General features: G+C 64.1%; 53 protein-coding genes (2 of these 53 cut by a window edge). 48 read left to right on the plus strand and 5 right to left on the minus strand.

The window, feature by feature from the left end:
- Window positions 1–153 carry the start of a hypothetical protein gene (locus CGLY_RS07240; protein ID WP_038548007.1) on the minus strand. 1,119 nt of this gene lie to the left of the window's left edge, so the window shows 153 of its 1,272 coding nt (coding positions 1–153); it begins with the start codon at window positions 151–153; its stop codon lies beyond the left edge, outside the window.
- Between the two features lie 284 nt (window positions 154–437).
- Here CGLY_RS07240 and CGLY_RS16715 point away from each other — a divergent pair, with 284 nt between their 5' ends.
- The 34 genes from CGLY_RS16715 to CGLY_RS07410 all read left to right on the plus strand — a co-directional run bounded on the left by CGLY_RS16715 (window position 438) and on the right by CGLY_RS07410 (window position 39,828).
- A complete protein-coding gene (locus tag CGLY_RS16715) occupies window positions 438–1,499 on the plus strand; it encodes an SGNH/GDSL hydrolase family protein (RefSeq protein WP_158407377.1) in 1,062 nt (353 codons plus the stop codon).
- A 105-nt stretch (window positions 1,500–1,604) separates the two neighbouring features.
- Complete coding sequence (locus CGLY_RS07250) at window positions 1,605–3,083, plus strand: alanine/glycine:cation symporter family protein (RefSeq protein ID WP_038548011.1); 1,479 nt, start codon at window positions 1,605–1,607, stop codon at window positions 3,081–3,083.
- A gap of 9 nt (window positions 3,084–3,092) precedes the next feature.
- Complete coding sequence (locus tag CGLY_RS07255) at window positions 3,093–3,383, plus strand: acylphosphatase (RefSeq protein WP_038548014.1); 291 nt, start codon at window positions 3,093–3,095, stop codon at window positions 3,381–3,383.
- A 16-nt stretch (window positions 3,384–3,399) separates the two neighbouring features.
- Entirely contained in the window at window positions 3,400–6,933 is a 3,534-nt protein-coding gene (gene smc, locus CGLY_RS07260) for a chromosome segregation protein SMC (RefSeq protein WP_038548017.1), read from the plus strand.
- Window positions 6,934–6,944: 11 nt separating this feature from the next.
- Window positions 6,945–10,577, plus strand: coding sequence for a hypothetical protein (locus tag CGLY_RS07265; RefSeq protein WP_227590419.1), 3,633 nt, complete (start codon window positions 6,945–6,947; stop codon window positions 10,575–10,577).
- A 211-nt stretch (window positions 10,578–10,788) separates the two neighbouring features.
- A complete protein-coding gene (gene ftsY / locus CGLY_RS07270) occupies window positions 10,789–12,336 on the plus strand; it encodes a signal recognition particle-docking protein FtsY (protein ID WP_038548020.1) in 1,548 nt (515 codons plus the stop codon).
- Between the two features lie 178 nt (window positions 12,337–12,514).
- Window positions 12,515–13,930 carry an ammonium transporter gene (locus CGLY_RS07275; protein WP_052539833.1) on the plus strand — a complete coding sequence of 472 codons (1,416 nt, stop codon included), beginning with the start codon at window positions 12,515–12,517 and terminating at the stop codon, window positions 13,928–13,930.
- Window positions 13,931–14,066: 136 nt separating this feature from the next.
- A complete protein-coding gene (gene ffh, locus CGLY_RS07280; protein ID WP_038548023.1) occupies window positions 14,067–15,674 on the plus strand; it encodes a signal recognition particle protein in 1,608 nt (535 codons plus the stop codon).
- A gap of 203 nt (window positions 15,675–15,877) precedes the next feature.
- The gene (rpsP, locus tag CGLY_RS07285) at window positions 15,878–16,366 is read left to right on the plus strand and encodes a 30S ribosomal protein S16 (protein WP_038548026.1); all 489 of its coding nucleotides are present in this window, start codon (window positions 15,878–15,880) and stop codon (window positions 16,364–16,366) included.
- A 350-nt stretch (window positions 16,367–16,716) separates the two neighbouring features.
- Window positions 16,717–18,060 carry an NADP-specific glutamate dehydrogenase gene (gene gdhA, locus CGLY_RS07290; RefSeq protein WP_038548029.1) on the plus strand — a complete coding sequence of 448 codons (1,344 nt, stop codon included), beginning with the start codon at window positions 16,717–16,719 and terminating at the stop codon, window positions 18,058–18,060.
- A 32-nt stretch (window positions 18,061–18,092) separates the two neighbouring features.
- Complete coding sequence (gene rimM, locus CGLY_RS07295; protein ID WP_038548032.1) at window positions 18,093–18,686, plus strand: ribosome maturation factor RimM; 594 nt, start codon at window positions 18,093–18,095, stop codon at window positions 18,684–18,686.
- Between the two features lie 11 nt (window positions 18,687–18,697).
- Window positions 18,698–19,537 (plus strand): tRNA (guanosine(37)-N1)-methyltransferase TrmD, encoded by an 840-nt coding sequence (trmD, locus tag CGLY_RS07300; protein WP_038548035.1) that lies wholly within the window; start codon window positions 18,698–18,700, stop codon window positions 19,535–19,537.
- Between the two features lie 168 nt (window positions 19,538–19,705).
- Window positions 19,706–20,431, plus strand: a complete 726-nt coding sequence (locus CGLY_RS07305) for a hypothetical protein (RefSeq protein WP_052539835.1) — start codon at window positions 19,706–19,708, stop codon at window positions 20,429–20,431.
- 49 nt (window positions 20,432–20,480) lie between these two features.
- Window positions 20,481–20,873, plus strand: coding sequence for a hypothetical protein (locus CGLY_RS07310; RefSeq protein ID WP_038548038.1), 393 nt, complete (start codon window positions 20,481–20,483; stop codon window positions 20,871–20,873).
- Window positions 20,870–23,227, plus strand: coding sequence for a Tex family protein (locus CGLY_RS07315; RefSeq protein WP_052539836.1), 2,358 nt, complete (start codon window positions 20,870–20,872; stop codon window positions 23,225–23,227). Before CGLY_RS07310 ends, CGLY_RS07315 begins: the two co-directional genes overlap by 4 nt.
- 158 nt (window positions 23,228–23,385) lie before the next feature.
- Window positions 23,386–23,727, plus strand: a complete 342-nt coding sequence (gene rplS, locus CGLY_RS07320) for a 50S ribosomal protein L19 (RefSeq protein WP_038548041.1) — start codon at window positions 23,386–23,388, stop codon at window positions 23,725–23,727.
- Between the two features lie 256 nt (window positions 23,728–23,983).
- The gene (locus tag CGLY_RS07325; protein WP_081803817.1) at window positions 23,984–25,480 is read left to right on the plus strand and encodes an anion permease; all 1,497 of its coding nucleotides are present in this window, start codon (window positions 23,984–23,986) and stop codon (window positions 25,478–25,480) included.
- A 6-nt stretch (window positions 25,481–25,486) separates the two neighbouring features.
- On the plus strand, window positions 25,487–26,479 hold the full coding sequence (locus tag CGLY_RS07330) for a LacI family DNA-binding transcriptional regulator (protein ID WP_038548044.1): 993 nt from the start codon (window positions 25,487–25,489) through the stop codon (window positions 26,477–26,479).
- A gap of 89 nt (window positions 26,480–26,568) precedes the next feature.
- The gene (locus CGLY_RS07335) at window positions 26,569–27,525 is read left to right on the plus strand and encodes an alpha/beta hydrolase (RefSeq protein WP_052539839.1); all 957 of its coding nucleotides are present in this window, start codon (window positions 26,569–26,571) and stop codon (window positions 27,523–27,525) included.
- 234 nt (window positions 27,526–27,759) lie between these two features.
- Window positions 27,760–28,518 carry a signal peptidase I gene (lepB, locus tag CGLY_RS07340; RefSeq protein WP_038551899.1) on the plus strand — a complete coding sequence of 253 codons (759 nt, stop codon included), beginning with the start codon at window positions 27,760–27,762 and terminating at the stop codon, window positions 28,516–28,518.
- 38 nt (window positions 28,519–28,556) lie between these two features.
- Window positions 28,557–29,201 (plus strand): ribonuclease HII, encoded by a 645-nt coding sequence (locus CGLY_RS07345; RefSeq protein ID WP_038551902.1) that lies wholly within the window; start codon window positions 28,557–28,559, stop codon window positions 29,199–29,201.
- Window positions 29,198–29,503 carry a DUF2469 domain-containing protein gene (locus CGLY_RS07350; protein WP_038548047.1) on the plus strand — a complete coding sequence of 102 codons (306 nt, stop codon included), beginning with the start codon at window positions 29,198–29,200 and terminating at the stop codon, window positions 29,501–29,503. The genes CGLY_RS07345 and CGLY_RS07350 overlap by 4 nt, the downstream gene beginning before the upstream one ends.
- A gap of 194 nt (window positions 29,504–29,697) precedes the next feature.
- Entirely contained in the window at window positions 29,698–30,078 is a 381-nt protein-coding gene (locus CGLY_RS07355; RefSeq protein WP_038548063.1) for a YraN family protein, read from the plus strand.
- On the plus strand, window positions 30,075–32,342 hold the full coding sequence (locus CGLY_RS16720; RefSeq protein ID WP_144313650.1) for a magnesium chelatase domain-containing protein: 2,268 nt from the start codon (window positions 30,075–30,077) through the stop codon (window positions 32,340–32,342). The genes CGLY_RS07355 and CGLY_RS16720 overlap by 4 nt, the downstream gene beginning before the upstream one ends.
- A gap of 352 nt (window positions 32,343–32,694) precedes the next feature.
- Window positions 32,695–32,961, plus strand: a complete 267-nt coding sequence (locus CGLY_RS07365; RefSeq protein WP_038548066.1) for a hypothetical protein — start codon at window positions 32,695–32,697, stop codon at window positions 32,959–32,961.
- Window positions 32,958–34,436, plus strand: a complete 1,479-nt coding sequence (locus tag CGLY_RS07370) for an AAA family ATPase (protein WP_038548069.1) — start codon at window positions 32,958–32,960, stop codon at window positions 34,434–34,436. Before CGLY_RS07365 ends, CGLY_RS07370 begins: the two co-directional genes overlap by 4 nt.
- Before the next feature lie 712 nt (window positions 34,437–35,148).
- Window positions 35,149–35,436, plus strand: coding sequence for an HNH endonuclease (locus CGLY_RS17120; RefSeq protein WP_227590420.1), 288 nt, complete (start codon window positions 35,149–35,151; stop codon window positions 35,434–35,436).
- A 598-nt stretch (window positions 35,437–36,034) separates the two neighbouring features.
- Complete coding sequence (locus CGLY_RS16725; protein WP_052539848.1) at window positions 36,035–37,138, plus strand: hypothetical protein; 1,104 nt, start codon at window positions 36,035–36,037, stop codon at window positions 37,136–37,138.
- Window positions 37,131–37,541 carry a hypothetical protein gene (locus CGLY_RS07390; protein WP_038548080.1) on the plus strand — a complete coding sequence of 137 codons (411 nt, stop codon included), beginning with the start codon at window positions 37,131–37,133 and terminating at the stop codon, window positions 37,539–37,541. The genes CGLY_RS16725 and CGLY_RS07390 overlap by 8 nt, the downstream gene beginning before the upstream one ends.
- Window positions 37,538–37,714 (plus strand): hypothetical protein, encoded by a 177-nt coding sequence (locus CGLY_RS17545; RefSeq protein WP_158407378.1) that lies wholly within the window; start codon window positions 37,538–37,540, stop codon window positions 37,712–37,714. The genes CGLY_RS07390 and CGLY_RS17545 overlap by 4 nt, the downstream gene beginning before the upstream one ends.
- A 13-nt stretch (window positions 37,715–37,727) precedes the next feature.
- On the plus strand, window positions 37,728–38,078 hold the full coding sequence (locus CGLY_RS07395; RefSeq protein WP_038548083.1) for a hypothetical protein: 351 nt from the start codon (window positions 37,728–37,730) through the stop codon (window positions 38,076–38,078).
- A gap of 3 nt (window positions 38,079–38,081) precedes the next feature.
- Complete coding sequence (locus CGLY_RS07400; protein ID WP_038548086.1) at window positions 38,082–38,459, plus strand: helix-turn-helix domain-containing protein; 378 nt, start codon at window positions 38,082–38,084, stop codon at window positions 38,457–38,459.
- A 129-nt stretch (window positions 38,460–38,588) separates the two neighbouring features.
- On the plus strand, window positions 38,589–39,215 hold the full coding sequence (locus tag CGLY_RS07405) for a hypothetical protein (protein ID WP_144313651.1): 627 nt from the start codon (window positions 38,589–38,591) through the stop codon (window positions 39,213–39,215).
- Between the two features lie 49 nt (window positions 39,216–39,264).
- On the plus strand, window positions 39,265–39,828 hold the full coding sequence (locus CGLY_RS07410; protein ID WP_038548092.1) for a hypothetical protein: 564 nt from the start codon (window positions 39,265–39,267) through the stop codon (window positions 39,826–39,828).
- Between the two features lie 17 nt (window positions 39,829–39,845).
- On the opposite strand, the gene CGLY_RS07415 is transcribed toward CGLY_RS07410, so the two are convergent.
- Window positions 39,846–40,331 carry a hypothetical protein gene (locus CGLY_RS07415; RefSeq protein ID WP_144313652.1) on the minus strand — a complete coding sequence of 162 codons (486 nt, stop codon included), beginning with the start codon at window positions 40,329–40,331 and terminating at the stop codon, window positions 39,846–39,848.
- Window positions 40,332–40,399: 68 nt separating this feature from the next.
- Between CGLY_RS07415 and CGLY_RS07420 the strand changes: the two genes are divergently transcribed.
- From CGLY_RS07420 to CGLY_RS07430, 3 genes are all read left to right on the plus strand, one after another.
- A complete protein-coding gene (locus CGLY_RS07420) occupies window positions 40,400–41,260 on the plus strand; it encodes an ATP-binding protein (protein ID WP_052539850.1) in 861 nt (286 codons plus the stop codon).
- A gap of 8 nt (window positions 41,261–41,268) precedes the next feature.
- Window positions 41,269–42,447, plus strand: coding sequence for a DNA-processing protein DprA (dprA, locus tag CGLY_RS07425; RefSeq protein WP_227590421.1), 1,179 nt, complete (start codon window positions 41,269–41,271; stop codon window positions 42,445–42,447).
- A gap of 129 nt (window positions 42,448–42,576) precedes the next feature.
- Window positions 42,577–43,557, plus strand: a complete 981-nt coding sequence (locus tag CGLY_RS07430; RefSeq protein ID WP_038548099.1) for a tyrosine recombinase XerC — start codon at window positions 42,577–42,579, stop codon at window positions 43,555–43,557.
- A 41-nt stretch (window positions 43,558–43,598) separates the two neighbouring features.
- Here the strand turns inward: CGLY_RS07430 and CGLY_RS07435 are convergent, their stop codons facing one another.
- Window positions 43,599–44,120 carry a M23 family metallopeptidase gene (locus CGLY_RS07435; protein ID WP_052539853.1) on the minus strand — a complete coding sequence of 174 codons (522 nt, stop codon included), beginning with the start codon at window positions 44,118–44,120 and terminating at the stop codon, window positions 43,599–43,601.
- Window positions 44,121–44,736: 616 nt separating this feature from the next.
- On the opposite strand from CGLY_RS07435, the gene rpsB reads away from it, so the two are divergent.
- From rpsB to CGLY_RS07460, 5 genes are all read left to right on the plus strand, one after another.
- Window positions 44,737–45,573, plus strand: coding sequence for a 30S ribosomal protein S2 (gene rpsB / locus CGLY_RS07440; protein WP_038548102.1), 837 nt, complete (start codon window positions 44,737–44,739; stop codon window positions 45,571–45,573).
- A gap of 54 nt (window positions 45,574–45,627) precedes the next feature.
- The gene (tsf, locus tag CGLY_RS07445; protein ID WP_038548105.1) at window positions 45,628–46,446 is read left to right on the plus strand and encodes a translation elongation factor Ts; all 819 of its coding nucleotides are present in this window, start codon (window positions 45,628–45,630) and stop codon (window positions 46,444–46,446) included.
- 214 nt (window positions 46,447–46,660) lie between these two features.
- On the plus strand, window positions 46,661–47,356 hold the full coding sequence (gene pyrH / locus CGLY_RS07450) for a UMP kinase (protein ID WP_052540773.1): 696 nt from the start codon (window positions 46,661–46,663) through the stop codon (window positions 47,354–47,356).
- Window positions 47,357–47,506: 150 nt separating this feature from the next.
- Window positions 47,507–48,064, plus strand: a complete 558-nt coding sequence (frr, locus tag CGLY_RS07455) for a ribosome recycling factor (protein ID WP_038548111.1) — start codon at window positions 47,507–47,509, stop codon at window positions 48,062–48,064.
- 35 nt (window positions 48,065–48,099) lie between these two features.
- Window positions 48,100–48,996, plus strand: a complete 897-nt coding sequence (locus CGLY_RS07460; protein WP_081804044.1) for a phosphatidate cytidylyltransferase — start codon at window positions 48,100–48,102, stop codon at window positions 48,994–48,996.
- Window positions 48,997–49,009: 13 nt separating this feature from the next.
- Here the strand turns inward: CGLY_RS07460 and CGLY_RS17125 are convergent, their stop codons facing one another.
- Window positions 49,010–49,492 (minus strand): LapA family protein, encoded by a 483-nt coding sequence (locus CGLY_RS17125; protein WP_081803820.1) that lies wholly within the window; start codon window positions 49,490–49,492, stop codon window positions 49,010–49,012.
- Between the two features lie 68 nt (window positions 49,493–49,560).
- Between CGLY_RS17125 and rlmN the strand changes: the two genes are divergently transcribed.
- Window positions 49,561–50,673, plus strand: a complete 1,113-nt coding sequence (gene rlmN / locus CGLY_RS07470) for a 23S rRNA (adenine(2503)-C(2))-methyltransferase RlmN (RefSeq protein WP_038551923.1) — start codon at window positions 49,561–49,563, stop codon at window positions 50,671–50,673.
- A gap of 162 nt (window positions 50,674–50,835) precedes the next feature.
- Here rlmN and CGLY_RS07475 read toward each other — a convergent pair whose 3' ends face one another.
- On the minus strand, window positions 50,836–51,336 hold the full coding sequence (locus CGLY_RS07475) for a DUF2631 domain-containing protein (protein ID WP_407080806.1): 501 nt from the start codon (window positions 51,334–51,336) through the stop codon (window positions 50,836–50,838).
- A gap of 184 nt (window positions 51,337–51,520) precedes the next feature.
- Between CGLY_RS07475 and dxr the strand changes: the two genes are divergently transcribed.
- The 5 genes from dxr to map all read left to right on the plus strand — a co-directional run.
- Window positions 51,521–52,705: a 1-deoxy-D-xylulose-5-phosphate reductoisomerase gene (gene dxr, locus CGLY_RS07480; protein WP_038548114.1), complete on the plus strand. Its 1,185-nt coding sequence runs from the start codon at window positions 51,521–51,523 to the stop codon at window positions 52,703–52,705.
- Window positions 52,702–53,940 (plus strand): M50 family metallopeptidase, encoded by a 1,239-nt coding sequence (locus CGLY_RS07485; protein WP_038548117.1) that lies wholly within the window; start codon window positions 52,702–52,704, stop codon window positions 53,938–53,940. The genes dxr and CGLY_RS07485 overlap by 4 nt, the downstream gene beginning before the upstream one ends.
- Window positions 53,941–54,046: 106 nt before the next feature.
- Complete coding sequence (gene ispG, locus CGLY_RS07490) at window positions 54,047–55,219, plus strand: flavodoxin-dependent (E)-4-hydroxy-3-methylbut-2-enyl-diphosphate synthase (RefSeq protein WP_038548120.1); 1,173 nt, start codon at window positions 54,047–54,049, stop codon at window positions 55,217–55,219.
- Window positions 55,220–55,337: 118 nt separating this feature from the next.
- The gene (locus CGLY_RS07495; RefSeq protein WP_038548123.1) at window positions 55,338–57,209 is read left to right on the plus strand and encodes a penicillin-binding transpeptidase domain-containing protein; all 1,872 of its coding nucleotides are present in this window, start codon (window positions 55,338–55,340) and stop codon (window positions 57,207–57,209) included.
- 11 nt (window positions 57,210–57,220) lie between these two features.
- Window positions 57,221–57,671, plus strand: the 5' portion of a protein-coding gene (gene map, locus CGLY_RS07500; RefSeq protein WP_038548126.1) for a type I methionyl aminopeptidase. Its footprint extends 434 nt past the window's final position; 451 of the gene's 885 nt are visible here — the first part of the coding sequence; it begins with the start codon at window positions 57,221–57,223; its stop codon lies beyond the right edge, outside the window.

Raw genomic sequence — 57,671 nt, forward strand, 5'->3', positions numbered from 1 at the left:
CCCGGCACCGAGTATCAGACTCGCCATGCGTTCCCCACCGATCATCCAGCCGAACTGGGAGCCGTCAAAGTCGCCGTGGAGCCGCATGGTCGCAGCGATCGGCGCTGAGGTGCCCCGGACAATCAGGTCACGAAGTGCGTTCCATGAGTACATAGGTACACGCTACCTGCCGTCTGCCGAGGCACGTGAGATGTGGCGAGGTCGTATGACCCACGCAGCTATCTCAGTGTTCAGTCACCTCTGTTGGTTAACATCTTCTCCAGCCAAGAGAAACTGGGGTTCTCCATCGTCTCCGTTAAGGATGAACTACACTTACCGGTAGTCCCACGGGCACCTTCGGTGACTCTCGCTGACCCCGCGGCGTTTACAGCGCCGGGCCGGGGTGATGCATGGGACAATCCTCCACTGTCGATCGTGATTCCCAGGAGAACTCTGCCGTGCGTTTGCGCCATCGTATCACCGCCTTTCTCGCCGCCGTTGCGGCCCTGTTCGCCGTCACCGCGTCGCCGTCGGTGGCAGAGGAGCTCCCGCAGGGCGGCTCGGCAGGCTCCTCAGCGTCCTCAGGCTCCCACGGTTCTCTCGGTTCTCCCGGCTCGGGGTCGAGTGTGGCCGGATCCTCAGGTATCCCGTCGCTAGGTGCCCTGTTCCCCAGGGTCAACCCGTACTCGGACAGCACTGTCGACAATCTTGTGGCGTTCGGAGACTCGTTCACGGCGAACTCACACTGGCTGGTCAACAGGTACCCTGCGCTGGGCTTCGCCTACCCGAAACAGGAGGGCTGCTTTGTCGCTCCGGACGCCTGGCCGGCGATCGTCGGCCAGGAAACGGGCCGTCCCGTCCAGAACTGGGCGTGCAACGGGCACACCACCGTCGGGATGCTCGACCGCATTGACCGCGCCATCAGCGCCGACGACATCAACGACACCTCCACGGTGGTACTGGCAGCAGGGATGAACGACAAACGTCAGGGCTTGTCCGACGAGGTGATCCGAAAGAACCTTGTGGCCGGGGTGGAGAAGGTGCGTGCGGTCGCCCCGGACGCGGAGATCCTGTTGCTGGGTCGACTCTCCACCACCAGTCCTGGCGGTATCTACTGCGACTGGAACATCATTCCCAACCTCCCTTTCGGCGAGTCCGACGCGACGACGGCGGCATTTGAGCGGGCCAACCAAGAGAACCACAAGGCCGCGGCGGAAACCGCCAGGGTGCCGTTCATCGACATCCGGGACATGACCGTCAACACCAACTCGACCTGCGCCCGGGACGCAGACCGCTATGTCTCGGGTCACTGGGACATCACGACGCCCGGATTCAACATGCGCGCGCACCCGTCCATCGGGGGCAGCAGGTTCCTCGCGGAGCAGATCATCGTGGCATTCGGCACTGATGGAGCATCTTTCCTGTTGGACGTCATCGATGACGTCGACCTCGACAACGATCCTGCCCTCGCGGATGTCGCCGAGGAGCTGACCGGACTGCTGGACGACGACGACCACTGAGCCAGGAAACACGGCCGAAACATGATGAGCCACGCAAAGTGATCTGTGCCACCTCCGAGCGTGTTGATAAGGGACATTCCTCCGCTGCCCAGTAACGTCCGGAAAATGACGGATTTCATCACCTCCATGAACGATGGCGTGTGGAGCGTCGTCGTCTGGGCCCTCGTAGGAGCCGGTCTGTACTTCGGTGTCCGCACGATCCTGGTCCAGCTACGGTTGTTCCCCCAGATGTTCGGTGCGGTTGCTGAGGCACCGTATGAAGACGACGAGATGCTCAGTCGTGATCCCGAAGCGACGGCGAAGAAGGGCATCTCCCCGTTCAAGGCATTCACCATTTCTGCCGCATCGCGGGTGGGAACGGGAAACGTCGCCGGCGTCGCGGTGGCCATCACCCTCGGTGGTCCAGGCGCGGTGTTCTGGATGTGGATGATCGCCATCCTGGGCGGCGCCACGTCATTCGTCGAAGCCACACTCGCTCAGCTCTACAAGACCCGCGACTACGCCAACAACGCCTACCGGGGTGGCCCGGCGTACTACATGACCCGTGGTCTGAATAAGCCCGTCCTGGCTGTCATCTTCGGTATCGTCATCACGCTGACCTTCGGGTTCATCAACAATGCCCTGCAGACCAACTCCATCGTCGAGTCCATGGGCCGCTCTGCGGACAATGACGGTCTGACCCTCAAGATCATCATTGGCCTGGCGGTCGCGGCACTGACGGCAATCATCGTCTTCGGTGGCGTCCAGAGGATCGCCTCCTTCACCCAGGTGATCGTCCCGTTCATGGCGGTGGCCTACATCGGTCTGGGACTCATCGTGGTGCTGATGAACCTGTCCGAGATCCCCGGTGTCTTCGCCCAGATCGTCGGCCATGCCCTCGGCTTCCGTGAGGTTGCCGGTGCAGCAGTCGGTGCCGCCTTCATGAACGGTATGCGCCGTGGCCTGTTCTCCAACGAAGCGGGCCAGGGTTCGGTGCCGAACGCTGCCGGAACTGCTGCGGTGTCCCACCCGGTGAAGCAGGGCCTTGTCCAGACCCTCGGGGTCTACTTCGACACGCTGATCGTCTGCTCGGTCACCGCGTTCATCATCCTGTTGTCCGATCCGCCGTTCGGCGAGGAGATCCAGGGTGCCAGCCTCACCCAGGATTCCATGGCGTCACAGGTTGGCGACTGGGGGATCCACGCGGTCACCTTCATCCTGTTCTTCCTGGCATTCTCCTCGGTGATCGGCAACTACTACCTTGCCCAGTCCAATGTGGAGTACTTCACGAAGAATCCGGCGGTGATGTTCGGCTTCCGGCTCCTCGTCGTCCTCTGTGTCTTCCTCGGCGCCATCGTCAACGTGCCGGTCATCTGGGCGCTGGCCGACACGTTCACGGCGATCATGGTGGTGGTCAATCTGTGTGCCATCATCCCTTTGTGCCCCGTGGCGCTGAAACTGCTGCGTAACTACACCGACCAGAAGAAGCAGGGGTTGGATCCGGTCTTCCGGCGCAGCATGTTGCCCGAGCTGAAGAACATCGAATGCTGGGACGACAAGGACGAGGCGTTCAACGCTGTTCCGGCGCAGACGCTCCGCGGCTAAACTGGCCCCATGAGCGACGCCGATGCACCGACAACCCGACTGACCGCGTGGGTCCACGGCCTCGTCCAAGGCGTCGGATTTCGCTGGAAGACCCGTACAAAGGCACTCGAGCTCGGTCTGGTCGGTTTTGCGTCCAACTATCCGGACGGCCGTGTCCTCGTCGTCGCCGAGGGGTCGGAGGATGCCACCGCTGCCCTGCAAGCCTGGTTGCGCTCGGGTGACACCCCGGGTCGTGTGGACCAGGTGGTGGATTCGGTGACGGGCCCGCGTGGCGACTACACGGGGTTCGAGACCCGCTGAGGTAAAATCCACGCCCATGCACCTCAAGTCGTTGACCCTGAAGGGTTTCAAGTCCTTCGCGTCGGCGACGACCCTGAAACTTGAACCGGGTATCTGCGCGGTCGTCGGTCCGAACGGCTCAGGGAAGTCGAATGTTGTCGACGCTCTCGCCTGGGTGATGGGGGAGCAGGGGGCGAAGACCCTGCGCGGTGGCAAGATGGAGGATGTCATCTTCGCCGGCGCCGGCGACCGTAAGGCGTTGGGACGCGCCGAGGTCACGCTCACGATCGACAACGCAGACGGCGCACTCCCCATCGACTACACGGAAGTGTCGGTGACCCGTCGCATGTTCCGTGACGGTGCCAGCGAGTATGAGATCAACGGTGCCAAGGCCCGGTTGATGGACATCCAGGAGCTGTTGTCGGACTCCGGCATCGGTCGCGAGATGCACGTGATTGTCGGCCAGGGACGCCTGGCACAGATCCTGGAGTCGCGGCCCGAGGAACGGCGGGCCTACATCGAAGAGGCCGCCGGTGTGCTCAAACACCGTCGTCGCAAGGAGAAGGCACAGCGCAAACTCGTCTCGATGCAGGGCAACCTGGACCGGTTGCACGATCTCACTGACGAACTGGCCAAACAACTCAAACCACTTGCGCGACAGGCCGAGGCTGCCCAACGCGCCGAGCAGGTGCAGGCCACCATCCGGTCGAACCGACTGCTGCTCACCGCAGACAAGGTCCGTCGCCTTTCTGATGAGCTCAATGACGCCGATGCCCAGGCGAAAGTGCTTGAATCCGACATCGCTGAACTCAAGGAGGGGCTCGAGGAGCACAGCGGGGAATTGGCGGTGACAGAGGAGGAACTGCGCACCGCACTCGAGGAAGCGGAAGCGGCGAAGTCACTGTGGTTCCGCTTGTCGACCATCGCCGAGAAGAATGCCGCAACCCTGCGGATCGCCTCCGACCGTGCCGACGACTCCGGCGCCGACACTACCTGGACCGGCCAGGACCCCGATGAACTGATCGCCCGGGCAGAACAGGCCGAAGAAGAGCAGGCGATGCTCGACGAGGAGGTGGAGGTCGCCACCGAGCGGCTGGAAAGCATCCGGGACGATGTCGCGGCCCGAGACGAGGCGGCGCGCGACGCTGAACAGGAGCATCTCGCGCAGGTGCGGGCTATCGCCGACCGTCGCGAAGGTATCGTCCGCCTCCTGGCACAGCAAGAGGCGGTGGAGCAGCGTCGCACCGCGGCAGATGAGGAGATCAACCGCCTCCAGCAGTCCGTGGAGGAACAACGCGAGTCGCTGGAGGCCACCACCGGCTCTGAGGAAGCCGACGCCGCCGATGCCCTCGCTGAACTGCAGAATCAGGGTTCGGGACTGGAGGACGCTGCTGCCCGTACTGCCGAGGAGTCCACCGGCGCGGAACGCCGTGTCGCTGAACTCCGCGCCGCAGAACGCGACCTGGAGCGCACCATTGCCTCGTTGGAGGCGTCGGTGGAAGCATGGCGCGACCGCCTGCGTCCGTCGGACGGGGCGGCCGTGGCGGTGCGCGCCGCCGAGGAGCGGGGACTGGAGGCACTCCGCCCCCTCGCCGAACTGCTCACTGTGCGTGACGGGTGGGAGAAGGCAGTGGCCGCCGTCCTACCGGCCGGGCTAGCCGGGGAGAGTCCCGATGCGCTCGACACACTGGTTGACGCGCTCGTCGACGCCGCTGAGGGGCGTGCCCTGCTGCTGGCCGGGGATGGCGCAGACAGCGCTGCAGAGTCGTGGCGGTTGGATCGTGGCGTCGGCGGTGCCGGAATGTCGTCCACCGACTGGCTTCTCGATCATATCGACATCGCCGACGCGGTTGTTCCTGCAGTCACGGCGCTGCTCGTCGACGTCGTTGCCGTTTCTGATGTGGAGGAGGGGCGCCGGACCGTCTCGGCCGATGAACGACTCCGCGCGGTCACCCCCACCGGAGTCGTCGTCGGCGCGGGGTGGGTCGCGGCCGGATCGGGCGGCACGACACCCGTTGAACTGTCCACCAGAATCGATCAGGCTGTCGCCGATATCAGCGCACGCACGGCCGAGTTGGCCGATCTGCAGGCGACTCTCAGCGGTGCCGAGCAGGCTGCGGAGGAGCTGCGTACCGCAGCTGCCGGTGCTACGGCAGCAGTGCGGGACCACCGCACCCGGCTCACTGCCGCACGGCACCGTGTCGATGCCGCCGAACGTACCGCAGGCCAGGCGCGTCGACTCCTGGACAAGGCGGTGGCCCAGCGTGATGAGGCGGAGAAACGTCGTGACGCCCTGGCCATCGAGGCCGATGAGATCGCTGACCGGCTCGCCCGCCTGGACGCCGACGGTGACGAGGAGGGAAGCGGTACGGAGCCGTCCACCGCCGAGCGCGACGCGACCGCCCAGGCGCTCACCCAGGCCCGTGCCATGGAGATGGAGGCACGACTCGCGCTGCGTACCGCGGAAGAACGTGCCGGCAACCATCGGGGACGTGCTGAGAGTCTGCGGCGCCAGGCGCGTCAGGAAACGGCGGCCAGGGAACAGTTCAACCGTGCTGCCGCGAAGCGTCGGGCCGCCCGTGAACGCGCCCGCGTCGTCGCTGACCAGGCGCGGAGAGTGGACCTGCGCATCCGGGACGCATTGGACCGTGCCGAGGGGACCCGTGCCCGCACCGACGAGGCCCACCGCCAGTGGCAGGCAGCCCTGAATGAACGCAAGGACAAGGTGAACACCTTGACGCTGCGGCTCAATCACCTCACCAACACCGCACACTCCGCCGAGATAGCCCGTAGCCAGGCACAGCTGCGCATCGAACAGGCACTGGAGCAGGCCATGGACCAGCTCGGGATGGCCGCCGCCCAACTGTTGGACGAGGCACCCGGAGACGACTTCGACCGCGACGCCGCCACCCGTGACCTCAAAGCCGCTGAAAAATCACTGCGCTCACTGGGCAAAGTCAACCCGCTGGCCCTGGAGGAGTACTCGGCGCTTGAGGAACGCCATCGGTTCCTGGCCACCCAGCTCGATGACGTCGAGAGAGCCCGGGACGACCTTGAGGGCGTGATCAAAGATGTCGACGACACCATCCTCGCCCTGTTCACTGACGCCTGGAATGACGTCGAGGACGAATTCCCTCGGGTGTTCGACACCCTCTTCCCGGGCGGTGCGGGCCGCTTGATCCTCACAGAACCAGACGACATGCTGACCACCGGCATCGAGGTCGAGGCGCGTCCGCCAGGCAAGAAGGTCAAGAGGCTGTCTCTGCTCTCCGGCGGAGAGAAATCTCTCACCGCGCTGGCGTTGCTCGTCGCGATTTTCCGTGCCCGCCCGAGCCCCTTCTACGTCATGGACGAGGTGGAGGCCGCCCTGGACGACGTGAACCTGCGTCGGCTCATCGCGTTATTTGAGGAACTCCGTGAAGACTCCCAGCTCATCGTGATCACGCACCAGAAGCCGACCATGGATGTGGCCAACGTTCTTTACGGGGTCACGATGCGCGGTGACGGGGTCACCAGGGTCATCTCGCAACGCATGGACCCCAAGCCAGCCGAACCCGCCGACCCCTCCTAGAATGGGATGCCGTGAGCAACACCTCGAGCCCCGCACAGAGCCCCACACAGGGGCCCATCGCCGACCTGTCCGACAATCTCCTCGCCTGGGCGTCCAGTACCGAGATCGACCTTTCCCGACGTCTGGGTGAACTGAGCGGTGATCCTGCGGTCTTCGTGGACCTCGACATCACCGGTGACGAGTTGGAACGCATCACCATCTTCTTCGGTGAGTTCCTCTCCCGCCAGATCCGCGCCGGCGCTGACGAGGACGCCCTGCTGCGGACCTGTCCTGCGCTGACAGCGACCACGCTGCTGTTTCGCGCAGCACGTCTTAATGTCGTCGGAGAACTCGAATCAGAGTTCTGGACGGGACTCGGACTGGAGCCGACGGACCCCCGGGTCGCGCTGATCGACTACGCGGAGATCCTCACCCGTGCAGGACTCGACTCGATGGACGCCGCAGCTGCCGGCTCCGACGGTGACAAGGGACGTCTGTTCGCCCACGTCGGCATCGCGACAGACTGGGTCCCCGAACTCATCGAGCTCATCGACACCCGCAGGCTTGCTGGTGACGCCCTGCCCACTCCCGCCGAGGAAGCCGCTGCGGTGGTTGCCGTGCTCGCCGAGGAATCACTTCAGGCCGGGCCGTTGTGCGCTGCCCTTCCGGACCTCGCCATCCGGCTGATCACGCCGGTGGTGCGGGTCGTGCAACTCGCCGCAGAACACCCCGACCACTGGGTCAACTCCCTCGCGGACGCCGGCGAGGAGGCGCAGGTGGCACCTCTGGTGCTCGAGGATGTCATCGAGGAACTGCGCGAACGCCCCGCCGGGACGACGGCGCGTCGGCACCGTGTCGGCGTGGGAACCCGGGAGGACCGCCCCCGTCTGGCCATTGACCTGGCCCGTCAACGTGTCATCCTGCGACTCCCGGAACAGCCGCTGGAGTCTGTCCGCGGCGCCGGGGACGAACGTGACGACAGCGACGCAGCGGTGGGCGAAGTCCGCTGGCACGTGGACGTCGACGGACGACCGGCCGGTTTCCGGACCCGCCGTTCCGATGCGCCCGGACGCCCGGTCACCGAAACCCTGGACCTTCCGGTGCGTCGGCCCGTCCGTGAGATCGGCGTGCGTGACCTGACCCACGGAGAATCATGGGTACTGCCGGTCGTCGACGACGCCGACCCGGTCATGGTCTTCACCCGCCGCGGCAAGGAACTCACCGACCGGGTGTCCCTGCACCATTCCCGCGTGCTCGTCGTCTGCCCCGAGGATTCCACCGCTGTGGACCCGGTCGCCGACCGCGAACTTCCTGTACTGGGAGAGTGGCAGGTCAAGGCCTGGGACGGCTGGGTCATCCGTGACCTGGATCTGTCCGCCGCCACGGCTTTGCACGTCGACCGTCCTGGTGTCGCGCGCCCGCCGATGGGCACGGTGCGCTGTGTGGATGCTCGTCAGCGTGTCTGGTTCCGCGAACCGGAGAACGTGCTACCGGCGATCCGGACCCTCGGCGGTCTGCCCGTGCACGCCTCCAGCCTGCAGGCAGTGTTCCCTGCCACCGTGTCCGGGGCAGCGGAGATCTGGTTCCTCTCGGTCAGCTCCTGGGCCGGACCCGACGAGACTGGTGAAGAGGTCACTGAGGAGGAACCGTTGGAGGTCCCCGCCGAAGGCGGGATGTTCGATGTCTTCGACCCCGAGGCCTACGAGACCCCGTGGGTAGGCGAGTACCTGGTCCGGCTGCGTGGGCCCCGCAATGAATCCTTCAGACACGAGTTCGCCATCGTGGAGGGCCTGGACATCGAAGCACCGGCCAGCCCCCGGCTCGGCCTGGCCGCCGGTCTGACACCGGTGTCCGTCTCCCTGTTCCCGGGGGAGAAGCAACTCTTCATCCCGAAGTCCGTGGACATCACGGCCGAGGAGAAGTCCGTCCAGGTCATCGCGGAAACCGATGCAGGGGATGCACTTCCGCTGGTCGTGGAGCCACCGCGCCTGCGATTCCAATTGCCGTTGATCGGGGAGGACCCGATGTGGCGGACCGAGTCGTTGGTCGCCCCGGCAGTGGAGATCAACTCTGCGACCCGGTTCCGGATCCGACCGGGTATGCCGGTTGAGTCGCCTCGGCTGGTCATCCGCGACCGTCACGGTGCACCCGTACGCACCCTGCGGCTGGGCACAGTTGACCAGGTGACCTGGTCAGTGTCGCTGTCCTCGGTACGGGCGTCACTGCCTCAGCTGACCGAAGGTTCCTGCGAACTCGAGTTTGTTGCTGACGGGCGCAGCCACAGTGTGCGGTTGGTCACCATGAGGCCTGCAGAGAAGCGGACGCTGAATTACTCTGAGCCCACCAGCGACGGCTCACTGGCCACACTCACGGTGGAACCGAAGACCGACTCACCTGCGTGGGTGTGGCCGCTGACTGCGCCATGGATGTCTGCGCGTGTGCTGTCCTTCACCAAGGGTGTTGCGGAGCTCCCGGAGGAGCTCACCGACGCCGGTGCCCTCAGCGTCCAGTTCTACAACCGCGACCGGTTCAGCCCACTGCATCCGGCCGCCTCGCCAGGACCGGGCGCCTTACGCGTCGACATCCAAGGGCATGCCCGCCCGGATGACGGCGGCCCGTGGACTCAGCTTTCCGCCTATCTCGCCGGTGCGTCGGATGAGCTGCCGGAAGACACCGACGTCCTCACCGTGCTGTGGGACGTCCTCGCCGGCTGGTTGACCGGGGAAGCCACCGCGGACGCCAGCGCCGCCATGCACGCCGCCCTGGCACGCCATCCCCGTGAGGCACTCCGGGCGATGTCCCGGTCGCTGGTACCGTCCACTGACCGTCCTGCCCAGTTCATTCTGTCGGGGCTCGTCCACGCGTCGCTTCGCTCATCCACGCCGGACCCGCGTCCCGGTGTCGCCTGGATCGCAGCACTGGAGATCCTCGGTGAACTCGCCGCAACCGATGACGAGGACACCGCTTCGCGCCGTGAGATCGGGCGTCGTCTCTCCGCCATCGGCGGGCTTCCGCTGTCCCAGACCGTGGAGACCGGCAGGGATGCGACATTGGAGACCTCCTGTATTGACGCCACGACGGTGCAGATCGCGCAGTTGTCGCCGGAGCAGCAGGACGCGGTGTTGAGCACATTCTTCGCCGGATCCCAGGTCGTCCCCGGTGCCCTGTCGGAGGAGAACTCCCGGCTGATCGCAGTTTTCGAGACCTTCCGTCACCGTGAAGAGCTCGGCCAGGTACTCGCCGACCCGGGGCTGCTGCGCGTGGCATTGGCACTGCTGCGACGGATCCGTCAGACCAACCGGCAGCTGTACACCTCGGCGCGCGTGCGCTTCGACAAGCTCGACAACGTCGACACCGACAACCCCGACAACCGCTGGGCGCTGACCCCGGTGATCAGCATGATCCTGGCGATCGCGGCTCGCATGCACGCCCACGGGCGGCTGGGGTCGACAGGACAGTTGTCATCGGCGTACCCGGGGTGGGCCGAGATCGCCCGCATCGTGCCGGATTTGGTCACCGGTGACCTCGTTGCCGCGGACGCGATGGTGCTCGGCGTCTTCGGCCCCGATGAGGGTGTGGAGGAGGATCTGGCTGAAAGTATCGAGGGCGGTGATGGCGAGACTGGCGCTGCTGAGGCTGCGATCGACTCCATCGTCAGCGAGTAGCGTCACCTCGACTCGGGCCGACGTCCCAGAATGTCCTGAGCACTCAAGGTTTCCGTACCTTGAGTGTCAAGGTCATTTCTCGATGGCCTGGGTGACCTGACGGCTCAAGGCGTCGACGTGCAGGACGGGCCTCGGCGTGTTGAAAGATGCGGGGCAGAGAAATCGTCGCCCTCCGCCACACGGCGGAGGGGACATTTGGTTCACTGGTGGCATGGACCCGATTATCTGGATAGTCATAGCCGCCGTCGCGGTCATTGTCATCGTCGCTCTCCTCATCGTCCTCGGCCTGCGCCGTGGGAAGCAGAAGGAGATCTCCTTCGAGAAGAAGACGGAACTCGAAGAGAAAAAGCCGTCGTCCGGTAACTACCAGGCGCAGGGTGGATTCAACTTCAGCGCCGGTACTGCGGCTGGTGTGGAGGAGAAGGAGCCGGAGGTTCTTCCGGGCCAGGAACTCGGCGGAGCAGAACCGCAGACCCCGCCAGTGCCGACGGAAGCAGCGGAGCCCTCGACCCCTCCCGCCGCCCCGGCTCCCGAACCGGCCCCTGAGCCCGCCCCCGAGCCGGCGCCCAGCCCGGAGCCTGAGCCGACACCTGAGCCCGAGCCGGAACCCGCTCCTGAGCCGGAGCCGACTCCCGAGCCTGAGCCGGAACCCGCTCCCGAACCTGAGCCCAGTCCGGAGCCGACTCCGGAACCTGCTCCCGAACCGGAGCCAGCTCCCGCCCCCGAGCCGGAGCCGACTCCTGAGCCGGAGCCCAGCCCTGAGCCTGAGCCGGAACCGACTCCTGAACCAGAACCCGCTCCCGAACCCGAGGCCGAGCCAGAACCTGTCGAGGAGATCGCCCCGGTGGAGGGACGTCTCGGCCGGTTGCGCGGCAACCTCTCCAAGTCGCAGAACGTCATCGGACGTGGCGTGCTTGGTATCCTCTCCGCGGGCGATCTGGATGAGGATGCGTGGGAAGAGATCGAAGACACCCTCCTCATGGCGGATCTCGGAACCAAGACCACGCTCGCGGTCGTCGAGGACCTGCGGGAGCGCATCACGGCCCAGGGCGTCTCGAACGAGGCAGAGGCACGGGCACTGTTGCGGTCCTGCCTGGTTGACGCATGTAAACCTGATCTCGACAGGTCGATCCACGCCATGCCGTACGACGGTAAGCCGGCGGTCATCATGGTCGTCGGAGTCAACGGGACAGGGAAGACCACCACCACCGGCAAGCTTTCGCGTGTCCTCGTCGGGATGGGCCACTCGGTCCTCCTCGGCGCGGCAGACACCTTCCGCGCCGCTGCTGCCGACCAGTTGGAGACGTGGGGACGACGGGTCGGTGCCGAGACCGTGCGAGGCAAGGAAGGTGCGGATCCTGCGTCCGTGGCCTTTGACGCGGTCGCCAAGGGTGTCGACGACGGTATCGACGTCGTCGTTGTCGACACCGCAGGTCGACTGCACACCTCGGTCGGGCTGATGGACCAGCTCGGCAAGGTCAAGCGCGTCGTCGAGAAGAAGGCCAAGGTCGACGAGGTGATACTGGTCCTTGATGCCACAGTCGGCCAGAACGGACTCGTCCAGGCCCGGATGTTTCGTGAGGTCGTCGACATTTCAGGTGTCGCGCTGACCAAACTGGACGGCACCGCCAAGGGCGGCATCGTTTTCCAGGTCCAGGAGGAACTCGGGGTGCCGGTGAAGCTCGTCGGACTCGGCGAGGGAGCTGACGATCTGGCGCCTTTCGAGGTCGAGGGGTTTGTCGACGCTCTGCTGGGCTGACCGACGACTGTCGCTCCGTATGCCGAAACACCGTCGTAATCTCGCGGCGGTGTTTTTCATGCACCGGAAATCATGCGGCATGAACAGGCGAAACATCGGGGCAGTTAACTACTCAGCGTGAGACACCGGCGCGAGGTGCCGGAGACAACCCCCACGCAACCCTGAGGAGTTCCCCGAAATGACATCCGAGGAAATGGCGGCAGCGACAGGTGACTCAGCCTGGATGCTCATGTCCGCCGCGCTGGTCCTGTTGATGACACCGGCGCTGGCACTGTTCTACGGCGGCATGTCGCGACAGAAATCCGCTCTGAACATGATGATGATGTCGTTCGGCACGCTCGGGCTGATCGGCGTCATCTACGTCCTGTGGGGCTGGTCGATGTCCTACGGTAGCGAGACGGTCGGCGGGCTGTTCTCGAATCCGTTCGAGTTCTTCGGATTGAAGGACTCCGTCACAGACGCGGAGGGCAACTTCATCGCCGGTGCCGCGGGCTACGCGAACGTCATCGACATCGGATTCCAGTTGACGTTCGCCGTAATTACCGTCGCGATCATCTCCGGTTCGCTGGCCAATCGCGTGAAGTTCTCTACCTGGATGGTGTTCGCGGGTATCTGGGCTACGCTGGCCTACTTCCCGATGGCACACATGGTGTGGGGCGGTGGTCTGCTGTCTGACGGAGAAGACGGACTGGCTGCGATGATGTTCGGTACCGTCTCCGAGGACGGCGAGACCGTCGCGGCTATTGCACCGATCGACTTCGCCGGTGGCACCGTCGTGCACATCAACGCCGGTGTGGCTGCACTGGTGCTGGCATTGATCATCGGACGGTCCCGGACATTCATGAAGGAAGGGTCGAGGCCCCACAACCTGCCCCTGGTGATGCTCGGCGCCGCGCTACTGTGGTTCGGCTGGTTCGGGTTCAACGGTGGTTCGGCCTTCGGAGCGAACGGCGAAGCAGGCCTGGCGTGGCTCAACACCACCGCGGCGACGTGTGCAGCGATGCTGGGATGGTTGCTCGTGGAGCGGCTCCGCGACGGGCACACGACATCCCTCGGCGCGGCGTCCGGCGTCGTCGCCGGCCTGGTGTCGGTCACTCCTGCTGCAGGCGACCTGACTCCGCTCACCGCAATCATTCTTGGGGCGATCGGTGGTGCCCTCGCCGCGGTCGGTGTGGGACTGAAGTACCGCTTCAAGTTCGATGATTCGCTCGACGTGGTCGGCGTACACCTGGTTGCCGGTATCTGGGGAACGATGGGAATCGGTCTCCTGGCGACCGATCGCGGCCTGCTCACCGGGGGAGGATCGGACGGGTTCAAACTGTTCATCGTCCAGATCGTCATCGCCGTGGTTGCGGTCGTGTTCTGTGCAGTCGTCACCGCTGTCATCGGACTGGCACTGAAGTACACCATGGGGTGGAGGATCTCCGGCGACGACGAGAATGCCGGTATTGACAGCACCCAGCACGCAGAGAGTGCGTACTCCTACACTGATGACAACGATCAGGAGTTTGAGGAAGTCGCCGACTTCGACTCCGCACAGGGGAACGCACACCGGGCCAATGACCTTGCCGACGGGGCACACCAGAAGAACTGAGTGTGATACCCCCGCACGCCGAATCGGCGGTGCACCTGACAAAGTCTGTCTCCGAACCATGTGTGAGTAGGCAGGTCCACGGACACCGGGTACGGTGGAGAAGTCAGAAGTCATTGTGTAAGGGAGATTTTCCACTGTGTTTGAGTCCTTGTCCGACCGCTTGTCCGGCGCCCTCAAGGGCCTGCGCGGTAAAGGACGGCTGACCGAGGCGGACATCAACGCCACCGCCCGTGAGATCCGTCTGGCTCTCCTCGAGGCGGATGTCTCGCTGCCGGTTGTCCGTGCCTTCATCAAGAGGATCAAGGAGCGCGCCAACGGTGTCGTGGTCTCCGAGGCGCTCAACCCTGCACAACAGGTCATCAAGATCGTCAACGAGGAGCTCCAGGGCATTCTCGGTGGCGAGACCCGTCGCCTGAATCTCGCGAAGAACCCGCCGACCGTGATCATGCTCGCCGGTCTTCAGGGTGCGGGTAAGACCACCTTGGCAGGAAAGCTCGCGAAGCACTTGGCCAAGCAGGGGCACACCCCGATGCTTGTGGCCTGTGACCTGCAGCGTCCGGGTGCGGTGCAGCAGTTGCAGATCGTCGGTGAGCGCGCTGACGTGCCGACATTTGCACCGGACCCGGGTACCTCGCTGGATTCCCTCGACCACGAGATGGGAACCAGTCACGGGGATCCCGTCGCCGTGGCTCATGCCGGTATCGAAGAGGCCGGGCGTACCAAGCACGACGTCGTCATCATCGACACCGCGGGTCGGCTGGGTATCGACGAAACCCTCATGACCCAGGCCCGCAACATCCGCGATGCGGTCAACCCGGACGAAGTGCTGTTCGTCATCGACTCGATGATCGGTCAGGACGCTGTCACCACCGCTGAGGCCTTCCGCGACGGCGTGGACTTCACCGGCGTTGTGCTCACGAAGCTTGACGGCGATGCCCGAGGCGGTGCCGCGTTGTCGATCCGTGAGGTCACGGGCAAGCCCATCATGTTCGCCTCCACCGGTGAGAAGCTCGAGGACTTCGACGTCTTCCACCCGGACCGTATGGCCAACCGCATTCTCGGCATGGGTGACGTGCTCAGCCTGATTGAGCAGGCCGAACAGGTCATGGACCAGAGGAAGGCAGAGGACTCCGCGGCCAGAATGGCCTCCGGGGAACTCACACTGGAGGACTTCCTCGACCAGATGCTCATGATCCGCCGGATGGGACCGTTGGGCAACGTGCTCAAGATGCTGCCCGGCGGTAAGCAGATGAACGACATGGCCGACATGGTCGACGAAAAACAGCTCGACCGGATCCAGGCGATCATCCGCGGCATGACGCCCGCCGAGCGCGAGAATCCGAACATCCTCAACGCCTCGCGGCGTAAGCGCATCGCAGCAGGTTCGGGTGTGACTGTCGCTGACATCAACCAGCTGGTCAGCAGGTTCCACGAGGCCAAGAAGATGATGGGCAAGATGGCCGGACAGTTCGGCATGGGTGGCGGTATGGGGCGGTCCGCGACGAAGAAGAAGCCCAAGGGTCGGAAGGGCAAGAACGGCAAACGCAAACCTGCGAAGAAGGGCCCCTCGCAGCCGAAGACCCCGCAGGGCATGCCTGGTATGCCGGGTATGGGCGGAATGCCGGGGATGCCCGGAGGTGGCGGAATGCCGTCAATGGCTGACCTGAAGAAGATGCAGCAGCAGATGCCTGAAGGTTTCGAGAACATCGACATGGACAATCTCGACTTCGGCAAGGGACGCTGACTGATTTGTCCGGGTGACCTGCTTCCCTGTAGTGTCGAACGGTCTGCGTAACACCGATCACGACCCCGGTCGTCCGGTGGTCACGCGCAGGATAAATCCAAGGGTTGAACCGGCCTGCAGCCGGGCGTCCTCACGTGTGTGGGTGTCGTCGGATGTGGGTGACCGTACTGCCCGGTGACCGTCAACAGGAAAGAGGACCTTTCATGTCCGTCAAGATCAAGCTCCAGCGTCTCGGCAAGATCCGCACCCCGCACTACCGTGTGGTCATCGCTGACGCCCGTACCCGTCGCTCCGGCAAGGTGATCGAGAACATCGGCATCTACGAGCCCAAGGCCGAGCCGTCCGTCATCAAGATCGACTCCGAGCGCGCACGCCACTGGCTGAGCGTCGGTGCGCAGCCGACCGAGCCGGTCCTCGCCCTGCTGAAGGTCACCGGTGACTGGCAGGCCCACAAGGGTCTCCCGGGCGCCGAGGGCACCCTGAAGGCTCAGCCGGAGAAGACATCCAAGCTGGATCTCTTCAATGCCGCACTGGCAGAAGCTGCTGACGCACCGACCGCCGAGGCCATCACCGATAAGAAGCGGAAGGCCAAGGAAGAGGCGGAAGCCAAGGCTGCAGCTGAGGCTGAGGCGGCTGACAAGGCTGCCGAGAAAGAAGCAGAGAAGGCTGACGAGGCCGCTGAGACCGAGTAGTCTGGCTTAGTCTTCACGTTCCGGGGACCTAGGGACTCTGAGCGCGATTCTTCGGACACCGTCTCCACCGTATATTCGGTGGAGACGGTGTTTTCGTCTGTCGGGATCTGTCGGGATGGTGATACCGATATGCAGTGACGGGGGTGCGTGTCGGGGGTGGTCTTCGCGGCCGTCGTCCACCGGACATAGATTTCGCAAGTGTTTCGACATCATTTCCTGTGCAGGCCGACTCTGAAACAAAGCAGGTCAGGTTATGTGTCCTGGGTCACGGATGTGGCGAACCTGTTAAATGAACTGTGTCTGGCAGGTAAAATATCGACGGTACAGAAGTTTTCACCGAAGGGAGCACGATGGACGTCGATGCCACAGTCAAGACCTATTACGAGCAGATCCTCCAGCGGAATGCAGGCGAGCCCGAGTTCCACCAGGCGGTCTCCGAGGTTCTCGACAGCCTCACGCACGTGCTGCGCAAGGACCCCCATTACGCGGACATGGGGCTGATCCAGCGGCTCACCGAGCCTGAGCGGCAGATCATCTTCCGGGTTCCATGGGTCGACGACCAGGGCAACGTCCACGTCAACCGTGGTTTCCGTGTTCAGTTCAACTCGGTGCTCGGTCCGTACAAGGGCGGACTACGTTTCCACCCGTCCGTGAACCTCGGCATCATCAAGTTCCTGGGTTTCGAACAGATCTTCAAGAACTCGTTGACCGGCCTGCCGATCGGTGGTGGCAAAGGCGGTTCCGATTTCGACCCCAAGGGCCGTAGCGACCTGGAGATCATGCGATTCTGCCAGTCATTCATGACGGAGCTCGGCCGTCACATCGGTGACAAGATCGACGTCCCCGCCGGTGACATCGGTGTGGGCGGACGCGAGATCGGATATCTCTTCGGCCAGTACCGCCGCATGGCCGGCCGTCACGAGTCCGGCACCCTGACCGGTAAGGGTTTGCAGTGGGGCGGTTCGCTCGTCCGTACCGAGGCGACCGGCTACGGCGCGGTGTACTTCACCCAGGAGATGATGACCGCCCGCGGCGAGCGGCTGCACAATGCCAAGGTCATCGTCTCGGGGTCCGGCAATGTGGCGATCTACGCTATCGAGAAGGCGCAGGAACTCGGCGCCACCGTCGTCGCGTTCTCCGATTCATCGGGGTACGTCACTACGCCGGACGGTGTGGACGTGGAACTGCTCAAGGACATCAAGGAAGTCCGACGGCTCCGCGTCGCCGATTACGCTAAGGAGGCCAAGGGCGCCGCGTTCCACAAGGGCGGCAACGTCTGGGAGGTCGAGGCTGACGTGGCTCTGCCGTGTGCTACCCAGAACGAGTTGGACGGTGAATCCGCTGAGCTGCTCGCCGATAACGGCGTGAAGTACGTGGCCGAGGGCGCCAACATGCCCTGCACGCACGATGCGATCCGCGTATTCGGCAAGCGCAAGATCGACTTCGCACCGGGTAAGGCGGCCAACGCCGGTGGTGTGGCAACCTCCGCGCTGGAGATGCAGCAGAATGCCTCCCGCGACTCCTGGTCCTTCGAATACACGGACAAGCGGTTGCGTGACATCATGGGCAATATCTTCCGGACGACCGCGAAGACCGCCGCGGAATACGGCATGGAGGGCGACTACGTGGTCGGTGCCAACATCGCCGGCTTCCGCAAGGTCGCCGATGCCATGGCCGCACAGGGTGTCATCTAACATCTGAGGTGTCGTGCGGTACTCTGACCTCCATGTCAGGTACTGAACAACTTCAGATCGGCCGGGTGATCAAGCCGCATGGTGTGCGGGGGGAGCTGGTGGTCGATCCGACCACCGATGATCCGTCAGGGCGGTTCGCCGTGGGGACCGTGCTGACTGGCCGGCAACGGGGGAAGGAACGGACCCTCACCGTGACAGCGACGCGGCCACATCAAGGTCGGTTGCTGGTCACGGTCGAGGGGGTCTCGGACCGTACGGAGGCTGAAACGCTGCGCGGGTTGCGCTTTTTCGGTGCCCCTGTGGTCGATTCGGGGGAGGAGGGGTTCTACGACCATCAGCTCGAAGGCCTGAGGGTGCTTGACTGCGGCCAGGTCGACGAAGAGACCGCCAACGCCCGAGCGTATGAGGGCGTGACCCCGGAACCGGTCGATATCGGTGTGGTCAGTGGTGTGACTCACGGCCCTGCCGGGACGTTGCTCGAAGTCGCGGTCGACGCTGACGCCCCGCTGCCGACAGCAGGGGCGGTGATCCTGGTTCCGTTCCGACACGCTATCGTCCCGATCGTCGATCTGGACAACGGTGCGCTGGTGCTGACCCCGCCGGAGGGGCTCCTCGAGCTCGGGTAAGATCGACCCCCATGCGTCTGGACGTCATCACCATCTTTCCCGAGTACCTGGATCCGTTGCGGCACGCTCTTCTCGGGAGGGCCATCGAGCGCGGAATCCTCGACGTTGCCGTCCACGACCTACGCTCCTGGACACATGACGTGCACAAGGCGGTGGATGACACCCCTTACGGTGGTGGGCCTGGCATGGTGATGAAACCGACGGTGTGGGGCCCTGCGCTCGATGATGTTGCGGCCCTTTCCGGGCCAGCGGCCACGGTGAGACGGCTGGAGAGTGCACAACCGCATGTTCCCTCCGACGCGGTGGACATCGGGAAGGCTCATGCTGACGGTGACAATCGTCCTGTGCTGGTCGTCCCGACCCCCGCCGGGGCACCCTTCAGTCAGGATACCGCCGAACGGTGGGCGGCAGAGGAGCGGCTTGTCTTCGCCTGTGGCCGGTACGAGGGAATTGACCAGCGTGTTTTCGATGATGCAGCGACGCGGTACCGGGTGGAGGAAGTTTCCCTCGGCGATTACGTGTTGATCGGCGGGGAGGTTGCGGTGCTGGTGATGGCTGAGGCCGTGGTGCGGCTCATTCCGGGTGTTCTGGGAAACCGTCGGAGCCACGAAGAGGACTCTTTTCAGGATGGCCTGCTCGAAGGCCCCAGCTACACCAAACCGAGGATCTGGCGAGAGCGGGAGGTCCCTGAGGTGCTGCTCTCCGGAGATCACGCGAAGGTGGACCGGTGGCGCCGGGACCAGGCCTTGGTGCGCACCGCGGCAACACGGCCCGAGCTGATCGAGGCACTACAGCGGGAGGGCGCGCTGGACGACCGTGACCGCAGCGTCCTGGACGCTCCGGGGGAGTAGTACAGCGGACGGTCCTTCTGTTGCGGTTCAGTTTGTCCCCAGGAGAGGTGCTGTCCACAACGTCCTGGTGCTTTCCTGAGCGGGCAGCACGGCGAGGGCGGTGCAGTCCCTACTATTTTCCTTCGACGGCCGGATACGTTGCCGGCCGCGGGACAAGGGGAGATCAGCATGCCAGTCACCGAACCGGTGAACAGTCCGTCGGTGGAGGAACTCACCGTCTATCCGTTCAACAGAATGGAGCTGAGGATGGCCCAGAGCGGACTACGGGGTCGCTCTGCGGCCGAGCGTGCCGCCATCTCAGAGATGGTACGTACGCGCGGAGCCGCCTACGCCGCGCGGTTCCGCCACGCTGCTGAACTGTCCTGGAGAATGCCGGAAATGTACTGGTCCGCGGTGGAGGACGGCCGTATGACCCTGGAACACATGGATGCAATCTGGCGTCGGATCGACCGCCATGCGGGGTTGCGTTCGAGGATCGAAGATCAGGAAGCCGACCTGCAACGGCAACGCGACCTGGTGGGTGGAGAACGCGAGGGGGAGGACGGGTCCAGCTCTGACGCGGGTTGCTGTAGCGGAGCGGATTTCTACGGGGAACCTGTGCCGTGGGAGGTCAACGATGCTCCGTGGCGTCGTCGTTTCCCCGACGTGGAAAGCCCGTACTGCCCGTCAGCGGACCGGTCTGTGGAACGGGCAGTGACTGACTGGCTGCTGGCATGCCCACACCGGTTGATCACCTCCTCCGGGGCAGGCTCGCTGATCCCCCGGTCCACCGTGACCATCCACCGACTCCGCGACGTCGTCGACGCCGCCGTGGATGAAGACCTCACCAACCGGGAGGCCTATGAACAGGAGGGCAGCTTGTCGCATCCTGACCCGTTCGAGCATCCCTTCTAGCACGGACGCATACCGGCGCATACCGGCGAGCTCGACTAACGTTGTGGCTATGGCAGCACCCGGGCGAATCGTCATCACCGCAACGGACATGAATGTCCTGGTTCGTCCGGACGGTGTCACAGCGCTGGCTGTAGCGATCAGACACACCCTCGGCGACCACGGCGCCACCAGCGTTGAGGTGACGTTGACGGGTATCGAGTCCGCATGCGAACCGGACAACATGCTCGTGGCCGAATATCAGCAGCGATTCGACACACCGCCGGTCAGTGAACAGGTCCACCGGCTGACGGTAACGGCCCGCTGGCAGGGCACACACTGGCAGGGCGGGGCGCTGAACACCGCTGATATCACCCGGGACATTGCAGCATGTCTGCCGATCCTTCCCGACGGGTCGCCCGGGCTCTGGTTCGGGCAGACGTCCACGCTACGATCATCCGAATGAGCGTCCGACACACCGCAGGAAACAGCGATTCAACAATCACTACCGCCCTCGCCAGGGAACTCGATGTCAGCGAGGCCCAGGTGCAGGCCACCGTCGGGCTGCTGGACGAGGGGAACACTGTCCCGTTCATCGCCCGCTACCGCAAAGAAGTCACCGGTGGGCTGGATGATTCGCAGTTACGCACCCTGGAGACCAGGCTGCGCTATTTGCGCGAACTCGCGGAGCGGAAGCAGACCGTTCTTGCCGCCATCGACGAACAGGGCAAGCTCACAGATGACCTCCGTGATCTGATCCTGGGGTGCGACACCAAGGCCCGCCTGGAGGATCTGTACCTGCCCTTTAAATCCACACGCCGTACGAAAGCCACCATCGCCCGGGAAGCAGGCCTGGAGCCGTTGGTGGACCGGCTGCTCGAAGACTGCTCCACCGATCCCGCAGAGTTGGCAGCAGGCTTTGTCAGTGACGGGTTCGCCGACGCCAAAGCCGTGTTGGCCGGTGCCAGGGCTATCGTGCTCGAGGAGATCTCCACGGACGCGGACCTGGTCGGAGAGGTCCGTGAGAAGTTCTTCAACACCGGCTCGATGTCCGCCGGTGCGGCTCCCGGCACGGAGAATTCTCCGGAAGCACAGAAGTACCGCGACTACTTCGACTTCTCGGAGCCGTTCACGACACTGCCGAGCCACCGTATTCTGGCACTCCTTCGAGGCGAGTCAGAGGGCGTGCTGCAGCTGACCCTCGATGCCGGTGAAGATGAGGTCTACCAGGGCATGATCGCACTGGCACGTGGACTGGAACCACGGGGCGATGCAGCGGACGGGTTTCGTGCCGAATGCACGAGGTTCGGGTGGCGCACGAAGCTGCAGGTGTCCTCGGGCGTGGATGTGCGCATGCGGCTCAAGGAGCGCGCGGATGAAGCCGCTGTGGAGGTGTTCTCACGTAACCTGAGGGATCTTCTGCTGGCGGCCCCGGCCGGGCAGCGTGCCACTCTCGGTCTGGACCCGGGGTACGCCCACGGCGTGAAGTGCGCGGTGATCGACCAGACCGGCAAGGTCCTCGACACTGCAGTGGTCTACCCGCACAAACCCCAGAACCGTTGGGATGCAGCGGCATCCGCACTTGCCGCCCTGTGTGCCCGGCATAATGTCGAACTTCTGGCGGTGGGCAACGGCACGGCGTCTCGTGAGACCGAGAAACTGGCACGGGAGATCGCAGAGACCGTCTCTACCGCAACGGGTACCCGGCCGACCCCGGTGATGGTCAGTGAGTCCGGGGCCTCGGTGTACTCCGCCTCAGAACTGGCCGCTGAGGAGTTTCCGGACATGGATGTGGCCCTGCGTGGCGCGGTGTCGATCGCACGTCGGCTGCAGGATCCGTTGGCAGAGCTGGTGAAGATTGATCCGAAGTCCATCGGCGTGGGTCAGTACCAGCACGATGTCAACCAGGCACTGCTCGCCTCGGGACTGGATTCCGTGGTGGAGGATGCGGTGAACTCCGTTGGGGTGGATGTGAACACCGCCTCTGCACCGTTGCTGCGCCGGGTGGCCGGGGTGAACGCGACCCTGGCGGACAATATCGTCAACCACCGTGAGAACAACGGGGCCTTCTCCACCCGTCGGCAGCTCAAGGATGTGGCCCGACTGGGACCGAAGGCGTTTGAACAGTGCGCGGGCTTCCTTCGTATCCACGGCGCCTCAGATCCTCTGGACGCCTCTGCGGTGCACCCGGAGGCATACCCTCTGGTGCGTCGAATTACCGAGGCAACCAGGGTATCGGTGACAGAACTCGTCGGAAACACAGCGGTGCTCACTAGGCTCAACCCACGCGACTTCGCTGACGACACCTTCGGCGTGCCGACCGTGACCGACGTCATTGCCGAGCTCGACAAGCCGGGACGCGACCCGCGTCCCGAGTTCCGCACGGCGTCGCTGGCAGACGGAATCGAGAAGATCTCGGATCTGGCCCCGGGCATGGTGTTGGAGGGGACAGTGACGAATGTCGCGGCCTTCGGGGCCTTCGTTGACCTGGGAGTACACCAGGACGGGCTGGTCCATGTGTCGGCGATGTCCGACAAGTTCGTCTCTGATCCGCATGACATTGTCAGCTCGGGTCAGGTCGTGAAAGTCAAGGTCATGGAGGTTGACGTTGACCGCCACCGTATCGGGTTGAGCCTGCGGCTGCAGGATGAACCGGGGGAGCCCTCAGGCAGGAAGGCCGGTGGTGAGAATCGCCGCCAGCCGCGGAAGGGACAAGCCGGTGGGCGTGACAACCATGGGAGGAAAGGCGGCGGCCAGAAGCAGGACCGGGCCGCAGGGTCGATGGCCGACGCGCTCAAGCGGGCCGGGTTTGGCCGCTAGGGACCGGCGCTGGCATAATAACCGGGTTGCGTGAACTCTGCCTTGTCACCGAGGTGAGGGACGCGTCAAAATTCAATGGTGTGGGCATGAACGCGCATCTCTCGTCCGAGCAGGTCGTGGGTCCTCTGTCCGATCGAAGACACAGCAAGGAAACTAACATGCACTATCTCGATAAGGTCGACGCCGCACAGCTGCGTAGCGACATTCCCGACTTCCGCCCCGGCGACACCCTCGACGTCCACGTCAAGGTCATTGAGGGTGCCAAGAGCCGTGTCCAGGTGTTCCGTGGCGTCGTTATCCGTCGTCAGAACTCCGGTATCCGCGAGACCTTCACGGTCCGCAAGGTTTCCTTCGGCGTCGGCGTGGAGCGTACTTTCCCGGTCCACTCCCCGAACATCGATCACATCGACGTCCTGACCCGCGGTAAGGTCCGTCGTGCGAAGCTGTACTACCTCCGCGACCTGCGCGGTAAGGCAGCCAAGATCAAGGAGAAGCGCTAAGCTTCCGCGGCACAGCCGCACTGAACACGGGCCCCGGCCTGCGTGTCGTCTGACTCGGACGTCCCGCGGTCCGGGGTTCTTTCGTGTGTTCGTGGGTGTGGAGGGCCGTACGTGTCAGAAGTCACGGCCAAGGGACCTTGTCCTGGGTAAGAGGGCATGGATACGATTCCAATAGCACGGTGGAAACGAATCCATCATCGAGTGGATGAGAACTCCACCGTTGCGCCGGATCGTCTCATGCAAAGGAATCTGCGACATGCCCACCGCGACAGCAGCAGCCCCCGAGGAGCATCCCCGGGTCGACGCCCCACCGGTGTCACACTGGAAGACGATTCTCATCGGATTCGGGATACCGATCCTCATCACCGTGATCTTCTGGTTCAGCCCACACCCGGCTGAGCTGACCGATCAGGCATGGCGTATGTTCGGTCTCTTCGTCGCCACCATCATCTGCATCATCATCGCCCCCATGCCGATGGGGGCGGTCACCCTTATCGGTATGATCGCCGCCGTCTTGCTGGGCCTAGTCCCGTTGGCGCCGAGTAGCGATGACCCGGGTGCCCCGTATGCGCTGGTCGGTTTTAGTAACGCCACCATCTGGCTGATCGTGATGGCCTTCCTGTTGTCCCGGGGGTTCATCAAGACAGGCTTCGGACGGCGTATCGCCCTGTTCTTCGTCTCCAAGTTCGGCGGACGTATGCTCGGTGTCGGCTACGGTCTCAGTCTTGCTGACCTGGTGATGTCCCCGGCTATCCCGTCCGCCACGGCGCGTGGCGGTGGAATAATGGCGCCGATCATGACATCCGTGGCGATGACGTATGACTCCGAACCCGGTCCCACCGCGCGCCGAGCCGGGTCGTTCCTGTCCCTCGTGTCGTCGAACGCTAACTCGATCACCTGCGCGATGTTCCTCACCGCCATGGCGGGGAACCCCTTGATCGCATCGCTGGCGTCCCAGCAGGGTGTGGAGATTTCCTGGGCGACATGGGCTCTCGGGGCCATTGTCCCAGGGCTGACTGCTCTGATCGTTGTACCGCTGGTGATCTACGTCATCTATCCTCCGGAGCTGAAGAACACCCCGAAGGTCAAGCAGATGGCGCGCGATGAACTCGACGCTCTCGGGCCGATGTCCTACGGGGAGAAGGTGCTGGCTGCCACGTTCATGGTCCTGTTGCTGCTCTGGACGGTCGGCGACCTGGTCCTGGGAGTCTCCGCGACGACCACGGCGTTCCTCGGGGTGATCCTCCTGATGGTCTTTCACGTTCTGACCTGGGAGGATATCATCCGTGAGAAGGCGGCCTGGGACACAATGACATGGTTCGCGGTGCTGTACATGATGGCGACAACGCTGTCGGCTTATGGTTTCATCGACTGGGTCTCCGAGCTGATTGCCGGGTCCCTGGGAGCGATGAGCTGGATCCCGGCCCTCGTCTTGCTTGTCGTCATCTACTTCTTTGCCCACTACTTCTTCGCTTCCGCCACAGCACATATTTCGGCGATGTACATCGCCTTCCTGGGCGCCGCACTCTCCCTTGGCGCACCACCGCTGCTGGCCGCACTGATCCTCGGCTACTGTTCGAATATCTTCCAGTCGCTGACCCACTACGCGGGTGGTGCCTCGCCGACATTGTTCGGGACGAAGTACAACACTGTGGCGCAGTGGTGGCGTGTCGGCTTCATTGCCGGAGTCGTCTCGCTGAGTATCTGGATCGTCGTCGGCGGTGTGTGGATGAATCTCATCGGGATCTGGTGAGCGACGATGCCCCGACAGCAATCCTCCCGTCCGTCACTCAAGGCCGTTGCTGAACGAGCAGGCGTCGGGTACGGCACTGCGTCCCGTAGCCTGTCTGGATCCGGGCCGGTCGCGCCCGAGACGAGGCAACGTGTGTTGGACGCCGCCGAAGCCTTGGGCTACGTACCGAACATGCTCGGCCGTGCACTACGCCGTCAGCGCACTACGTTCATCGGGCTGGTCTTACCGGATCTGGGCAACGAATACTACACCGAAGCGCTCGACACGATCCATCATGCGCTCGCAGCCGCGGGGTACCAGATGATCACTGTCGCCGACGCGACGGCCACGGGGCAGGACGCGCTGGTGTCGTCTCTGGCGCAGCAGCAGGTCGCCGGCATTATCCAAGTCCCCGTGGTGGGGGCTTCAGTCGTGACGGGTCTGCCAGTGGTGCAGTTCAACCGCTCGGAACTGGGAGCCGGTGTTCCTTGCGTCCTGTGCGATGACGAGGACGGGTTCCGTCGACTCGCGGAGCTTGTGATGCATCATGGGTACCGGGATATCGCTGTGCTGCTGGGCGACTCCGCGATGTCGACCACGGTGGCACGTGCTGCAGGCGTGCAGGGCGCAGTCTCCGGCACCGACGCCCGCGTGCGCTACTGCTACGGCAGCTATACCGCAGACTCGGGTCGGGAGATGATGGAAGAACTCCTCAACGCTTCGGACGGCAGCGAGCGCCCCGACGCGGTGATCGTGGCGTCTCCTCGCCTGATGGCGGGCGTTGCCGCGGTGCTGGGGGCGAGGGAGATGAGTTTTCCCGGTGACATCGCCGTCGCTGCGTTCGATGATCCGGAATGGTATCGACTCCTGGGACCAGGGATCACCACATTCGATGCGCCCCAGCGACAGATGGGGCGCGCAGCGGTGGCTATGGTGCTGGACATGATCGAGTCCGGTGAACCCCCGTCCAACCCCGTGCAGGTTATTCCGGGGTCGGTCCGGGAACGCGGTTCGTTGTAACGCGCTGAGTATACCGGCCCGGGTGTGACGCCTGGAGGAATTGTTGCGGATGTGGCATACCGGCCGGGGTACCACTGTACATTTCCACTATGACGACTTCGTTCGGGAGCATCGCCCGCACTGCCCTGGCCACCGTGGTGGCCGCTACTGGAGCAGCATTTCTCACCGGGGTTCCCGGTGCAGCTGCTGACACTCCTGACACCTGCCGTAACCACACTGCGGTTTCGGTGACCTGTGAGGTCTGGTCCGATTCAATGCAGAGAGACATTCCTGTTGTGGTGAAGCCCGCGAGTACGCCGGGCAATGACAAAGTCATCCAGTTCCTCGACGGTATCCATGGCGGTGATGGCTGGAGCAGCCGGGCGATGAACTACGTCGCCGACGATGACGCGACAATCGTCTTTCCTTCCGCCGACTCGAGGTCTTTCTGGGTCGACTGGGATTCCACCGCGCCGAACGGTAAAGAGCTCAAGTACGAGACGTTCCTCACGCGGGAGTTGCCCGACTACCTCGAATCGGAATTCGATGTGCCGAACGGAGGACGAGAACGTACGGGAGTGGTTGGTTTGAGTATGGGGGCGTATTCGGCGGTGAACCTCGCGTCGAAACATCCGGGGATGTACCGTTCAGTTCTGGCGTTGAGCGGCTTCTACAACAACCAGATGCTCGCCGGACGACTGGCGGTGGACGGCACCGCGATCACCCACGGTGAGGACAACGTCGGGGTTCCATGGGACTCTGAACAGTCCCGGATGCAGGACAACCCGTGGATCAACGTCGACAACCTGACCATGCCGGTGCATATGGCGGTCGCCACCGGTATCCCGGATGTGCGCAGTGATTACGACCTCGGAACCACCGTGGCTGGAGCGGGGATTGAGATCGGCAGCCTCGGGGCCACTGCAGCGTGGGACCTGTGGACCAGACTGCACGGGAAAGACAATGTGACCATCACCTACACCCCGGTCGGCATCCATGCCTATGACACGTGGATGAACGCCGCTTTCAAGGACCAGAAGCTGTACTGGCGCTTCGCTGATTTCTGAGCCGGCAATCGGTGGAAACGGGGGAGACAGGCCTCCGCTGGGAAGCGGAACTGAACTCCTCGACTGGTAACGTCTGTTGCCGTGACTGATCCGAACGACCCCGAAGACACGGGCACCACGGCCGACGGCTCTACTGCGGCAGATGGAAGCCACAACGATGTGCCGGACACAACTGACGTGGATGACACGTGGGGGTCCCGGCAGAGTGCGCCGAGCACCCTCGAGCAGGCCCCGATGACCGAACGGCAGAAAGTGGCTGCCCGGCGGGAGGAGTCCGCCCGCACGAAGAAGCGGACTTATCCCTGGTGGGTCGAGTTCCCCATCATTCTGGTAATCGCACTGGTGCTGCTGGCTCTGTTCAACTCCTTCGTGGGACGTCCCTACCTGATTCCTTCGGAATCGATGGAACCCACGTTGCACGGGTGTGAAGACTGCGTCGGCGACAGGATCTTCGTCAACAAGCTGTCCTACAGCTTCGGCGGCGAGCCGTCGCCGGGGGATGTCGTCGTCTTCAACGGTCCGGAGTCCTGGAACGACCAGTATGTCTCGCAGCGTTCCGACAACAGTGTCGTCAGTGGCATTCAGACGGCGTTGTCCTATATCGGTATTCTCGCTCCCGATGAGAATGCACTGGTCAAGCGTGTCATCGCCACCGGAGGCCAGACCGTACAGTGTCAGGCGGGTGATCCTGGAGTGATGGTCGACGGAAAGAAGGTCGATGACTCCTATACGCGTTCACCACTGACGTACCAGGTCGATCCGATGACTGGGTCGGATGCCTGCCAGGGTTCCTATTTCGGTCCGGTGACAGTGCCGGAGGGGAACTTGTGGGTGATGGGTGACAACCGGACGAACTCGGGCGATTCGCGGTTCCACATCGGTGATGAACGTCAGGGGACGGTACCGGTTGACGATGTCGTCGGCAAGGTCACGGCCAGGATCTGGCCGTTGGACCGTATCGGTGGTGTCGGTTCTCCGGATATCCAGCAGTAGAGGTGGTACCGGTGCGCACCATGCCGGACGGCAGGACGCTGGAGTGGGCTGTGTACAAGGCCGGTCTGGGGCCTGTCGCCGGTGTAGACGAGGCAGGACGCGGTGCCTGCTGTGGTCCCGTCACCATCGCGGCCTGCGTCCTTCCGCCTGGGCCGATTCCAGAGCTCGTCGGACTGACTGACTCCAAGAAGCTGACCCCGAAGAAGCGCGACCATTTCTTCGATGTGGTCAGGACGGTCGCCGATGACTGGGCCGTGGTGCATGTCCCGGCGTCCTACGTGGATACCTGGGGAATCCAACACGCGAACCTGGGAGGAATGCGACGTGCCGTGGCTCGGCTCGATGTGCGCCCCGGCTACATCCTCACCGACGCGATGAAGGTCAATGGTTTTCCACGCCCGCACCTTCCCGTGGTCAAGGGTGACCTGATTGCCCGATGCATCTCTGCGGCGAGTGTTTTGGCGAAAGTCTCCCGCGACCGGCTGATGACGCAGTTGGACCGTGACTATCCAGGTTACGGACTGGCCGGGCACAAGGGCTACGGTACTGCGTCACACATGGCCTCGGTGAGTCTGCTCGGTGGGACCCCAGAGCACCGTTACACTTACTCCAATGTGGCCGCCGCCCACCAACGGTGGCAGGCCGGACCGCCGATCGAAAAGGGAGATGACCAGCAACCGTGAGCGCCGAGGAGCTTGAGGACTACGAGGCCAACGTGGAGCTGTCCATGTACCGCGAGTACCGGGACGTGGTCAGCCAGTTCAGTTACGTTGTGGAGACCGAGCGTCGGTTCTACCTCGCCAATGCCGTGGAGCTGTTGCCCCGTAACGCCAACGGAGAGGTCTACTACGAGGTACGGATGTCGGACGCCTGGGTGTGGGACATGTATCGCCCGGCCCGTTTCGTCCGTTATGTCCGGGTGATCACCTACAAGGACGTCAATATCGAGGAACTCGATAAACCTGATCTGCGTATGCCCGACTGATTCCTGAACGGGACGGCCTCCGGGTCGAGGAACGTCTGTCCACAGGTTCCCGGTTCTCCACAGTGTCTTGCGGAAACGACGGCGATCGGCCACGGAGCAGCCTCGGCGATGTGCCAGAGTGCTGAGCTATGTCACCAGGCACGAACACTCCCAGACACAGTCGCCGCGGACCCCAGGACCCGCCTGCGCGACCGTTGTCCCGCCGGACGCGTCCACGCAGAAACCTCAGGGAGGTCGGGACGGCTGGCGAAGATGAGGCAGTCGCCTACTTTGTTGACCGCGGATACCGGCTGCTCGACCGCAACTTCTTCACCACTCGTGGCGAGGTGGACATCGTCCTCGCCGGTGGCGACGGGGACGACCGAACCATCGTTTTCGTCGAGGTCAAGTGGCGGCTCGACGGGCGCTACGGCACCGGTGCGGAGGCGGTGACCCCGGCGAAGCTTGCCGCGATGCGGCATGCCGGGGCAGAGTGGCTCCGCCGCAATCCGCGCCACCGGGCGCCGGTGGTGCGCTTCGATGTCCTGGATATCACCGCAGGTGAAATTACCCATTACCAGGGGGTGGGGTGGTGACTACGTTCAGTGAACACTCTCCGGTGCGGGTGGGGCAGGCCCGCGGAATGGCCTTGAGCGGTGTCAGCGGCACGCCGGTGATGGTGGAGTGCGACATCAGCAGGGGCCTGCCCGGCATGAGCATCGTGGGACTCGGCGACACGGCGGTGGTCCAGGCACGTGACCGGGTACGTTCGGCAATGATCAACAGTGGTCTGGAATGGCCGAAGAGCAGAGTGGTCATGAGTCTGTCCCCGGCGTCTGTGCCTAAAAGGGGGTCGGGATTCGATCTACCGATGGTGTTGGCGATACTCGTGGCACAGAGAGTGGTTCCCGCCGAAGAATCCGGGTCGACGATCGTGATCGGAGAGCTCGGCCTTGACGGTACGGTGCGGCCCGTAGACGGTGTGCTGCCGATGCTCCTGGCGGCGGATCGCGCCGGATTCTGTCGTGCGGCGGTGCCACGGGCAAACCGGGTTGAAGCATCTCGCGCCGCCCGAGTGACCGGGCTGGAGGTGGCCGGCCTTGCCCATCTGCGTGATCTGGCCCCGTGGATCCGCGGCGAGCTGGTGGAGGGGATCGAGACGTGCGAACCAGACCAGCGAGGAGGTCCGTTGTCGGCTGTCCCCGGACCGGACCTGTCGGAAGTGTGCGGACAGGAGGAGGCTCGTCGCGGTCTGGAGATCGCAGCTGCAGGAGGACATCACCTGTGGTTGTCGGGGCCGCCGGGGTCCGGAAAGCCCGACCCGGTTTCAGGGTACGTTATGACCATGACACCTACACAGGAACAACCGCAGCAGGTCAGGGCAGCGATCTACTGCCGTATCAGTCGCGACAAGGGCGGTGAAGGACTCGGCGTCGAGCGGCAAGAGCAGGCGTGTCGGGCGCTAGCGGAGCGTGAGGGGTGGACGGTCACGAAGGTCTACGCCGACAACTCGATCAGCGCATACAGCGGAGCGAAGCGACCGGGATACCGGTCACTGCTCGACGCCGTGGCCCGTGGCGAGTTCGACCGGGTGGTGGCATGGGCACCCGATCGCTTGCACCGCCGCCCGATCGAGCTGAACGAGTACATCGACGCCACCGAGCAGGTAGGGGTGTCGACGCACACGGTCAACGCGGGGCATTGGGACTTGTCGACAGCCGGGGGCAGGATGTCGGCTCGTGTTCTCGGCGACCTCGCCGCGTACGAGTCCGAACTACGTGCGGAGCGTGTCCTCGCCGCGCAGCTACAGGCCCGGCGGTCGGGTAAGCCGCGCACCGACGGTCGGCGCTCGTTCGGGTACCACTTCGTCGACGGCGAGTACATCGTCGACGAGCGCGAAGCTGAAGCGCTGCGCGAAGCGGCCCGGCAGATTCTCGCCGGGGTGTCGCTGCGGCAGGTCGCCCTACGTATGGCGGACGAGGGGATCACGTCGACCCGAGGTAACCCGATGAATCCCGAGTCACTGCGAGACACGATCAAGACACCCCGCGTCGCCGGGCTGGTCAGCTGGAATCCGAGGGACCGCAAGGGCAAGCGGCTGCGCCACAACCGGCAGATTCTCGACGGCGTCACCGGGCAATGGCAGCCGATTCTCGACGTCGACACGTGGCGGGCCGTCTGCGACGTCCTCGACAACCCGGCGAAGGAAATGAACCGCCGGGGCAACAAGAACAAGCACCTTGGCAGCGGCATTTACCGGTGCGAGTGCGGGGACAGCCTGCAGATCAAGTACAAGACGAGGGCCGACGGCACACAGTGTCGGCGCTACACTTGCCGTCGCCGCGAGCCGCTGCACGCCCCGGCGAGTGGGTTCCACTCGTCGATACACGGCGACAACGTCGACGAGACCGTTGTCGAGGTCGTGCTGCAGCGGTTGGAACAGACCGATATACGCGCTCACCTCGCGTTGACCTCGGGCCGGGTGGACGAGGTTAGTCGGCTGACAGACAAGCGGGCGCAGGTGCGGCAACGTCTCGACGACCTCGACGATCAGGTCGCTCTCGGGGCGATCACCCCGGCGGCGTATGCGCGTGTCGCCCCGAAAGTCGAGCAGCAGGTCGCCGAGCTTGACGCACAGCTCGCGGAGCTTGCCGGGCACGATAACGCCCTCGCCCCGCTCGCCGAGACCGACGATGTACGGCAGTGGTGGGCCGGTGCCGACCTCGACCTGCGCCGGGCCGTGCTGCGGTCGCTCGTCGACATCACGATCATGCACGGCACGCCGGGGCGTAAGACGTTCGACCCCGATCGGGTCGTGTTCCGCTGGAAAACCGGCGACGACCCCGCCGGGGCTGAATGACACGAAGAATCCTCGACCACTACATGTTGTGGTGTTGCCTGCTATCAGCACTCCACGTTGTCGCAGGTGGCGGTGTATTGGTAACACTTCGAGTAACAGAATATGTGGTGTTGACCTGCTGTGACCCTAGCGAACAGTAGTAGACACAGCATCTAGGGGGCGGTATGGTCGTCGTCATGTAGCCCCTCGGGTGGCCGCGTGAACGCCTATCGGGGCGGCGCGAGCCCGAGGACGACGGCCCTGCCCCACCAGAACGGTGCGATCTCCCGTGTAGAGAAGCTGATTCAGCGGACCACCTGACGCCTGTAGACCCCGGCGCGGGTGTTCGCTCGCACTCCACGGAGCAACCCCAGTGTCTACACGCACACCCACGAAACCGAACTACCCGGCCCCGAGCGCTGGGCGTACTAAGTCCGCTGCCCGTGCCCTCGGGATCGTTCGCCGAGACCACGGAGACGATCCGGCTGCCGTCCTCGCCGCAGAACAGGACGTCGCTGTAGAGCGCGTGCTGTTCCACGCTCACCGCGCACTGTCCAGTTACCCGAACCTCGCCGGGCTGCGGCCCGAGCAGGTCGAGCGCGTGGTCGCCCTGTTGACCGGTCAGGCGGTGCAGTCATGACCGCCCCGACGACCGCCGCAGACCACAACCCCGACCCTGCCGTCGTCGAGTATGCCCGCCGGGTGCTCGTCGACCGCGCCGGGAACACCGTTGCTGAAGCGGTCGACGGCCTGCCGGACACTTACCAGTTCATCCGCGATACCCGTATCAGGACGCAACGGGCGACGGTGACGATCGGCAGGTACGATACCGTCGACGCCGTGCACGCTGTCGCGCTGTTCGCCGGGACCGATGACGCCGCTGTGGTCGCCGCCACGCTCGACGCCGAACGCCAACAGGCGGAGCGGAAAAGCAAGGCCGCGCAGGACGACGATGACGCCAAGGAGCTACGACGACGGAAGGCTCGCAAGAACGCCGACCGTGTCGAAGCTGCGGAGCTGTACGGCGACGTCGCCGAGGTCGAGGTGCAGATCGGTGACGCCGCGACGACCCCAACCGAGGTCACCGACAGCTTTCTCGTCGAGTCGCTGTGGTCGTACACCCGGCCACAGGTGCTGTTGTACGCGAAGGCGAAGATCGGTAAGTCCACGCTCGCGCACAACGTGATCGCCGCGCTGCTGTCCGGCAACCGGTTGTTCGGTCGCTATCGGGTCGAGACCCCGGCGGGGCGTATCGGGCTGATCGACACCGAGATGACACCGGAACACCTGCGCAACGAGTTCGGCACCGAGTGGCCCGAGATTGTGGCGAACAACGAACGTCTCGCGACATGGTCGCTCGGGCGTAAAGGTGCGGCCCGGCAGTTCGACGTGACCGACCCCGAGGTACGGCAGAAGTGGGTCGACCGACTACGCACCGCCAACGTCGAGGTACTGATCGTGGACTGTCTCGGGCCGCTGCTGCGCACGGCGGGCGTCAGCGAGAACGAGGACGCCGCGCGGTTCATGGAGCACATACGCGAGGTGTGCGACCGCGCCGGGGTGAAGGCACACCTGATCGTCGATCATGCGTCAAGCAAGCAGGGCAACGAGGGCAACGGCCCGCGAGGTGATTCGAAGAAGCAGGACACCGCCGACGCGCTGTGGAAGTTCAGCAAGAATCGGGACACCGGTCTGTTTCACCTGCACGTCGAGGGTCGCGACGGCGAGCACACCGTCGACCTAGAGCGCGACGTCGACAGCTACCGGTTCCGCAAGGTGTTCTATCTCGACGATCCGGACTATGCCCGCGAGAAGGACGCGCACGAGCTGTTCCCGGTTGTGCGGGCGGCGATCAGCGACAGCCCGGCGGTGCTGTCACAGACCGAGCTACGCGACGCTGTCGGCGAGCGGCTGAAGAGACGGGCCGACCCGCCGGGGCGTGACCGCGTACGGCAGGCGATTATCTCGCTGACGGTGCAGGGCTGTCTGTCGGAGTCGCGGGGCGAGCGCGGGGCAAAGCTGTACGCCCTGACGGGCACCGAGCCGGTCAAGCCGTCGAAGCCCGTTCAGCGCTACGATGACGGCTCGTTCGGCGGGGCACCGGTGCCCGAATGACCGTTCTAGGCACCCGTGCACCCCCGTGACGGCGACCTGCGGTTTTGTGTCCTCGCTAGAACGGTCGCGCCGAACGGTAAAAGGTGGCGTGACATGCACCGGGGATACACCCGGCGGGACCGTTCTACGACAGATCAGGGCAGAAAACAGGCCCCGCGCTAGAACGGTCGCCAAAAAGGGCGTATCCGTGCAGGTCAGACCCGGTCGACCGTTCTAGCGGTTTCTTAGAACGGTCACCCCGGCGCTAGTACGGTCACAGATACCTTGACCTGCGGATATGGCACCCCGGCTGGAACGTTCCAGTGTTCTAAAACCCCTATATAGTAGTAAAGCTATATAGGGGGTGGGAGAATGGTCGGTCTGACGGGTACCAGCCGGGCTGTAAGTTGGCCCCGCCGGGGCTGTCGATCGACCGGTTTCGCCGAACGGCTGCGCTACAGCCGGGATGGTGGGATGATGACCTCGCACGTGCAGTCGGGGGGTCACCGTTTCGCATCTGGTCCCGGTGGTCTGCTCGGTCGAGTAGCGATCCCCCCTCGCAAGGCCCGAGCTGTAACCCGACTGTGCGTGTGTCCCCTGTGCCGCCCCGCGACACGGCACCACCGGCCCGCTGCGGCTCGCTGAAGCCCCGCCGGGTACCCGTGTGTAGGTTCGGCCCCTTCAGGGCCGCAGACAGCCGCACAGAGCCGCCGGGGCTGGATAGGCTGAACCCATGACCAAGGATCGCCCTCGCCACAACCACACGTACTACAAGCGCATCGCCCGCGAGAAGGCTCGCTGTACCCGTGACCCGGCGCTCGCCGTGTGCTGGATCTGTGGAGAGCCTATCGACATGGCGCTGCCGCACGACCACAAGCGAGCGTTCACCCTCGATCACGTTGTGCCGATCGCTCGTGGTGGTCGAGTGCTGGACGAGACACGTTACGCACATCGTGACTGCAACAGTGCGCGAGGTGGTGGTCGGACGGCGACGACTGCCACAACTGCTATTGAGTGGTGAAGTACATAAATCATGCGTAAAACACGTGCACGCGATAGATGGTTTGGGCGCGGTTTGGCTGTGACTCGGTTCGATGCTCGACGCGAACAACAGCACGAAATAGCGGCGAGATTAAACGCGACGAAAAGTTCGACGATAACGAATGAGAACGACAGCGACAGTGCGAACGACAGTCACGAAGTCATTGTGTTGTACGATTCAAGAACGAAAAGTTCTTGCGAAGCGATGAACGCATTTTCGACCTTAATGAATCATGATGATTCGCGCGTGCCGGGGGGGGGTTGAAGATCGAAGGGGTGGGGAGGGCCCCCCGACGCCGCCGACCGTGGCCCTCCACCGTTATGCCGGATCTCCGAGACGGACAGAACTTATGACCCAAAAACGTAAATCGGGCCGCTTACCTTTCTGTAAGGTTCGCCCGTTGCCCGTCGCCGCCCGCCGACTTCGTCGGGCCGCTCGGTGACCAGCTCGGGGGCAGCTGGTAGTAGTCGAGGGTCAGCAGGTCAAGGGGGATATTCGAGGTGCGGTAAGCGGGGGAGGGCGGCGTGTAGTGCTGTGATAATTCCGACACTGCAATCGGGATAAAGGAGAAACACGAATGACACCCGACGACTTCCTCGAAATGGACCGCAACCTGTTCGCCGCCCGCGCGGAAGAAGTGGCGTTCAACCTCGCTGATCTGCAGATAGGTCGTATCGTGCCCCCGGCGCTCGACGACCTCGTCGCCGCAGACGAGCGCGTCGCCGGGCAGGTGCAGGCCGTCCGTGATGCTGACACGACCCCGACCGGTGCGGACGCCCTCGCGGCCCTCGCGGGCGAGGTCGTCGCCGGGAAGGTGAAGCCCGAGACCGCGATCAAGCGGCTGAACGGGGCGGCGAGTCTGCGGACCCTGCCGGGTAACCCCCGCCGGTCTCGTGTTGATCTTCTCGCCGGGCATGTCGAGACCGCCGCCCGTGCTGCCGAGGATCGCCCCGAGTGGTCGCCGACATCGCTTCGCCGATCCGTGGTGCCTGAAGTCCGGTCACGCCTGCAGAAGGTCGCCGACGACATGCTGTCGACGATGAACGCGGCACCGGCGATCGTGCGCGAGAAGGTCGGCGAAGTCCGGGACTTCAGCGGCTACGAAATCGGCTATGGACAGCCCGGCGGTATGGCCGGTGCGCTCGACTGGATCGCCCCGACCGGCGACCTCCGTGCCGTCGACCCGGACGAGCTGAAGGCCGTGCAGCGTCTTCAGGCCGCATGGTCGGTGCTGTCGCCGAGCAGCTTCGATGCTTTCTGGTGGCTCGGGACGGGACAGGCCGCACAGCGGGACAGCATGAACGAGTACGTCGGCGCTGCCGGTGCCGCCTTCGACCACTTCGACCCGGCTCTGCTCGTCGTCGGTGGTGAAGCGGTCGACTACGTGGCAGCTGGTCTGCGGCTGGACTACCTCGTCGCCGCCGGGATCGTCACCGAGTTCTCCGTCGTCGCTGACCCCTTCGGCGACGACGTCGAGGAATGGCGGGCACGGGTGCGGCGTGCCGAGCAGTTCGACCTGTATATCAACGAGAAGCGGCACCTGCGGGACATCAACGGCGCGGTGCTTGTCCGGGACCAGGCGCACCTGCAGGATATGCACGCCCGAACTGAAACACCCCGCATGGGACAGGTCGAGCTGTTCCGCCGTCACCTGCTCGGGTCGGGTCGGGTCAATGGCTGATCTGTTCGCCCCCGGCGACCTGACCCGTGACGGGTTCTTTGCCCTTCCCGACGAGGACGACACCGTCGCGGTGCCGGACAGCCCGACCATGAGCCGTAAGGCGGTCGCGAAGTACCTCGGTGTGTCGCCCCGCGCCGTCGAAGTCGCAGCAAGGAAGCACGAGATACGGAGAACTTCGCCGGGCCTGTATCTCACGTCCTCGGTCACCGCGCACCGTCCGGCCCGCGCCGTGTGCAGTACGGCCCAACTTTTGTCCGTCCTCGGGGTGTCCCCGGCGTGGTGGCAGGCGAACGGTTCACGGCTGAAGATAGCTGCCGATCCCGTCGTGGGCCTGCCCCGCTGGGTCAAGGTTGACGTGAACCGACTCGCCACCGCGCTACGAGCCGGGACGGGGGCGGCATGACACGGCGAACCGGAAACCTGCCCTACCGGGTAGTCGAACCGCGCGGCCCGAAACCCCCGTTTCGCGAACCACCGAGCGAAGCTGAACAGCTCGCCCGGATGACCCACGACAACGGACGGGTCGAGCCGACCCGTCCCGACGATCTACTGCGCCAGATGTACCCCGATTCATAAGGAGAGACGAACGATGACCAGCACGAACAAGACCGCAACCGCCCCGACCGACCCCGGTGCGATGACCGTCGGGGAACTTCGCCGACAACTCGCGGAGCGGCACGGCACCGCCCTCGCACAGACCGACAAGCTGCTCGCGGACGTCACCGTCGACTGTGTCCGTCAGGACGTCGCGCAGCGTATGAGCCGGGTCGCTGAACGGCTCGCCCGAAACTCGTCACTGCTCGACCGCAACGCGGCCCGGTTGTCCACAGACGAGAATGACCCCCTCGCCGCTGTACAGCGGGACGTCGGGGCGCTGGTCGACCTGTTCGGCGTCGCGGAGGTGCTGCACGGGCGCACCCGCCGGGTGCGAGGGGAGTGACCCATGACCGAGGACAGCGCCCCCGAGTACCGCCGGGTACTCACCCCTGATCTGGTGGCAACGGCTCGCCGCCGGGTGGCTGCGGGAGAACTCGTGTCCGCCGTGGCTGTGGACATCGGGATCAAGCACACAACGCTGTGTGCTGCGGTGACCGGTCGCAGCTGGTCGTCCGTCGATTCTGTGGTGCCGCCGGTGCGGCGAAACCTGCCGTCCGACCGCGAGCACTACACCGACGATCAGCGTGATGCGATTGTCGACCGTGCGCTGACGATCCAGAGTCAGCACCCGACACTCACAATCGCCGCAATCGCCCGACTACTCGACCTGCAGCCCTCGACCTTGCGGGTGTGGACGTCCCGCCACCGTCGAGCGCAGGGGTAGCCGTGACAGCGGCTGTAGGATGAAAGGCGTCAGGTGACCGGTCACCTGTACTACGGCACACCCCGGCGATCCAGAGCGTCGGGGTGTGCCATTGTTCTCGGGGAGTTATCGCACCATAGGATCGGCGGCATGAGTATGGACGTGGTTATCCCGGCGGCGAGTGGTCTGATCGGTGCAGGGATCGGGGCTGTGATCGCCGAGCGGTTCCAGTCTCGTCGCGCGAAGCATGATCGGCTGAACGCGATCAGGGTCGATCAGTTCGAGAAGGCACGCGACTTCGCTGTAGTGGTTCACGAGGGGCACCGTCACTTGTCGCCCCTCGTGGACATCTTCGACAGGGTGAACCGCTCGGGCGACCATCACGAACCCTCCGAGGTGCTGTCGTCGCACGAAGGTTTCTTCGACCAAGTACGCGCCGGGGTTGCAGTGGCACGATACAGCGCCGTCGACGGGGGAGTACGTTTCGCCCTTGACAACGTAATTGCCGGGGTCGACGACTTCGACGAACTCTACGCACAGATCAGGCAAGAAGTCGGAACGAGCGGGTCGTATGACGCGGCGAAGGATACAGCCGCCGAGGTCGACAAGTTGCTGCCCCACTTCACGATGTTGACCGATCAGGTGGTCACCTTCGCGCGTACGTGGTTATACGAGTCGACCTTTGAGCGCGGCGATGGATCGGGATACTACGAATCGTGGTGGAAGCGCGTCCGTAAGCGCGTGAACAAGCTACTCACACGAACCTACGGCGGGTAGACGTCGGGCTGCAGGTCTGCGGGTACGCCGGGCACCATAAGATCACGGCATGGATTCAGAACTCATTGTGTCGGTGGGTCTTCCCGTGGCGACGTTCTTCGCCGGTTGGTTCGTCGAGTCCCTGCGCACGAAGTCGAACCGGAAGCACGACGAAGCGGTAGCTGAAAAGAACCGCGAGTATGAGCGGGCTGTTCAGCAACGCGACGCGGTGTCTGACATGTCCGACCAGATTCAGGCGCTCGTCCTCGACCACACTCACGACCCCGACGGGCTGTATGACCACGGGATTGTGCATTGGGAGCAGCGACAGTTACCACGGCTGTACTTGGAAGCGTCGAACATCATCGTGAAAGCCCGGCGGTACAGCTTCGGCGACGGCGACAAGGCGCTCGTTGCACTCGGTAAATACTGCTACGACGGTTCGCTAGAAGTGGCGTCAGGGCATTCGGCCATGATGGACGCGCAACGGCGGTATGACGCCGGTGACGAGACGCCGCCCGACCTGACCCAGATTCTGCCCCTCGACTTGTGGTTCGAAAACCTGAAGATCAAGGCCGAGCGGTGCGTCGACGTCGCCAAACGGCAGTTAGAAGGGGACAAGCCTGCTAAGTAGTCGTTGGCAGGAGGTATCTAGTGCTCGTCGCTAAGTTGAGCCTGGAACTCTTTCTTGAACCATGCGACAAGGTCTAGCACGCTATCCTCGGCGATGGTCAACGGGTCTTCTGCTGCAGCAAAGTGGCCCATAGCGGAGCAGAGTGCTGGAGAAGTTATCGTTTCCTTTACTGAGTTGAGACTCGTGATAATGTCATCGCACTTATTCTCAACTGTTTCGACTAGGGTCAATGCTTTGACCGCGCGAGTGTTTTGAATGCAACGTGTTATTTCGCCGGGGTCGATTTCGGAATACTCGCTATTCCTTGTCCGAAGTGCAGAGACGCTGTCGTATATTTCGACTACCCGTTTCTGGGTTTCGTAGTGCATTGCGTACGACTGTGTCTCATTGGTTGCTTTCCTCGTCACCTCGCCAGACTTTTTGCCGCCCCAGTACGCAGCACCGCCGCCGATTGCACCCGCGCCTAGAAGCTCTATGAGGTTCCACAGTTCAAATCCGGACATGGCGCGAGCATAGCCCAGCGACTGCCACACACGTCTAGGGGTACCTCAAAACCGGTATTGCCAAATCGATGCTGGCCGAACGACTGCCGGGTATTCTGCCGCCTCTCCGGGAAGACGAACAGCTCGAGTCGGCAGCGGTTCATTCGGTCGCCGGTGCCCGGGACCGGTTGGAGCAGGTCTGGCGTGGTGAACGGCCGTTCGTCGCGCCACACCACTCGGTCACACGTGCAGCGCTGACTGGCGGTGGAAGCGGCCGGATCCGCCCGGGAGCGGTGAGCATCGCCCACAACGGCGTGCTGTTCATCGACGAAGCGCCCGAGGTCGCGGCCGGGGTACTGGAGCTGCTGCGCACTCCGATGGAGACCGGTCGAATCGACGTGGCACGCCACCATGGCACGGTGCGCTTCCCCGCACGGTTCCAGTTGGTCCTTGCCTCGAACCCCTGTCCCTGTGGCGCCGCAGAGCCGGTGGACTGCCGGTGTCGGGGAGGCGTCCGCGACCGCTACCTTCACAGGCTGTCTGGGCCGTTGCTGGACCGAGTGGACCTGTCGGTGCGCACCCGGACTGACCCTACGAGTGGCCTTGTTCCCGCAGACGACCTGGTATCCACCTCCGGGGAGTCCAGCGCCGAGGTCCGGGACCGGGTCATCGAGGCCAGGGGCCGTTCGGTACATCGTTGGAAACGCTGGGCCTCCAATGCGTCCGTGCCGGGGCCGTTCCTGCGCCGGGAGTATCCCGCGGATGACGCTGGCATGGCACTTCTCCAGGAGAAACTGCGGGTGGGGACGGTCTCACACCGCGGGGTCGACCGGACTCTCCGCGTCGCCTGGACGATGGCCGACCTCAGTGGCAGCGCTCAGCCCGGGACATCCCAGGTCATGGACGCACTTGAGTTGTACACGAGCGCGGTCGACAGAGACGGAGTGTGAGGGGGAATATGAGGGAGACTGAGATGGGGGACAAGGACGTGTCGCGACAGAAGGCCTGGGTGTACCTGCGCCGGGTGGTGGAGGCCTCCCAGACGGAACTTCTGGAACTGCTGTGGCCCGACGGGGTGACGGGCGGGGCACGTGCCTCCGTGGACACCACCGCACCAGCAGATGTTGAACGAGCGGCCGGCATGATTCGTCGTCGTGATCCCGCACTACCGGATACTCTCCTGGAAAGCACCCGCCGTCGAGCCGATGTCGACGCCGAAAGTGACCTCGCATTCGCGCGGGACAACGGGTGGAGACTGATCACACCGGATGCTGAGGAATGGCCCACGGACCTTCTCGCCGCGTCATTCACGAACATCGGGCCCGACACCATGGTCGACGGAATCCGGGGGCAGGCGACTCAGCCCTTCGCGCTCTGGGCGACCGGGACCGCGAGACTTGATGAAGCCGTCGACCGCAGTGTGGCCATGGTCGGTACACGATCGTCGACAGCTTACGGGAACCGGACCACCCACGCGATGGCGGGCGAACTCGCCAACGCCGGGTACACGGTGGTGTCTGGTGGCGCGCTGGGCATCGACACCGCGGCTCACTCCGGGGCCCTCAGTGCGGGAGGTCGGACAGTGGTGGTCACCGCCACCGGGCCCGGACAGGTCTACCCCAGGTCCAATGAACGACTGTTCCACGCTGCATCAGGGAGAGGGTTGGTGCTTTCGGAGTACCCGCCGCACCAACGGGCGGCCCGCCACCGCTTCCTCACCCGTAACCGTCTCGTTGCAGCACTCTCGCAGGGAACCGTGCTGTTGGCTGCGGGATACCGGTCGGGAGCAGTGAATACGGCGAATTGGGCCGATACGATGTACCGGCCCGTCATGGTGTTGCCAGGGCCGGTCGATTCCGCAGAGTACATCGGATGCCACAAGCGGATCCGCGACGGTGCCGGAATCCTGATCACCCGCGCCGCAGACGTTCGTGAAGTCCTCGAACCGTTGGGGACCGTCGACACCGAACGCCAGCTCAGCCTGGAGTTCGGCGCTACGCCTGTGCAACAGCTCAAGGCGGACCAGCTCAGGGTCTACGACGCCTGTGGAGTAGACAGCGACACTCTCGGCGGGCTGGAACAGACGGGCTGGAACAGATCAGCACCGACACCGCTCTGCCCATCAACGCGGTCGTGACGATCATCACCGAACTCGAGGCACTGAATCTGGTGATCCGGTCCCGCGGCCGATGGATCAAGACCCGGGAGCACAGTAGCCGGGCATAACGAGACCGGGGCAGGAGGCAGCGGACTAGAATCTGTGGTCATGAGCAGCCACCGTGCGCCCGACGAGCCCGCCGACGCAGGCCCCGTGAACGAGGCCATCGACGCCTACCTCGAATACCTCTCCCTGGTGAAGGGACGGGCGGTCAACACCGTCACCGCCTACGGTCGGGATCTCCGCGCCGCCTGCGAAGGCCTCGAGAGCATCGACCAGTTCACCCTCGACCGAGGACGGGACGTGTTGGACTGGGCTCTGGAATCGGGTGCCTCCCGGGCCTCCGTGGCGCGACTCGTCTCCAGCATGCGGGGATTCGGCAGCTGGCTCAGCCACACCGGACGGCTCCCACTCAACCCGGTCTCCGCTCTACAGGCACCTACCCCTCAGCGGCATCTGCCGCGGGTCCTCAACAACAACCAGGCAGACACCCTGCTCGACCACGCACGAGCACAAGCGGAGTTGACGGACACCGACATCGACAACCCGGGAGACGACCACCGCCGTGCTCTGGCTGTCCGTGACTGGGCGATTCTGGAACTGCTCTACGCCAGCGGTATCCGAGTCTCCGAGCTCTGCAGTGCTGACCTGGCGGACCTCGGGGACCGCGACCTCCGGGTGACTGGTAAGGGGAACAAGACCCGCATCGTCCCCTTCGGCACCAGTGCCCGTGAGGCGATGAATGCCTGGATCAACGTCCGCCCCCGTCTCTCGGCACGCCGGGCCGGTAATCAACCCGCGGTGCCCGCACTGTTCCTCGGAAGCCGTGGAGGAAGAATCGACCAGCGGCGGGTCCGCGAGATCGTTCACAACGCAGCAACAGAGGCAGGAACGCCAGGTATCTCCCCGCACGGACTCCGACATACCAGCGCCACCGCAGTCCTCGAAGGGGGAGCAGACCTCCGGGTCGTCCAGGAACTTCTCGGACATGCGTCGATGCAGACGACACAGATCTACACTCACGTCGGTTCGGAACGGCTCCGTCGAGTCTACCGACAGACGCACCCCCGGTCCGGATTCCAGCACTGACGACGAATGACCGGAACTCTTCTCCACCACCCGGGACACCGTCAGCTCCACAGCCGCACCACGACGGGGGCGAGCAGACTCATCGGGTCAATGTAACGTCCGTAGTCGGTGCCGGTGCGTGCGCCCCAGGACAGCCCTTCCTCGCGCCGGGCCGTGTCCGACAGAGACTCAGCATGGGCCAGAATGCCGATGGTCTCGCCCGAAGAAACGCGGTCACCTGCTGAGACGTTGGCTATGACCGGCTCGTACGTGGTGCGCAGGCCACCGGAGTGGTTGATCGAGACCACGGGGTTTCCGGCGACCACCCCGGCGAAATGCACGGTTCCCCCGGCACTGGCCCCGACTGCATCACCGGGAAGTGCGTGCAGGTCCACACCACGGTGTCCCGGTAGCCAGTTCTCTGTCGGGATGTCCGCCGGACGCACTACCCGTCCCGGCACCGGACGTTCGTGGTGTCGGTCGGTCTGCGCTCCCGCCGGCGTCAGTGACGACACCGCGAGGATCACACTGAACCATGCGATGAAGAGTCTCGGTCGTCGCTGTCGATGCAGCCTCGTCGTCATCCCTGTCGTTATCCCCGTCATGGGCCCATTGTTCCCTGACTGCGGAGGGAAGATCGGGGGCGATGGTGCGGGTGTGGATAACTCACTCGCCGCCGGAGATAGCGTGAGGCCAAAGTGGCGGATGGGGTTTCAGTGGTCCGGTGGGCTGCCGGCCGTCTGCCGCGCGGTGCGACTTACGCACACGCCCGGGTGAAAGAGTTGTGGGATCACCTGGTGCCGGGTAGATTCAACATCCGCAGTATGTCCGCCAGTATGGCGCGGCACTCAGCCGGCGGTCCACGTCGGTTGCCGAGAACGGTCTCCGAGAATGTCACTGTCACACGCGATCTGTGCCAGGAACGGGGGAGTGTCCCGAAACGCCAGTTCCGGTGGGTGTGCTGACATCGCGTAGGTATCGCGTGATCCGACTCTGTGGCCCGTCCGTCAACGGTCCCCGCTGAATCAGCGGGGTTAACTGGGCGGGGACAACCCGGGGATGCCTGCCAGGACGACCGATGAACCGACGGTTACCGTGGGCAAGTCGGCCGTAGAAGAACCGTCAACCTGAACTTTTGAAAGCGAGGAAGGGGAGCGGCGGCCGGGAGAATCCCCGGTCAGCGAACTCTCCTGAACTATCATGGCTGTTGTCACCATGCGCGAACTGCTGGACGCCGGCGTCCACTTCGGTCACCAGACCCGTCGTTGGAACCCGAAGATGAAGCGTTTCATCTTCACCGACCGTAACGGCATCTACATCATCGATCTGCAGCAGACTCTGACCTTCATCGACGAGGCCTACGAGTTCGTCAAGGAGACCGTTGCCCACGGCGGCAACATTCTCTACGTCGGCACCAAGAAGCAGGCCCAGGAAGCTATCGCTACCGAGGCGGAGCGCGTCGGGATGCCCTACGTCAACCACCGTTGGCTCGGCGGCATGCTCACCAACTTCCAGACTGTCGCGAAGCGTCTGCACCGTCTCAAGGAGCTCCAGGCAATGGAAGCTGCTGAGGACGGCTACAAGGGCCGCACCAAGAAGGAGGTCCTGATGCTGACCCGCGAGCGTAACAAGCTCGAGCGCGTCCTGGGCGGCATCTCCGACATGTCCAAGGTCCCCTCCGCACTGTGGATCGTGGACACCAACAAGGAGCACATCGCCGTCTCCGAGGCGAAGAAGCTCAACATCCCGGTTGTCGCCATCCTCGACACCAACTGTGACCCGGATGACGTTAACTTCCCGATCCCGGGCAACGACGACGCCATCCGTGCCACCACGGTGCTGACCTCGGTGATCTCCTCCGCTGTCGAGGCCGGGCGCACCGCACGTGCCGAGCGTCAGGCTGCTGCAGCCAAGGAGTCCGCCGGCGACGCAGAGAAGACCGCCGAGAAGGCAGAGAAGACCGAGAAGACGGAACAGGCTGAGGCTCCCGAGGCTGACGCTGCTGCGGAGACCCCCGCAGCCGAGTCTGCAGAGTAATTCTCTCCACGTCTGTACTTTTCACTTCCACCATCTGAAGGAGGATCGCCTCACATGGCGAACTACACCGCCGCCGACGTCAAGAAGCTCCGCGAGCTCACCGGCTCCGGCATGATGGCCTGCAAGAAGGCCCTCGAAGAGTCCGAAGGGGACTTCGACAAGGCCGTCGAGATCCTGCGCATCAAGGGCGCCAAGGACGTGGGCAAGCGCGCTGAGCGCACCGCGGCCGAGGGCTTGATCGCCGTCTCCGGCAACACCATGGTCGAGATCAACTCGGAGACCGACTTCGTCGCGAAGAACTCCGAGTTCATCGAGCTTGCAAACCGCATCGCCGAGGCTGCTGCCGCCGCCAAGGCCAACAGCCCGGAGGCTCTCGCAGCTGCTGACGTCGACGGCAAGTCCGCCGAGACCGTCATCCAGGAGCTGTCCGCCAAGATCGGTGAGAAGCTCGAGCTGCGTCGCGCCGTCACTATTGACGGTGACAAGATCGCTGTCTACCTGCACCACCGTTCGTCCGACCTGCCCCCGGCAGTCGGCGTGCTCGTTTCCTACACCGGTGACGACGAGGGTGCCGCCAAGGCGGCTGCCATGCAGGTCGCCGCTCTGAAGGCCACCTACCTGTCCAGCGAGGACGTCCCGGAGGAGACCGTCTCCAAGGAGCGAGAGATCGCCGAGGCTACCGCTCGCGAGGAAGGCAAGCCGGAGAAGGCACTGCCGAACATCATCGAAGGGCGCCTCAAGGGCTACTTCAAGGACGCCTGCCTGCTGGATCAGCCGTCCGTCACCGAGTCCAAGAAGACCGTCAAGCAGGTCATGGACGAGGCCGGCGTTACGCTGAACGGTTTCGTGCGCTTCGAGGTCGGCCAGAGCTAAGCTCCCGGCACCCTCGTTCCGCTCACAGGCGAACCGGTACTGGACCCGTCGGCCCCGCTCATCCGGGGTCGGCGGGTTCAGTGCTGTCCGGAACAGTCCGGCACGCTAGGATGATCAATCGGATACAGACCGCACCTACACCCCACAAGGAGATCCCACGGTGGCCGAAAGCACTGCAAGCACTGGAGACACCTCGACCGGCTACAAGAGGGTCATGTTGAAGCTGGGGGGAGAGATGTTCGGCGGCGGTAAAGTCGGTATCGACCCCGACGTCGTCGAGAATGTGGCCCGGCAGATCGCCGAGGTCGCGAGCACCGGTGCGGAGATCGCCGTGGTGATCGGTGGCGGCAACTTCTTCCGGGGTGCCGAACTGCAGCAGCGTGGCCTCGACCGCGCACGGTCCGACTACATGGGCATGCTGGGCACGGTGATGAACTGTCTGGCTCTGCAGGACTTCCTCGAGCAGCAGGGCATCGACTCCCGGGTTCAGACCGCCATCAATATGGCGCAGGTGTCTGAGCCGTACCTTCCGTTGCGCGCCGACCGGCACCTGGAGAAAGGCCGCGTGGTGATTTTCGGTGCGGGCATGGGTATGCCTTACTTCTCGACGGATACCACGGCCGCCCAGCGCGCCCTGGAGATCGGTTGTGAGGTCCTGTTGATGGCTAAGGGCGTCGACGGCGTCTACAACGACGACCCGCGCACCAACCCGGATGCTGAGCTCTTCCACGAGATCAGCCACCGTGAGGTTATCGAACGCGGTCTCAAGGTCGCTGATGCCACGGCGTTCAGCCTGTGCATGGACAACAACATGCCCATGCTCGTCTTCAATCTCCTCACCGACGGCAACATCGCCCGGGCTGTGGCGGGGGAACAGATCGGCACCCTGGTCGCGACCCCCGCGTCCTGATCTCCGTTACCGTCGCTGACAGCAGAATAAACCACCCCTGCATCAGGTAGTGGTGAACTTCTGGGAAACTCACGTCTGGTGACTGGTAGATTCGTCACTGGAACAGCAAGACCTGCCCGCAACAGTTTTATCTTCGACAAGAGGACAGCAATGATTGACGACACCCTGCTCGAGTCCGAGGACTACATGAGCCGCTCGGTGGAACACGTCCGCGAGGACCTGATGACCATCCGGACCGGCCGTGCGAACCCTGCCATGTTCAACGGCGTGTTCGCCGAGTACTACGGTGTGCGCACCCCGATCACCCAGATGGCGACGATCAGTGTGCCCGAACCACGCATGCTGATCATCAAGCCCTACGAGATGTCGGCGATGCAGGAGGTCGAGAACGCGATCCGCAATTCCGACCTCGGGGTGAACCCCACCAACGACGGCCACGTCCTGCGTGTGACGGTACCGCAGCTGACGGAGGAGCGGCGCCGCGACCTGGTCAAGGTCGCCAAGTCCAAGGGGGAGGACGCGAAGATCGCGATCCGCAACATCCGCCGGAAGGGCATGGACAGCCTGGCGAAGATCCAGAAGGACGGGGATGCCGGAGAGGACGAGGTCAAGGCCGCAGAGAAGGAGCTGGACAAGGTCACCCAGCAGTACGTCGGGCAGGTCGATGCCGTCGTAGAGTCGAAGGAAAAGGAGTTGATGGAGGTCTAGTGTCTGCTGGACATCCATCAGAGCCAGACGCCGCCGTGAATGCCGCGAATAACGTGGGACGGGACGGCTACCGCCTGCCGCAGCCGAAGAACTCCGCCGGGCGGAATCTTCCTGTCGCCATCGCCAGTGGAATCGCCCTCGGCGCTCTGGTGGTGGCGGGGCTTGCCGTACCTTACGTCTGGTACCCGCTGATCGCCGTGGCCATGGGGTTGGCGACATATGAGGTCTGGAGCCGGCTACGGGAGAACGGCTACGGACTCAACCTCCCGGTGCTCGTCATCGGTGGACAGGCCATGATCTGGCTGTCGTGGCCGTTCGGTGTGACCGGACTGATCTCGGCTTTCGCATTGAGCGCCGTGGCCTCGGTGGTAGCCCGTCTCTTCCACAACGGCAGGACGGTGCCACCGACGAACTGGCTACGTGACATCGGCATCTCGCTGTTCGTCCTGGTGTGGATACCGATGTGCGGTGCTTTCGCGGGTATGCTGTCGCAGCTGACCTACCAGGATGTTCCGTGGTGGAGTTTTGTCCTGACGTTCATGTTGTGCGTCATCGCATCGGACGTGGGTGGGTACGCTGCCGGTGTATTTTTCGGAAGCCATCCGATGGTGCCCGCGATCAGCCCGAAGAAGTCCTGGGAGGGTTTTGCCGGGTCGGTTGTTTTCGCGGCACTGGTCGGCATGCTCTCGGTGCTCTTCCTCCTGGACCTGCGCGACCCCATGCACTACGTGCTGGGGCTGTCGCTGGGCGCCGGGCTGGCGCTCTGCGCCACCGTGGGAGACCTGGTTGAATCGCAGTTCAAGCGCGACCTGAAGATCAAGGACATGTCCGCGATGATCCCGGGGCACGGCGGGCTGATGGACCGTCTCGACGGGATGTTGCCGGCCGCGATGCTCACGTGGATCGTGATGACCGCTGTCGCGGCGCTGTGAGAGCGGACCGGAGTTAACGATTGCGCCCCGTGCCCTTTCCGCGGGTGCCGTCCGGATGATTGATCTGGCGTCGCAGCTGCAGAATCCTCACCGCGCCGACACACGCCATGACAAGTGCACCGGCGATGGCGGCGATCAGCATGCCGACGCCGATGGGGAAGTTCCACTGCCAGACGAACATCTGCAGTCGGACCGAGTCCTGGTTCTGGAGGATGAAGACGAGCAACAGAATCAGGATGACCGCGCCGATGGTCAGGCCTACCCAGGTCGATCCCGCAATCGATCCCGCAACGGTTGGCTTCTCCCCGGCATGCTGCTCTGAGCCTGTTGAGTCTCCCGCGGCTCCGGAATCCACGGTGTCGGGGCTGGTGCCCGTCGCTGTCGTCTCAGCAACGTCTGTGCCGGTGCTGACCTCGGCGTTCTCGGCAGCTTCCGCTGCGTCAGTGGCGGGGACGGTCAGGTCGTCTGAGTAGTCATTCCCGTGGCTCGTAGTCATGTCGCCCAGTGTAGTGCCAAGACACGATGTGCTCACCCCCTCCACGACGTGCAATAATGACCGACACCATGACTACACCGGTACAACTGCAGTTCCGTGCCCCCACCAGGGGCATGCCACCCACTCACCTGGCTGACCTCACTGACGACGAGGTCAAGTCGGCGGTTACCGATGCCGGATTGCCCGGCTTCCGCGCCAACCAGATCGCACGTCAGTACTACGGGCGCCTTGAGGGGGATCCGTCGCAGATGACGGACCTCCCCGAGGGCCTGCGCGCTACGGTCAAGGACACACTGTTTCCCACGTTGATGGAGTCCGTGCGCAACATTTCCTGCGATGAGGGACAGACCCGTAAGACGCTGTGGAAGTTGCACGACGCCACAATGCTCGAGTCCGTCCTGATGCGCTACCCGGACCGTGCGACCCTCTGCATTTCCTCTCAGGCCGGCTGCGGCATGGCCTGCCCGTTCTGCGCCACGGGCCAGGGTGGGTTGGACCGTAACCTGTCCACCGCGGAGATCGTCGAGCAGGTCCGAGCCGCAGCGAAAGCAATGCGCGACGGTGAGGTCGAGGGCGGGGAAGGGCGCCTGTCGAATATCGTGTTCATGGGAATGGGGGAGCCACTGGCCAACTACAAGCGTGTGGTCAAGGCGATCAAGCGCATCACCTCTCCTTCTCCGGAAGGGTTCGGTATTTCCGCACGCAACATCACGGTCTCGACCGTGGGGCTTGCCCCTGCAATCCGTAAGCTCGCGGACGAGGGGATGCACATGCGTCTGGCCGTGAGCCTGCACTGCCCGGACGATGAGTTGCGCGACACCCTTGTCCCGGTCAACAACCGTTGGTCCGTCGATGAAGTTCTCGAGGCGGCACGGTATTACGCCGACAAGTCCGGTCGTCGTGTCTCTATCGAGTATGCCCTGATCCGCGACATCAACGATCACCCGTGGCGTGCCGACCTACTCGGCAAGAAGTTGCGGGGAGCACTCGGCAACCAGGTGCACGTGAACCTGATTCCTCTGAACCCGACGCCCGGCTCGAAATGGGATGCGTCACCGAAACCAGTCCAGGATGAGTTCGTCCGGCGGGTCGCGGCTCAGGGCGTCGCGTGCACGGTGCGTGACACCCGCGGCCAGGAGATCGCGGCGGCCTGTGGGCAGCTCGCGGCCGAGGAACGATAGCGCGCCTCAGCTGTGTCCTGACACGTACGCTCCCGGTCGGCCCATTCCAGGAAACCAACCGGGAGCGTCCGGGGGGGGGATCCGAGAACGACAACGCCCCGCACGGTCCGGGAATCAACGGACGATGCGGGGCCTTGTGTCGGCGTCGGAGTGATGCCTCCGCTAGTGGTGCAGTGCGTGCTTCGGGGTCTCGATGTTCTCGACACCGTCGGATCCGACACCAGGAAGGTTCCAGGAACGGAGCTCTGCGGTGGTCATGTTGGCGTAGGCGCCGGTGAGGTTGCGCTGGTCGGCGGCCCAGTCCGGCTCCTGGTGTCCGGCCGGCTTGTTGTGCGCGGTCACCGTCGCACGGGCAGGCTTCGGCTTCCAGTTGGGCGAGGAGTGGCGCGCGTACAGCGTCGTTCCCAGCAGGACGAGGACACCGATGGCAACCAGCCAGATGTTCTCGACGTGACCCTGGTGGTTACCGAACAGCATGCCGAACATGGAGAGTCCGCCGAGGTAGCCGATGACGATCGTTGTCTTCCGGGGGAACTGGTGCCAGCCCCAGGCGGCGGACGGCTCATCCTCGGTGGAGACGCCGTTGTACACTGCCACCTTCGTGCCATGATTTCCGTGATCGGCCACGTCGATATCCTCCTGAACTAGGACGGCAGTGGTCACCTGCCGAATTATCGGTTCCATTGTGACACATCCCCGCGGTTCGGAGAATTTCCGACCCGGTGTGGGGTCCCCCGTTTGTGTCGGCCTTCTTGCTGACCGGCAGCTGGAGGCTTGCTGGAGGTCTGCTGGGGGAGTACGCGACCGTGGTGTCCCGGCTACCGCGCGGTCGCGGCGGCGTGGAACAATGGGCCGGGTGAAGAAACGAGTAGTGGTGCTCGGAAGCACCGGTTCGATCGGTACCCAGGCGCTCGAGATCATCGCACAGAACCCCGACCGTTTCGACCTGGTCGGGGTCTCTGTACACGGGTCGAAGCCGGACGTCCTGCTTGACCAGATCCGGACATTCGGCCTGGCCTCTCACCAGGTGGCGGTCGCCAGTGAACGCACCGCTGAAGAGGTCGACCGGGAGTTGGACGGTCATGTCGTCCGTGGGGTGGATTCCGCACGCCAGTTGGTGGAGGGGCTGACCGACTCGCTGGGGTTGGGCGCCGAGGATGTCGTCCTGAACGCTCTCGTCGGCTCGCTCGGTCTCGATGCCACTCTGGCGACGCTGAACGGGCAGGTACGCCTGGCGCTGGCCAACAAGGAATCGCTGGTCGCCGGAGGTGAGCTCGTGTTGACTGCGGCGGCAGAGGGACAGCTGGTGCCCGTGGACTCCGAGCACTCGGCGATGGCACAGTGCCTGTGGTCCGGACGTCACGATGACGTGGACTCCCTGGTCCTCACCGCGTCCGGCGGGCCGTTCCGGGGATGGACGCGTGAGCAGTTGCAGGACGTGACCCCGTTGCAGGCTGCGAATCACCCGACCTGGTCTATGGGGCAGATGAACACCCTCAACTCGTCGTCGATGGTCAACAAGGGGCTCGAACTCATCGAGGCGTCCCTGCTGTTCGGAGTTTCGGCCGACAAGATCGATGTGACCGTGCACCCCCAGTCCATCGTCCATTCGATGGTGACCTTCCGGGACGGGGCGACGATCGCGCAGGCATCGCCACCTTCGATGAAGTTGCCGATCAGCCTGGCGCTGGGTTGGCCGGAACGGGTGCCAGGTGCCCAGCGTGCCCTCGACTTCTCCACGGCCTCCACGTGGGAGTTCGAGCCTCTCGACGACGGGGTGTTCCCGGCGGTCCGGTTGGCCCGTGAGGCGGTGTCCGTCGGCGGATGCATGCCGGCCGTGTACAACGCCGCGAACGAGGAAGCCGCCGTGGAGTTTCTCGCCGGTGCGTTGCCCTTCCCCCGGATCGTCGACACGATCGCCGAGGTCATGGAGGACTGCGCCGACCGCGTCGGCCGTCCGCGTGACCTCGAGGACGTGATCGACGCGGAGCGTGAAGCGCGCGCTAAGGCCCACGAAAGGATGGCCCGGTGAGTTTTGCGTTAGGTGTCGTTCTTTTCGCTCTGGGTATCGGCGTCACCATTGCCCTGCATGAAGCCGGACACATGGTCGCCGCACGGGTGTGCGGCATGCGCGTGCGGCGCTATTTCATCGGCTTCGGCCCGACCGTGTGGTCCACCACACGCGGGCACACCGAGTACGGGCTCAAGGCCATTCCTCTGGGTGGCTTCTGCGACATCGCCGGGATGACGGTGAATGACCCGTGGACGGAGGAGGAAGAGCCCCATCTGATGATCAACAAGCCCGCCTGGAAGCGGGTCTTCGTGATGATGGCGGGCATCATCGTCAACATCGTGCTCGGTGTGCTGATCATCTTCGGTGTCGCGGTGAGCTTCGGTCTGCCCAGCACCGAGGACAAGCCGATTCCCGCCACCGCGACACAACTGCTGTGTTCGCCGGTCAAGGAGGGCGACGGCACCGAGAACGATCCGGGTTGTACCGGTGAAGGCCCGGCTGAGGCGTCCGGAGTACAGGTGGGGGACACGTTCCTCACTGTTGACGGCAGGACCGTCGAGGGATTCAGTGACGTCATCGACGCGGTCCAGGCTGCCGGACGGACAGCAGGCGAGGACGGGGTCGCCCTCGGAGACACCGTCACCGTGCCGGCCACGGTGGAGCGTGGTGGCACAGACGTGGACCTGAATCTGCAGGTGCAGGTCGTTGAACGTGGCGGTGAGGCCACCGGTGCGATCGGTGTACAGGTTGAACTTCCTCCGACCGAGATGGTCGACTACAACCCGGTCGCGGCGGTCGGTGGCACCGCGGACTTCACCTGGAACCTCGGCAAGCAGACCGTGGACGCCCTGGTCCACCTTCCGGAGCGCTACTGGCCGGTCGTACAGTCGATCTTCGGCGCTGAGCGTCAGATGGACAGCCCGGTCAGTGTGGTCGGCGCCTCCCACGCAGGCGGGCAGTTGGTGGAGCACGAGCAGTGGATGAGTTTCCTGCTCCTGCTGGCGAACCTGAACTTCTTCCTCGCAGTGTTCAACCTGGTGCCGTTGCCGCCGTTGGACGGTGGGCACGCGATCGTGGTCATCTACGAGAAGATCCGCGACCGGTTGCGCCGCCTGCGGGGCCTGGCGCCCGGTGGCCCGGTCGACTACGTGAAGCTGATGCCCCTGACGTACGTGGCCACCGCCGTCCTGCTGGTCTTCGGCCTGACCGTGATCGTGGCCGACGTGGTGAACCCGCTGCAACTGTTCCCGTAGCCGTCACCTGGCCGTCATCGGGACGTCATCACTGTTTTCGCATGTCAGAATCCATACGCGTAGACTGACGCCGTAGATCCACAAGGAAAGAAGGACAAGACCACACATGACCGGAATTTCCCTCGGTTTGCCCGACGCCCCACCGCCGGTGCTGGCTCCCCGTCGCAAGACTCGCCAGCTCATGGTCGGCAACGTCGGAGTCGGAAGTGACTACCCTGTCAGCGTCCAGTCGATGACCACGACGAAGACGCATGACGTCAACGCGACGTTGCAGCAGATCGCCCAGCTCACCGCCACAGGCTGCGACATGGTCCGAGTCGCCTGCCCGAAGACGATCGACGCAGAGGCACTGCCCGCCATCGCCAAGAAGTCGCCGATCCCGGTGATCGCCGACATCCATTTCCAGCCCAAGTACATCTTCGCGGCGATCGACGCCGGCTGTGCCGCCGTCCGCGTGAATCCCGGCAACATCAAGGAGTTCGACGGCCGAGTCAAGGAAGTCGCCAAGGCTGCCGGAGACGCCGGCATCCCGATCCGTATCGGTGTCAACGCTGGCTCCCTCGACAAGCGCATCATGGAGAAGTACGGCAAGGCCACGCCGGAGGCGCTGGTCGAGTCGGCACTGTGGGAGGCGAGCCTGTTCGAGGAGCACGGTTTCGGCGACCTGAAGATCTCGGTGAAGCACAATGACCCGGTGATCATGGTGGAGGCCTACCGTCAGCTCGCCGCGCAGTCGGATTACCCGTTGCATCTCGGTGTCACTGAAGCCGGACCTGCCTTCCAGGGCACCATCAAGTCTGCGGTGGCCTTCGGTGCACTGCTCGCGGAGGGCATCGGCGACACGATCCGGACCTCCCTGTCGGCCGACCCGGTGGAGGAGATCAAGGTCGGTGACCAGATCCTGCAGTCGATGAACCTGCGGCCCCGGAAGCTGGAGATCGTGTCCTGCCCGTCCTGCGGACGCGCCCAGGTGGACGTCTACAGTCTCGCCGAGCGGGTCACCGCTGGTCTGGAGGGCATGGAGGTGCCGTTGCGCGTTGCCGTGATGGGCTGCGTGGTCAACGGACCGGGTGAGGCACGCGACGCTGATCTGGGTGTCGCCTCGGGTAACGGCAAGGGCCAGATCTTCGTCAAAGGTGAGGTCATCCGTACCGTTCCGGAGGATGAGATCGTGGAGGTCCTCATCGAGGAGGCGATGAAGATCGCCGAGGACATGGACCCCGAGGTTCTCGCCGCTGCCGGTCTCACCGGCTCCCCCCAGGTCAAGGTCACCAGCTAGACACCGATACCGTACGCATCATCCGCCGCGGGGCCGGTAGGGGAGGATAAAGGGCCCGCGGGATGATGTGTTCGTGTTTGTGCGGGGAAGCAGCGCTGTGCGCTGCTAGCGTCGGAGCATGATCCAGATTCCGGGGACGCAGGCCCCGAGACGCACCACCGCCGCCACCGTCCTGTGTCTGATCCTCACTGCTGTCACCGTCGCCGCCACCGCATGTACCCCACGCCCGGACGTGGCAGACGAGGTCATCGGAGACTTCCTCGCTGCGGTCGAGTCACGGGACGTTGATGCTGCTGCCCAACTCACCGACGATTCATCAGTGGCATTTACCGCTTTGGACGAATCTTGGTCGGCACTGCAGGCAGAGTCCCTCGACGCCGAAGTGCGCGACATCCGGACCGACGACAACGTGGCCACTGCTGACTACTCGATGGCGTGGACACTGCCGGGGGACCGCACGTTCCGTTATGACGCCACACTGACCGCCACACGCACCGACGGGGACTGGGCGGTGCGGTGGCGGTCGTCTGTCCTGCATCCCGACCTCGGGGCAGACCAACACCTGGAGCTGCGTCGGGTGGAAGCCCAGGTCGCCGACATCGTCGGTTCCGACGGCGCCGTCCTTGCTACCCCGGGCACCACGTGGCGGGTTCTGCTGGACACGGACGAGGCGAAGAAGAACGGCGGGGTCCAAGGGACAGTCGACCAGATCGCGCGAGTACTCGACGCCGCACACGCAGAGGAAGAAGCGATCCCCACCATCGACAAAGCACAGGTCTCCTCGGCGGCGTTGGACGCCGACGGGGCCTACTCGGTGACGACGATCCCGGGAGAGTTCGGCGACCGAGTGCAACAGGGCCTGGAATCCGTGAACGGCGTCCGTATGAACGAGGAGCCGGCCATGGTGCGTCCCGATCCTGGCTTCGCTCCGGACATCATGTCCCGTGTCACCCAACTGGTCGAGCCCGAACTTGCCGGGGAACCGGGATGGGAAGTCGTGGCAGTGAACCAGAATGCGTCGGTGGTGCGCACGATGGAACGCACTGCCGCCGAACCGTCGCCGGCGGTCAAGGTGAGTTTGTCTCGGCAGGTACAGGAGGCGGCGCAGAAGGCAGTGGACACTCGCCCGAACGACCAGGCGATGATGGTGGTGATGCGCCCCTCCACCGGGGAAGTGCTGGCCGTGGCACAGACAGCCGAAGCGGACAAACAGGGTGACGTGGCGCTGTCAGGGCAGTACCCGCCCGGATCAACCTTCAAGGTGATTACCGCCGCAGCCGGTGTGGAGAAAGAGGATCTGACCGCGGATTCGACAGTGTCATGTCCGTCGACCCAGGACATCGGTGGACGTATCGTCACCAACTACAACTCCTTCTCACTCGGGGACACGTCGATGCGCAATGCATTCGCCCAGTCCTGCAACACCACGTTCGCCCGTATCTCGACAGACATGGCGCCAGGGGAGCTGAAGGAGGAGGCCAGGAAGTTCGGTCTGGGACGCGACTATGAGATCCCGGGACTGACCACCATGACCGGTCAGGTCCCGGAGGGCGAGGTCATGCTGGACCGGACCGAGGCCGGGTACGGCCAGGGCCTCGACCTTGCCAGCCCGTTCGGTATGGCACTGGTCGCGGCGACTGCGGCGAACGGCCGTACCCCGGTGCCGAACCTCATCGACACCGACGACGTGCACACCCTGGACCCCGACGGCAAGGATGCCGTGGAAGGCGAACCGTTGAAGCCGCACGTCCTGGACAATCTGCGGGACATGATGCGCGCGGTGGTGACCAGCGGCTCGGGGTCGGCTATCTCAGGCGCGGGCGAAGTGTACGGCAAGACCGGTGAGGCGGAGATCAATGAGGGCTCCCACGCGTGGTTCATGGGCTACCGCGGCGACCTGGCTTTCGCGACGATGATCGTGTTGGGCGGCGGCTCTGAGCATTCAGTGGCGGTGACCCAGCAGTTCTTTGACAATCTGGACGGGGAGTAGGCTGGGGCCTCATGAGTAGAGCGCTTCTGACCCCCGGTACACCCACCCCGATCCGCAAGGTTCCGGACAGTATTGATCGTCCGGAGTACGTGTGGAAGGACTCCGTCCGGGAGAACGTCGGTGAGCCGTGGGTGCAGACCCCGGAGGTCGTCGAGGCGATGCGCGAGTCGTCACGGATTGCCGCCGGCGCACTGTCTGCCGCCGGTGCTGTGGTGGCACCGGGAGTGACCACGGACGAGATCGACCGTATCGCGCACGAGTACATGTGCGATCATGGAGCGTACCCCTCGTGCCTGGGATACCGGGGTTTCCCGAAGGCGTCGTGTATCAGTCTCAATGAGATCGTGTGCCACGGCATTCCGGACACCACCGTGGTGCAGGACGGTGACATCGTGAACATTGACGTCACTGCCTACAAGAACGGTGTGCACGGTGACACGAACGCGACGTACCTGGCGGGGG

This window comes from Corynebacterium glyciniphilum AJ 3170 (genome assembly GCF_000626675.1).
In the GTDB taxonomy this organism is placed as follows: domain Bacteria; phylum Actinomycetota; class Actinomycetes; order Mycobacteriales; family Mycobacteriaceae; genus Corynebacterium; species Corynebacterium glyciniphilum.

Bases quoted from the DNA above. Each gene is read 5' to 3' on its own strand.
- CGLY_RS07250 (WP_038548011.1), top strand. From the start codon at position 1,605: ATGACGGATTTCATCACCTCCATGAACGATGGCGTGTGGAGCGTCGTC.
- CGLY_RS07255 (WP_038548014.1), top strand. From the start codon at position 3,093: ATGAGCGACGCCGATGCACCGACAACCCGACTGACCGCGTGGGTCCAC.
- smc (WP_038548017.1), top strand. From the start codon at position 3,400: ATGCACCTCAAGTCGTTGACCCTGAAGGGTTTCAAGTCCTTCGCGTCG.
- ftsY (WP_038548020.1), top strand. From the start codon at position 10,789: ATGGACCCGATTATCTGGATAGTCATAGCCGCCGTCGCGGTCATTGTC.
- CGLY_RS07275 (WP_052539833.1), top strand. From the start codon at position 12,515: ATGACATCCGAGGAAATGGCGGCAGCGACAGGTGACTCAGCCTGGATG.
- rpsP (WP_038548026.1), top strand. From the start codon at position 15,878: ATGTCCGTCAAGATCAAGCTCCAGCGTCTCGGCAAGATCCGCACCCCG.
- gdhA (WP_038548029.1), top strand. From the start codon at position 16,717: ATGGACGTCGATGCCACAGTCAAGACCTATTACGAGCAGATCCTCCAG.
- rimM (WP_038548032.1), top strand. From the start codon at position 18,093: ATGTCAGGTACTGAACAACTTCAGATCGGCCGGGTGATCAAGCCGCAT.
- trmD (WP_038548035.1), top strand. From the start codon at position 18,698: ATGCGTCTGGACGTCATCACCATCTTTCCCGAGTACCTGGATCCGTTG.
- CGLY_RS07305 (WP_052539835.1), top strand. From the start codon at position 19,706: ATGCCAGTCACCGAACCGGTGAACAGTCCGTCGGTGGAGGAACTCACC.
- CGLY_RS07310 (WP_038548038.1), top strand. From the start codon at position 20,481: ATGGCAGCACCCGGGCGAATCGTCATCACCGCAACGGACATGAATGTC.
- CGLY_RS07315 (WP_052539836.1), top strand. From the start codon at position 20,870: ATGAGCGTCCGACACACCGCAGGAAACAGCGATTCAACAATCACTACC.
- rplS (WP_038548041.1), top strand. From the start codon at position 23,386: ATGCACTATCTCGATAAGGTCGACGCCGCACAGCTGCGTAGCGACATT.
- CGLY_RS07325 (WP_081803817.1), top strand. From the start codon at position 23,984: ATGCCCACCGCGACAGCAGCAGCCCCCGAGGAGCATCCCCGGGTCGAC.
- CGLY_RS07330 (WP_038548044.1), top strand. From the start codon at position 25,487: ATGCCCCGACAGCAATCCTCCCGTCCGTCACTCAAGGCCGTTGCTGAA.
- CGLY_RS07335 (WP_052539839.1), top strand. From the start codon at position 26,569: ATGACGACTTCGTTCGGGAGCATCGCCCGCACTGCCCTGGCCACCGTG.
- lepB (WP_038551899.1), top strand. From the start codon at position 27,760: ATGACCGAACGGCAGAAAGTGGCTGCCCGGCGGGAGGAGTCCGCCCGC.
- CGLY_RS07370 (WP_038548069.1), top strand. From the start codon at position 32,958: ATGACCGCCCCGACGACCGCCGCAGACCACAACCCCGACCCTGCCGTC.
- CGLY_RS17120 (WP_227590420.1), top strand. From the start codon at position 35,149: ATGACCAAGGATCGCCCTCGCCACAACCACACGTACTACAAGCGCATC.
- CGLY_RS16725 (WP_052539848.1), top strand. From the start codon at position 36,035: ATGACACCCGACGACTTCCTCGAAATGGACCGCAACCTGTTCGCCGCC.
- CGLY_RS07390 (WP_038548080.1), top strand. From the start codon at position 37,131: ATGGCTGATCTGTTCGCCCCCGGCGACCTGACCCGTGACGGGTTCTTT.
- CGLY_RS17545 (WP_158407378.1), top strand. From the start codon at position 37,538: ATGACACGGCGAACCGGAAACCTGCCCTACCGGGTAGTCGAACCGCGC.
- CGLY_RS07395 (WP_038548083.1), top strand. From the start codon at position 37,728: ATGACCAGCACGAACAAGACCGCAACCGCCCCGACCGACCCCGGTGCG.
- CGLY_RS07400 (WP_038548086.1), top strand. From the start codon at position 38,082: ATGACCGAGGACAGCGCCCCCGAGTACCGCCGGGTACTCACCCCTGAT.
- CGLY_RS07405 (WP_144313651.1), top strand. From the start codon at position 38,589: ATGAGTATGGACGTGGTTATCCCGGCGGCGAGTGGTCTGATCGGTGCA.
- CGLY_RS07410 (WP_038548092.1), top strand. From the start codon at position 39,265: ATGGATTCAGAACTCATTGTGTCGGTGGGTCTTCCCGTGGCGACGTTC.
- CGLY_RS07415 (WP_144313652.1), bottom strand. From the start codon at position 40,331: ATGTCCGGATTTGAACTGTGGAACCTCATAGAGCTTCTAGGCGCGGGT.
- CGLY_RS07420 (WP_052539850.1), top strand. From the start codon at position 40,400: ATGCTGGCCGAACGACTGCCGGGTATTCTGCCGCCTCTCCGGGAAGAC.
- dprA (WP_227590421.1), top strand. From the start codon at position 41,269: ATGAGGGAGACTGAGATGGGGGACAAGGACGTGTCGCGACAGAAGGCC.
- CGLY_RS07430 (WP_038548099.1), top strand. From the start codon at position 42,577: ATGAGCAGCCACCGTGCGCCCGACGAGCCCGCCGACGCAGGCCCCGTG.
- CGLY_RS07435 (WP_052539853.1), bottom strand. From the start codon at position 44,120: ATGACGACGAGGCTGCATCGACAGCGACGACCGAGACTCTTCATCGCA.
- rpsB (WP_038548102.1), top strand. From the start codon at position 44,737: ATGGCTGTTGTCACCATGCGCGAACTGCTGGACGCCGGCGTCCACTTC.
- tsf (WP_038548105.1), top strand. From the start codon at position 45,628: ATGGCGAACTACACCGCCGCCGACGTCAAGAAGCTCCGCGAGCTCACC.
- pyrH (WP_052540773.1), top strand. From the start codon at position 46,661: ATGTTGAAGCTGGGGGGAGAGATGTTCGGCGGCGGTAAAGTCGGTATC.
- frr (WP_038548111.1), top strand. From the start codon at position 47,507: ATGATTGACGACACCCTGCTCGAGTCCGAGGACTACATGAGCCGCTCG.
- CGLY_RS17125 (WP_081803820.1), bottom strand. From the start codon at position 49,492: ATGACTACGAGCCACGGGAATGACTACTCAGACGACCTGACCGTCCCC.
- rlmN (WP_038551923.1), top strand. From the start codon at position 49,561: ATGACTACACCGGTACAACTGCAGTTCCGTGCCCCCACCAGGGGCATG.
- dxr (WP_038548114.1), top strand. From the start codon at position 51,521: ATGGGCCGGGTGAAGAAACGAGTAGTGGTGCTCGGAAGCACCGGTTCG.
- ispG (WP_038548120.1), top strand. From the start codon at position 54,047: ATGACCGGAATTTCCCTCGGTTTGCCCGACGCCCCACCGCCGGTGCTG.
- CGLY_RS07495 (WP_038548123.1), top strand. From the start codon at position 55,338: ATGATCCAGATTCCGGGGACGCAGGCCCCGAGACGCACCACCGCCGCC.